Consider the following 54,817-nt stretch of genomic DNA (forward strand, 5'->3'; position numbering starts at 1 on the left):
TAAGGCTCGGCAGGTAGCGGCAGCAGGTTCGGGCGGTCCAGCGTGGCAAAGAGATCGGCGCGGCTGGCCCCGTAATCGCGCATGATCCGCGTGTTCAGATCGTCGAGCAAGGGCCGGATCGCCGCGTTCAGCTCGGCCAGCGAGAAGAACCGCCGGTTCCGCAGCCGCGCGAGGATCCAGCGCTGCGCCACCTGCACTGCGACCTCCACCTTCGCCTTATCGCGCGGCTTGCGCACGCGCGCCGGAAGGATCGCTGTGCCATAGTGCTCGGCCAGTTCGGCATAGGTCCGGTTCAGCCCGGGATCGTAGCGGTCTGGCTTGATCACTGCCGACTTCAGGTTGTCCGGGACCACCGCCTTGGGCACGCCGCCGAGATAGCCGAACATGCGCGTGTGCGCGCCGATCCAGTCTTCCAGCCCTTCCGAGGCGACGGCTTCGGCATAGGTGTAGCTCGACGCGCCCATCGCGGCGACAAACAGCTTCGCGGCATGCACCTCACCGGTATCGGGATCGACGACGTCGATCGTGTCACCGGCAAAATCCACGAAGACTTTCTCGCCGCCGACATGCGTCTGCCGCATGCTTGGCCGCACGCGTCCCTTCCAGGCGTCGAAGTGATCGCAAAACCAGGAGTAGCCGAACCCACGCGGATGCTGTGCCCGATACTCCTGCCACAGAAGCGCCCGCGTCACGTTCCGCTTGCGCATCTCCCGATCAACAAACGACCAGTCCGGAACGGGCCGTTCGGGCGTCGGCAGCGACGTCAAGTCCGGGAAAAGCAGCAGCTCAAGGCTGTCGTCATCAAGACCCTCCGGTAAGGGCCATTCCAACCCGGCCCGTCGCGCCCGGGTCACGTAATTGTTCACGCTGCCCTTCGACAGGCCCAGCGACGCGGCAATCGCGCGGTCGCTCATTCCTTGGGTCAGCTTCAGCCTCAAGACATCTCGTATACGGCGCATCAGCAATCGCTTCGTTGGCATTCGGGTCCTCTCCATTTCTGGAAAGAACTCCTAAGGTCAGACTGCCGGTCTGACCCGCCCACGATCGTCTGGAATCCGTGCCCAAGATCACGTGGAATGCGTGCCCATCATCCCGTGGAAAACACGCCCAACATCGTCTGGAATACGCAACCTTGCTTGGATGGAAGCGCAAGGTCTAATCCGCGAGGTGACCGAACAGGTGCGTTTCCGCATGTGGCGGGCGATGCCATGAAACACCTCTAAAAAAGCACTCGTTTTGGTGCGTAACATCTGTTGATAGTTCAACGGAGGCCCAGAATCGTGACAGACCAAAAATATGAGACAGTCAATTTCGACGTGCGGCTCAGCAATAGTAGTCAGATGGATTTGCAGTGTTTTCTCCTATCTGTGGGATCCTCTAGTCGCTCTAGCCTCAAACTCTTTATTTCGAAATCACGAAAGAATAAGTCTCTTGGGCGCACAAACTGGGGCACGAAAATTGCGATCTCCCCGTGGACAGACGGGGTCAGTTTATAGAGCTGGGCGACCGCACCATGAGTCCTAGACAGCCAACCACCGGCTCAGATCTTGATCAGTGCCGCCGTCGCGTACATGAAGGCGATGCCGCCCAGAAACCCGGCCAGAACAGAGGGTGATATCAGCGCCGTTTGCCGGTCGGGGTTTTGACGGACAAGGTAGGCGCTGACCTCGACCATGACCTGCAGAATGGCACCCGCCCCGACGGCCAAAGCCAATGCCGACCATTGCGGCGCGTAGGCAAGGCTGCCTGCCCACATTCCAAGGACGGCCGGGCCACCGGCGAGCAGCGTCAGGGCGGCGAAAATCCAGAGCGTGGGCCGGGCCCGAAGCATCGGGGCGGCGATGCCGATACCCTCGGTGACATTGTGCAAGGCAAAGCCCAAGACGAGGAAAGTGCCAAGCCCGGCCGATCCTGCGGCGAATGCGCCGCCAATCGCCAACCCTTCGCCGAAGTTGTGCAGCCCTATCCCGAGGGCAATGTAGAACGCCAGCGCAATGCCTTCTGGGTTGCCGCGCCAGCGCCCGATCGCCATCAGCAGCAGAAAGCTTGCCAGCGCCGCCAGCCAGACCATGGCGGAGCCTTGGAATATCGCCGCCGCATCGCCGGACAACTCCAGCGCTTCCGCAGTCATGTCGATCAGCAGGAAGGCCAGCAACCCAACCGTCAGTGCGAGCAGAAAGTTCATCCCGCTTCGCCCGACGCCCTTCATGGCCGGATAGAACATCAGGCCAAGCGCCACCGGCAACAGGCCGACGATCGCCCCGATCACTGCCTGCAGCCGGAGTTGACCCCAGGTGGGACTTGGCGTCGAGACGGCGACCCCGATCTCATGCCCGAAGGTCGCGCCCGTGTTGGTCAGCAGGTTGACGTGATGGGCCTCGCCGAGAACCCACGGATAGGGAATTCGCAACCAGACCGCTTCGCCGCGGGCAATCGGCCCGGCCGGTTCCTGCGTGAAGGTCCAGTAAGCATCGTCCACTGCGACCTGCGCGACCACCATTGCTTCCGATCCGCCGGCGCGCACACTGAGCGAAATCCCCGACCCATCGAGGATCGTCCGTTCGACGGTCAACGCCTCGACCGGGGGCGCGCCATTGTTGAAGCCGCGCAGCGGATCGAGCGAGGCAATCCACACGAAAGCCCCCAGCATGACGGCCAGCGGCACGAGAACGAGAAGCAGGCGGGTCATCGGCGGGCGGCTGTGTTGGGTCTGATCGGTCATGCTCCGGCCTCCCGCACGTCGAAAAAGCCCATCCAGCCTAGTTCGGTGAACTCGGCCTGATGGGCATGGAACATGTACAACCCATCCTCGTGGTCAGCGAAACTGAACTCGAGGATGCCGCGCTGCGCCTGACACTGCATGATCACATCGACCGTGCGCAGGGTCGGCGTGAGTTGCGAACCGGTGTCGTAGTAGTCGAAGAAATTGCCGTGCAGATGGAACGAGTTGATCGGGTCGAACTCGGTCGCATTCATGAGGTAAATACGGACCGGGCGCGACTTGTCGATCCGGATAGGCGCGTTCATGTAAGCTTGGCCGACCGTGTTGACGGCATAGACCTCGTTTTCGCCGTCGAAATTGGTGTCAAAGCCGTTCATCACCATCGCCAGTTCCTGCCATTCGGCGTTTTCCGGGCTGCCCAGCACGCGCGACGCGGCAACGGCCGCAAATTCGGGGTGGCGCGCCGGATCAGGGTCGACCACGAAAAGTCCGTACATGCCCTTATGCATGTGCCGTTTCAGCGGCAGCGCGTGGCAGTGATAGAGATGACAGCCGAAGGGCCTGGCATCGAACTCATAGACGAACTCCTCGCCCGGATCGATCAGCCCGGCGCCTTGAACGCCGTCCATTCGCGCAGAGTGAATGCCGTGAAAATGCATGGAATGCGGGTGTGAACCGAGGTTGCGAAAGATGATCCGTAGCCGTTCGCCTTCCTTGGCGCGCAGAGCGGGGCCGGGAACGCGTCCGTTGAACGTCCAGGCGGGAAAGAAAACGCCGGGAGCGATCTCGATCTCCATGTCGATGGCGTCCACCTCGAACGTTCGTAACGTGCGCCCATCCGGCAGAACTTCGGTGCGACCGGTCTCCCAGTCGGTCAGCATGGCCGTCGGGTCGAACCCGTTCCGGGCGTGGTCGACCTGGCCGACCATCGTCATGTTGCCATGCGCCACGCCACTGTCATGGGCCGAATACGGATCGACCGCCCCGCCGGGCATCGCATGCCCCGCCATCGGGTCAGGCGTTGCCTGGGATTGCGCGCGGCTCGCGGCCACGGCCGCTCCGCCGGCAGCCACCAGACCGCCGACCAACAGCGCACGTCGCGACGCCGAAACTGGCTCCGTGACCAGGGCAGGTGGCGCTGTGGGCAGCGACGTCTCCACGGCGGACGACACATCGCGCCCTCGCTTGCTGGTATCGACAGGCATGGACGTTGTCCCCTCAGATGACACGCAGGCCAAAGTCCCGGCGCAAAAAGTTAGCTTCGGCTAATAATCATCGCTTAGGCTTTACGAGTCAATCCCGATCGTGCGAGGGTGACGGCATGACGGATGATGAGAACCTTGATTCAACCGAGGCAGAGGCACGTGCGGTCGAATCCCGCGCCGAGGCCTTCATCGGTGTGCGCGAAGCGCGGCGCAGCGAAGTGGCGGAAGATTATGTCGAACTGATCGCCGAACTCATCCACGAGAACGGCGAGGCCCGGCCGGTCGATATCGCGACACGGATGGGCGTGACTGCGCCGACGGTCGCAAAAACACTTGGCCGTCTGGCGCGGGACGGATTGATCACCCGTGCGAAGTATCGCTCGGTATTTCTGACCGAGGAAGGCCGGGCGCTCGCCAAGGAATGCAGGCACCGCCACGAGATCGTCTTGCGGTTTCTCCTGAGCCTCGGGCTCGACCCCGAGACGGCTGAACGCGATGCCGAAGGGATCGAGCACCATGTCAGCGAACGGACGCTTGCCCTGTTCGCGGCGTTTTCCCAGCGGTCATAGGCGGGTGGTTGCCGTTGAAGTAAGCGGGTTGACCTTAGACTTTAACTTACCAATCGAGGGGTCCTCGAGGAAATGTTCTACAAATAGGCTGATAGGCGGTGTTCGCCATTCTCCGGACGGACTTATTCCAAAGCTTCTGTGACTGGGATGCCAAGGGCGGTGTAGCTGTTGACGACTGCTATGCGGAAATGAAGCTTCGCACCCTGGCGGCCAAAGTCCGACGCGATGAGCGGCTGGCCAAGCAGTTTCACACATTGCATCTTCGTCTCCGCGCGGCTTCGGCGGGGATATCCGCTCCATTGTCGCCAGAGCGCGCAGCCCAGATACTGCGATGCCCGTATGGCCTAATTACGAGCCGCCGCTACAGCTATGATCTCCATCCAAGCTTTGCGTTCTTACGGGGCGAAATAACGGAATGAGAGCCGGAGCCAGAGATGGCATCGTAGCATTTGCGAGTGGCGTAAGTTCCGTGTGCCGTGACGCTCCCGATCTCATGGTCGCGATATCGAAGCCGCTGTGCTTAAATTTCCAGACAATCTGCGATTTCACGAAGTGTCGCTGCGCAACTTCGGACCAGGTATCGTGCGAGCAATTTTCTCCTCCCAAGCAAACTGGAAACTGCCAGGATCGCATGTTTGCTCACGAAAATTTGCCCTTGAACCTCTAGCCACTAGAAGTCCTATCTATTCAAGGAGAACACATACCGTTCTTGCCATCAATCGCCGGCGGGAACCGAAAGGGTACGAAATGCTGACAAGACGACACTTCATTCAGACAACAACGGCGCTATTTTCGGTGACCGGTCCCGGCATGGCTTTTGCCGACAGTTGGCCCACCGAGGCTCAGAAGGCTGAATGGGACGCACAGGTGACGCCTCAGGATTATGTTGCCGAGACTTCCAACCCATGGGGATTGCACCCGCGGTTCCTACCGCAACGTGTAGACGCGAAGGCCGGGCTCGTGCCGGGAGATATTCATGTCGATGCGGTCGCGCGATATCTCTACCACATTGAAGAGGGTGGAACCGCGATGCGCTACGGCGTGGCGATCGCGCGGGGCAACCTCTACGAGCCGGGTGTCTATACCATCGAGCGCAAGGTCAGGTGGCCGCACTGGCAACCGACACAGAGCATGATCAATCGCGACCCCGAACTTTATGCTGACATTGCCGATGGCATGGAACCGGGACCGGAAAACGCGCTTGGATCAAGGGCGCTGTATCTCTACGTCGGGGAACGCGATACCCTTCTGCGCATCCATGGCACTCCGAGCCCACGAAGTATCGGTGGCCGCGCAAGTTCGGGCTGCGTACGGATGGTTATGGCTCATATCAATGACCTTTACCCGAACGTCGAAACCGGCTCTACGGCATATCTTTACTCGGCGGAGGACAGCGTGACTGCCCGCAGCTAAGCCCAGCAGCGGTCGGCAAACGTAATTAAGTTTCGCGAGAGGTGCAGATACGATTGCCGTTCGCCGTGCGCAGCGGCAGCAAGGTCGTTTCAACGGGGCCGCTGTGTTCGTACCAGTAGCACCCGTCTTCCGGCACCAAGCGCGCAGTTGCAACATCCTGATCCGGGGCAGCCATTGCAATCACGGCTTCGGGAACGTTGCCCCCCTGTTTTGCCGCGTCGCCCGGTCCAGTCGGCTGGACTGCGCACCCGGCCGTGAGCGACAGCGCCACTGCGACCATCATTTTTTGCTTCAGCATCAAAACCCGCATCAAGCTTCCTTTCGTGACTGTTTTTCTTTGCAGCGGCTGTTCATGCCTCAAGGCGTGATAGAGCCAGTCACCGCATCCTCTAGCAATAAAACAAACTGAAATACCACCGTATTTTGCTCTTGAAGCTCTAGCCACTGTAGGGGCTATGTCATGATAAAGCACCCGAATCCAGAGGTTCGTTCATGCCGTCCCACTCCCACCGTCACGATCACGATCACGATGATGCCCAAGTTGCCAGGGCAAGCGGCGGCAGTTGCTGCGGGAGGGCCGAAACCTGCGGCGACATCGCGCCGACGACGCCCGCGCCGTATGCCGGGCGCAGCTTTCAGGTTTCAGGCCTCGATTGCGCCGAGGAGGTCGCGATCCTGAACAAGGTGGTCGGCCCGAAGATCGGCGGGGCGGAGCATCTCGCTTTCGACGTGATCAATGGACGGATGACCATCCTCGACAGCGCAAGGAAGGTATCGGACGGCGAAGTTGCAGAACTGGTCGCAAGCACCGGCATGACCGCCAAGCCCTGGGATGCCGAAAACGCGTCGGTCGACCAGGCGGCCCATCTTGCACGACAGCGGCTGTTTACGGCGCTCAGTGGCGGCTTCTGGGCCGCGGGATTTCTGTGGCACATCATCGAGACCGGCATGGGGGGGGCACTGGGCCTCTTCGCAGGGCACGGCGAAGCGCCGATGCCACTGGTCGAGGCCGGGTTCTTCGCGGTGGCGATCCTGTTCGGTGTCTGGCTCGTGGCACCCAAGGCATGGTCGTCCGCACGGCGGCTGTCGCCCGACATGAACCTGCTGATGGTCGTCGCAGTCGCGGGTGCAATTGGCCTCGGCGAATTTTTCGAGGCGGCAACGGTCGCGTTCTTCTTCTCGCTCTCGCTTTTTCTCGAAAGCTGGAGCGTCGGGCGTGCTAGGAATGCGGTTTCCGCTCTGCTCGACTTGGCGCCGCCGACGGCGAGAGTTCTTTATGATGACGGCTCGGAAGCGGACGTTCCGGCTTCTGCGGTTGCTATCGACGCACGTTTCGTCGTGCGCGGCGGAGACCGCATCCCATTGGATGGTGAGGTTGTCGATGGGGCAGGGGCCGTCGATCAAGCACCGATCACCGGAGAGAGTGCGCTGGTCCCAAAGGAACGGGGCGACGAAGTCTATGCCGGTACGATCAACGGCGAAGGCACACTGACGGTGCGCGCCACGAAGGCCGCCTCGGACACCGTCTTGGCCAAGATCATCCGCATGGTCGGCGACGCCCATGCCCGCCGCGCGCCGGTGGAACAGTGGGTGGCGAAATTCGCCCGCATCTATACGCCTATCGTCATGGCTCTCGCCATCGCAATTGCCCTGCTGCCGCCGCTCTTATTCGGTGGGGCCTGGGATTATTGGTTCTACAATGCACTCGTGCTGCTGGTGATCGCCTGCCCGTGTGCTCTCGTCATCTCTACACCGGTCTCCATCGTCGCTGCACTCACCGCCTCTGCGCGGGCTGGGGTGCTGATCAAGGGCGGTGCATATGTTGAGGCACCGGGCAAGACCACTGCACTGGCCATGGACAAGACCGGCACGATCACCATGGGCGAGCCCGAGGTGGCGGCGGTGCATCCGCTGAGCAAAGCATCGGCGCAGGATCTGATGACCCTCGCCGCTGGGCTCGAGGTACGTTCCTCGCATCCCTTGGCGCGCGCCATTCTCGCGCGGGCCGAAGCCGACGGCATCAAGGTGTCCGCCGCGGAAGATACCCGAACTGTTCCCGGTAGGGGACTTGAAGGACGCACAGACGGCCGGTCGATCTGGCTAGGGTCGGACCGGTTTGCCGAGGAGAAGGGTTTCGGCGACGCCATTCCGAAGGATTTGCGCGACCGCATCGAAGGGGCTGGCAGCACCCTTGTTGCCGTGGGCGACGACACCGGCGTCACCGGCATTTTGGAATTGCGAGACCGTATCCGCCCCGACGCCAAAGGCATCGTGGCACAGCTCCACGCGCAGGGCGTGAAGACTATCGTGATGCTGACGGGCGACAACGAGCGGACAGCGCGCGCCGTTGCCGCCGAGGTCGGCATCGACGTGGTCCGTGCCGAGCTTTTGCCCGAAGACAAGGTGACAGCCATCGAAGAACTGGTCGAAACGCATGACATGGTGGCCATGATCGGCGACGGGGTGAACGACGCCCCCGCCATGGCGCGCGCGCATTACGCCATCGCGATGGGTGCTGTTGGTTCGGACGCGGCCATCGAGACAGCAGACATCGCGCTGATGACCGACGATATTGGCAAGGTGCCGTGGCTCATTGGCCATTCGCGCCGAGCCATGACGATCATCCATCAGAACATCGGCATCTCGCTGGCGACGAAAGCGGTGTTCGTCGGATTGACCGCCTTCGGCATGGCTTCGATGTGGGGGGCAATCGCCGCGGATGTGGGCGTGTCCTTGCTGGTGGTTACCAATGCGCTTCGGCTCCTGAACGGACACTGGGTCGAGGCGGGGCCTTCGGGCGGTGAACCGGTTGGCGAGCAGATGGCGAAGGGTGCGCTGGCGCATGGTCATTAGGCAGCCTCCGGAGAGGGGCAGGGAGGGGACAAATTGCGCATACTTGATTTTCTGGAAACGGTCATCCGTTCCGTAGGTGTGGGCACCGCGTGGCTAACCGTGGTTCCAATCGCTTTTTTTACCGGCCTGCAAATGCTCGATCGCAAGCTTCAGCTTGGGGTGTCGGCCATCCTTCCCGATCTTTCCACCTCGCTACTCTTTATCCTCATTTTCATGTCGTTCGGATTTACATACCTGCGCGACGGGCATGTCCGCGTGGACGTCTTTCGACGAAACTGGCCGCCCCGCCGTCTCGCCTGGATCGAACTTGCTGGCTGTCTCTTCGTACTGCTGCCTCTGGCGATCATCCTGACCAATTATGGTTGGGATGGGCTGATGCGGACAACCAAGTACGCTGAGACCGACATCTGGGCACGGCGCATTGCCGCCGTGATCGGACCTGTCCTGCTGGGGTTTGCGGGCCTTGTCGTCGTGGCGCGCAACATCGCCTTCCTGCGCGGACAACACGACAGCATCGCGCCAAGCTCTCAGGAAGACATGCCACATGGAGACTGAAATCCTGACCATCGCAATGCTGGGGCTGTTGGGCATCGGTGTGTTCAGCGGTTTTCCTGTGGCATTGGTCCTGACCGCTACCGGTTTTCTGGCATTTGTCGCTGCGGTTGTGATCGGCGTTACAGATTTTGGCCATCTCGGCCTCATTTACCTTCGGGTGCGTGGCATGCTGACCAACGAAGGTGTGCAGTTCACCAGTGTCCCGCTTCTTATCTTTCTCGGGCTGGTCCTGAATGCCAGCGGGGTTGCAGCAACGCTGTTTCAGACGTTGGGCCATGTCCTGAAATCCGTGCCGGGCCGATATGCGATTGCCACCCTGTTGATTGGCCTGATCCTCGCGCCGGCCGCGGGTGTCATTGGCGCCTCGGTTGTGACGGTCGCTCTGGTGGCCTATGGGCCGATGCTGCGCTCGGGATATGCGCCTTCGACGGCCGGGTCGGCGGTTGCGGCGTCCGGGGCGTTGGGGGTCGTCTTTCCACCGGCTGTCCTGCTGTTCTTTGTGGCCAACGTCTTTCAGCTTCGGATCGCGTTGATGTACACAGCGCTTGTCATCCCGGTCTTGCTGCTGGTTTTGTTCTTTTCTCTGTTTTACGCGGTAACGCTTCGTAATCGTGTCGACGTTGCCCTGTCGGATATGGAAAAGCCCACCATGCGGGACGTGTTGTCGGTGATCATTGCCATCGGAGTTATTGCGGCCATTCCTCTCAGTATTGTGGGTGGGATCGCGACCCTGTCCGAGGCGGCAGGTATCGGCGTCTTCGGGGGGCTGTTGGTCATGGCGTTTCGCGGACGCATGACATTTGCACGCCTCAACAAGACGATAGTTCAGACCGCATCCATGACTTCAATGGTGTTTTTTATAGTCGTCGGGGCATCCATTTTTTTGCTTGGTTTCAATCTGATTGAGGGGCGCGAAGTTCTGCTTGAATGGATCAACGGGTTCGATCTCGGGCGCTGGATGACGCTTGCCTTGCTGCTTGGCATCATCCTCGTCCTCGGGTTCGTGTTCGACTGGATCGAGATCCTGCTCGTCTTTCTCCCGATCTTGCTGCCGGCGTTCGGGCAGCTGGATTTTTCAGATCATGTTGGCTCGGACTATTTTTCAAAAATCTGGCTGGCCGGTTTGATCGCTTTGGCGCTTCAAACATCCTTTCTCACGCCCCCATTCGGATATGCTCTCTTCTTCGCCAAGATGGCCGCTCCTCCAGGTGTCAATCTGGCTGACATCTATCGTGGCGCCGGGCCGCTCGTGATCATTGAAATCCTGCTCATCGCAGTGCTGGCATTGTGGCCAGAATTGGTTACCTGGCTCCCGGAACTTGTTCTTTCCAAGTCAGACAGCCCTTTGTTGAATTGAAGGTTCATGATAAATCCTCGGCCAAAGAACAAAAAATCGAGCACCTTCAATGAAACGTCGTATTTTTCTCATGGGTATGATGTCCGCCTTTCTGTCCGGCTGTGCCAGCAAGTTCCGCAGCTATGGCGGACCCGAGGTGACCCGTGTTCGGCTTTACAAGGGGCAGCGCTTGCTTGTTCTCGACGGAGGCGATGGCGTATTGCAAACCTATCCGGTCGGGCTGGGTTTCGCGCCCGAGGGTCACAAGCAATTTGAGGGAGACGGTCGGACCCCGGAGGGCGCCTACTTAGTCGATAAGCGCAACCCTGAAAGCACCTATCATCTTTCAGTTGGCATCTCTTATCCGAATGAGGCCGACATTGCCTTTGCCGAAGCGCAGGGCCGATCCCCAGGGGGCGACATCTTCATCCATGGTGGTCCACGACCCGGCATCGAGCCGACGGACGTCCACGACTGGACAGCTGGCTGCATCGCAGTCACAGATCGGCAGATCGAGGACATCTATGCAATGGTGAAGGACGGAACACCTATCCACATCTTTGCATGACGGTCTTTCTCATGCGGCGGAAATGAGCCGTCGCATTGGCCGTCAGAGCCCAGCTCCACGAAGCCAAGATGAGCGCCAACAGCATCCAGTCCCCGAAGCTCGCGTAGAGTGTCGGCGGCCGCGCGGAGGGCAGACTAGCGTCGATGATGCCCGTTTCGCCGGTATCGAGCCGCGGAACGATCTCTCCGTTCGCGTCGATGACCGCAGAGATGCCCGTATTCGCGGCTCGAATGACAGGAAGGCCTTCCTCTATGGCGCGCATACGTGCGGAAGCCAGATGCTGCTCAGGTCCGATGCTGGTTCCAAACCAGGCATCGTTGGTGGCGTTGAAGATCCAGTCGGGCCTGAACAGGTCGTCGACCACATGCCCTGGGAAGATGATCTCATAGCAGATCGCCACGGCGACCAGCGGCACACCCGGAAGCGCAAGCGTTCTCGGGCCCGGTCCGGGCGTAAAATCGCCCAGACCCGCCGTGAGCCGCTCGATGGGCAACCAGCCGCGGAATGGCACATATTCGCCGAAGGGTACGAGATGGTGTTTCGCGTATCCGGTCAGGATTTTGCCGGTATCGCCAAAAGCCTGGACCGTGTTGAAATATCGGGTGCCATCCTCGCTGGGTACACGGTCCGGCACACCGGTGAGCAGCACCCTGCCGTCTGGTAGCGCAGCGGCAATGCGATCCCGTGCCTCTGTATCCTCATCAAGGAAACCCGGAAAGGCGGTTTCCGGCCAGAGAAGAACGTCGAAATCGCCGGGCCGGGAAGAAAGTTCGAGATAGCGCGCGAAGGTCGCCTCGCGGTTCTCGGGCGCCCATTTCTCCTCTTGGGGAACGTTGCCCTGGACGATGCGCAGGTCGACACCGGGTGGCTGTTGTGCATCCGACTGGAGGCGAAGCGTGCCGACGGCCCACATCGTCGCTATGCCGGCCAGCGCCATGAGCGAGATGGTCAATCGTTGCCGCCCGGACGCCATGACAGCCGCGCCGGGAAGTGCCGCGACGAACACGGTGAGAAAGCTTAGCCCATAGCTTCCGACCCAGGCGGCGGGCTGGCGCAAAGCGGCGTAATCGACCAGAGCGTAGCTGGCGAGGATCCACGGAAAACCTGTCAGAACGTGACCACGCAACCACTCGGCCACGGTCCAGAAGGTCGCGAACAGGAGGCAGGCCAGGAGACTGCCCAGGGCTCCGCGCCGCGCGATTTCGGCGAAGAGCGCTGCGGCAATGGCTGGGAAAATCGCGAGACCTGCCGACAATCCCGCGACGGCCGGGATCGCCAGTGACCCGAAACGCTCGGCCTTGACGTAGAAACTCTCTGCGATCCACGAAATCCCGAATCCGAACTGGCAGAGACCAAACGCCCAGCCGACAAGGAAAGCGCGCCCGAAGGAGAGATCGCGAAGACCGACAAACAACGCGGAATAGGCAATGGGAACAAGTAGGAGAAGCGAGAAAGGCGGGAAAGTCAGAATGGTCAGCGCCCCGGCGGCGAAACCAAGCGTCATCCGCGAAAGCAAACGGTGGCGCAGAGCGATGCGGTTCAGAATTTCCGGCTTCACGACTTGATCGAACGCCGCGCGCTGATCCATGGCCCAGCGAGCAAGAGCCCCACGCCACTGACGACAAATACATCGGCCATGTTGAAGGCAGGCCAATGTGTTGTGCCAATGTAGAAATCCAAGAAGTCTGTTACAGCCCGATACCGCACACGATCGATGACATTGCCCAGGGCTCCGCCAATGATCGCGCCATAGGCAAGTGTTTCGACCGCATTTTCGGCGCGAAACAGCATAACCCCCAGCCAAACACAGATGGCAAGAGCAAGTGCGATGAGGCTCCACCACGGCGCGCCGCCCAGCATCCCGAAAGTCACGCCGTCATTGCGATAGAAGACAAGGTTGAAACCTGGAAAAACGGCGATCCCGGAGCCTAGAGAGGCCGCATTCGCCACGACAATGGCTTTGGAGATCTGATCGATCACGAACGCTGCAAGCGTCGCGAAGACGCCGATCATCGGAGATACCTTGTTTAGTGACATTGTCTCACCCCAACCAGACATCGAGAAACAGCATCAGAACGAGCCCGATTGCGAGACCTTGCGTTGCCCTGTTCTGATGGCCGCTGCGATGGGTTTCGGGGATGATTTCGTGGCTGATGACGTAGAGCATTGCGCCCGCGGCAAAGGCCAGTCCCCATGGCAGCAGCGGTTCCGACAGTGTGATGATCCCGGCCCCAAGCAGGCCGCCAATCGGCTCGACCATGCCCGTCAGCGCCGCGATGCCCCAGGCGCGCAGCTTCGGATATCCCTCGCCCAACAGGGACACCGCGACGGCCAATCCTTCGGGCGCATTCTGAAGCCCGATGCCGATGGCGAGCGGCAGACCGCCCTGCATACCTCCGGATCCGAAGCCGACCCCGACCGCGAGGCCTTCGGGGAAGTTGTGGATCGTGATCGCGATGATGAACAGCCAGACCCGCCGCAAAGACGCCGCTTCGGGCCCTTCGCGTCCCGTCTTGAAATGCTCGTGCGGCAGCTTTTCGTTCATCAGCGCGACAGCCCCCATGCCCAGAATGATCGAGACGCATACGATGGCCGCAGGCATCGCGCCGTTCTCGAACATTGGCTCTGCCGCATCCAATGCCGGGATGATCAGCGAAAAGAACGAGGCTGACAGCATGACACCGGCAGCGAAGCCGAGCGACAGATCGCGCGTGGCCCGAGACGGAATGCGCCCGAACAGCACTGGAACTGCTCCGACTGCCGTAAGCGATCCGGCAGCGAGGCTTCCGAGAAAGCCGAGCATTATCGGAGACAGATTTTCCATGGGCCGGCCAGATTATCCTTCGGCGTAGCTTGAAAAGACTTCTGTCGACCCGTCCTTGCGGATGAGGAAGACATCATAGGCTTCACGGTTTTCTTCCGGCCCCATGCCGGGCGAGCCATAGGGCATCGCCGGAACGGCGAGGCCGACGGCGTCCGGGCGCTCTTCGAGAAGCCGGCGAATATCAGCAGCCGGGACATGGCCTTCGATCACGTAGCCATCAATGAGCGCGGTGTGGCAGGAGACCATGCGCTGCGGCACGCCGTTGTCGAGCTTGAAACGTACGAGTAGCCCGCCGTTCATGTCCTGGCCGGTCGGCTTGAACCCGTTTTCTTCGAGATGGTTCATCCACGAGAGGCAGCAGCCGCAACCGTTCGTCTTGCGGACGTCGATCGCCGTTGCCTCTGCGAGGACCTGGGCCGCTGGTAACAGGGCGAGGGTGATTGCCAGAGCTTGGGTCATGCGTTTCATGGGTCAGAGCCTTTCGGTTGCCGTTTCGGCAATCTCGCTGCCGAGGTTTTCTTTCAGAAGCGCGCGCGCCTCGGCCAGACTCGATAGCGCGGCGGTGTCATCCGCTTCGCTCTCGACTGCTTCGGCGAGCCGGTCGTCAGAGAGGGGGGCAGTCGGGCGCCCATCCACGAGGACTTCGTAGTGCAGGTTCGGGCCTGTCGCCGTGCCGGTCGCGCCGACGCTGCCGATCACATCTCCCGCCGCCACGCGTTGGCCTTGTGCCAGGTCTTCCGGCACGGCGCTCAGATTCGCGTAGCGCGTCATGGTGTCGGAGCCGTGCGAGATTTCAACCACGCGACCATAGCCGCCGCGCCAGCCGATGAAACTGACCCGCCCCGGTGCCGTCGCTTGAACCGGTGTCCCACGTGCCGCTGCGAAATCGACGCCTGTGTGCATCCGGACGTTGCCAAAGACCGGATGCGTGCGGCGTCCGAACACCGAGCTGAGGCGCGCGCCCTCGACCGGCTGTGCAAAGACGCGCAGCACGTCACCATCGACGTAGATCGTCGCCTGACCGCTGCCGTCGTCCGGCCATACGATCTCGTAAAGCGAACCGCCGATCTCCATTGCGGCGAAGGCGAGCTCGGGCTGTCCGATCCTTTCCCCGCCGACACGTGCCTCGCGCCAGAGAAGCCTTAGTGTCTCGCCACCGGCCAACTCGCGGCGGAAATCCACGGTCCCACCCAGCATCTGCGCAAGGTCCACAGAAAAACGGGCGGGTATGCCGGCTTCGCCGAGTGCCGCGAAGATCGAGCTGTCGATCACGGCTTCGCCGGCAAGGGTTGCGATCTCCGGATCCGGAGCCACGACCTGCGTGGACAACTGCTCGCCGAAAACCAACTCGATCCGCTCCCCGTCCTCGACGGCGAGTGAGATGGTGCGGGGGCTGCCGTCCACGGTCGAAGCAACAGTGACCGAATGCCCCGGCCGCAGCCGTCGCAGATCGTATTCCGCGCCAAGCGCGAGGGCAACTTCAGCTCTGTGAGATGCCGCAAGACCAGCTTCGGACAGCAAGAAATCGAGCGTCTCGCCACGTGCAATGTCGGGCGACCACGCCGACAGGGGTGGCTCGATCGCCTGCACCGGCCTGTCGGCAAACGCGACCTGCAGACGGGGCAGGGGGCCGAGGTCGGGTGCCTCTTCTACCCATGCCGTCGCGGGCAGCGTCACGGCGATGTCACGGTTCTGGGGGCTTCAGGACCTTGGGCCATCCAGCTACCTGCCTGGGCAAGTTCCGGCGTCACGGGTTCTTTCGACAAAAGTTCGGAGATGGCGATAGCTGCCCCGGAAACCGTCCCCGCAATTGCGACACAAGCCGCCAAAGTTCTGAGCCTCATGTCGCCCCCTCCATTTCTTCTTCCAGCGCGCGGCGAATTTTCGGCACCGCGAACTCTCTGGCTTCGTGATAGTCGATCATGGTGACGAACCGCCCCGAGGCTGCGAACAGAAAGACACTCGCGGTGTGATTCATCGTGTAATCGCCGCTCTCCGTCGGCACCCGCTCGTAGGTGGCGCTGAAGCCGTCCGTGACGCGCGCGATCTGCTCTTCCGGTCCCGTCCAGCCACGTATCCCAGGATGGAAGTAGCCGACATATTCGGCCATCGTTTCGACAGTGTCGCGCTCGGGATCGACCGTGATGAAAGCCACATTCATTTCTTCGGCCTCGTCTCCCAGATCGTCGAGCCATCCCGAAATGTCAGAGAGCGTGGTCGGGCAGACATCGGGACAGTAGGTGAAGCCGAAGAACGCCATCGTCGGGCGACCGATCAGGGTTTCCGGCCCGACCGCGTTGCCCTCATGATCCGTCAGACGGAAATCCATCTCGGTCAGGGCCACAGGCCGCTGCCCGGTAGGTGCGGGTGCACCGGGTCCGTCAACCCGCCACCAACCGACGAAGAGCATCAGGGCGACCGCCCCGACACCAGCCGCGCCGTACCCCAGCATTGTCCGTCGCCGCATCAGTCCTCCGGCCCCCGCGCGGCGATTCCGAGGATCGGCACCTCGACCGTCACTTCGCCTCCGTCGTCGAAAAGCAGGGTCAGCGTAAAGGTGTCCCCTTCCGTCATCAGTTCTTGCAGCCGCATCAGCATTGCGTGCAGGCCCCCCGGTTCGAGCGCGACGCTCTCGCCCGGGGCGATCGCGATCTCCCCCGCCGGGCTCATGGAACTCACACCTTTGGCATTTGTCGTCGTCTCGTGAATTTCGGGCATCATCGCGAGCGGTGTTGTAAGGCCGATCAGCGTCACTGGCTCGTCGCCAGTGTTGCGGATCGTCATGTAAGCGGCCCCGGGACGGTTCACCCCGATGGAAGCGCGGGACCACGCGTTCTCGACAACAACATCCCCGGGTCCGGCCAGCGCGGGCACTGAGAGCGCTCCAAAGGTCAAAAGCGCGGCCAGTTTGCCGGTGAAAGTATGCGTTTTCATCGTTCTGATCCTGCCCTTTTCATTCAGCCTTGCGCGGCAGCGACTTCGGCTGCCACCAATCGCCGCAGTTCTGCCTCCCCGAACGGATCGAGCGGCTTGCCGTTCACGAAGAATGTGGGCGTCTGGCGAACTCCCACGGTCTCTACGTCGGCACGATCCTGATTCAGGATTCCCACGACATCGGGTGCCAGCATTTGCGTGCGCGCGGCTTCGGCATCGAGCCCGGCCGTGGCGGCGATCTGAAGGATCAGGCCGGGCTCCGGGGCACCGTGCGACGCCCATCTCGGCTGTTCCCGCAAAACGGCCTCGAGCACCGGCACGTAAATGTCCTGCATGCGCGCCGCCTCGAGCACGCGGATGGCTTCCTCGGATGCCGCGCCGTGGAAGGGCGTGTAGCGGATCACGACGCGGACAGTATCCCCATGCTCGGCCATGATGTCCTTCACGATGGGATGAAAGGCGCGACAGGCCTCGCAGGCCGGATCGAAGAATTCGACGATCGTGACGGGCGCTTCCGCAGGCCCGAGGATGGGCGAGTAGGGGCGGATCATCGCGTCCGCGAGTTCCGGCGCAACAGGCTCCGCTTCGGCCACCGGGCCGGGGCGGGTTGCAAACCAGGTGGCTCCGCCGAAACCGGCGACGCCGAGAGCGAGAACGGACAGGATCAGGCCGCGTCGGTTCATGTTCGTGTGTCCTTCAATGAAAGGGCCGACAGCGCCCCGATCAGCGCGAAGGCGGCGAGCGCCATCAGCGGGATCGGGATGCCGAAGACCAGTTGGTTGTCATCGGTGCAAGAGGGGCCGGTGGCCGTGCAGGGCTGGATGCGTTCGGGAACAAGACCGACGTACAGCCCCATGTGCCAGAGGGCGATTGCGCCGCCGCCAAGCGCCAATGCGATGCCGTAGCGCCCCACGCGGCCGTCCCGCCACCAAAGGCCGAGCCCGAAGACAATGGCCAAGGGGAACATGAAGGCGCGCTGGAACCAGCACAGCACACAGGGCGTCTGCCCCAGCACCTCGCCGATGAAAAGCACGGCAAGTGAGGCGACGAGCGCGATGATCCACGCCAGCCCGAGGGCCGTTTCTCCGGATATGCGGTTCATTTCGGTCAGATCCTCTCTTCCAGATCGGCGAGGATCTCCTCGGCGGGGGTGCCATAGGGCCAGGAGTCGGCAAAGCCTGCCTCGGGGTCGAAGAGGAACAGATGCGACGAGTGGCCCATGGTGTACCCATCCGGTGCTGCGGCCTCTTCAATGCGCTCAAAGAAGATTGGGAATGTTTCAGACGTGGCGGCGATCTGTTCCGGCGTGCCAGTCATCCCGATGATGCCCGCATCGAACAGAGTGACGTATTCTGCGAGCACCATTGGCGTGTCCCGTTCGCGGTCGATAGTTATGAAAATCGGCTGGACCTTGGCGGCATCGTCGCCCAGACCCTCCATCACCGCCGCGACCTCAGATAGGGTCGTCGGGCAAACGTCGGGGCAGTTGGTAAAGCCGAAAAACACCAGCATCCAACGCCCCGCAAAGTCCTCCTCGGTTTGAACCATACCCCGGTGGTCTGTCAGTTCGAATTCAGCGAAAAAAGGCGGTTCGGCGTCGGTTCGGGCGCGGTCGGCACGATAGTCGGACCAGAGCAAAAGCCATACGAAGGCAAGCGCTGCCACGCCTGCCAAAACCCAAAGAAACTTCTGTGCCGATGTAAGGGACAATCCTGTTCGCCTGTTTTTGATTCTTATTGCATGTGCGGATACATCCTCTAGCCGCTAGAGGTTCAAGCACGAAATCATGGTATAGCTTGAACTCACGCGTCTGTGAATCCGACACTTGTTTATTCCGACGGCAAAACCTACACAAACTGTATCTTTTTCATGGAGGCGAAAATGCTCACGATCGGCACTCTGTCAAAGAAGACTGGCACAAAAGTGCAGACCATCCGGTACTACGAACAGATCGGACTCATGCCCGAACCTGGCAGGACCGAAGGCGGACAGAGGCGCTACGACAATGCACAGCTCGATCGACTGTCCTTCATCCGCCACTCGCGACAACTCGGTTTCTCGCTCGATGCGATCCGCGAGCTGCTCGACCTCAGCGACCATCCCAACCGGCCCTGCCACGAGGCCGATGCCATCGCGCGTCGCCAGCTCAAACAGGTGGAGCAGCGCATGGCGCGCCTGAAGGCGCTGCGCACCGAACTGAAACGCATGGTTCACGAATGCAGCGGCGGGCGGACGGGAGACTGCAAGGTGCTTGAGGTGTTGCGGGACCATTCGGAATGCCTGACCGAGCACGAGGAAATCGGGGCCTGAAGGAATTCAGCCAACATTCCGGCTGGAACGCAAATCAGCCGCGGAAGTTATTGTATCGTACAATACAAGCTGGAACCACAAAATGGCCGCTAGACAAGATTCAATGGAGAGACGGACGCTTTGGATCGTTCTGGCGCTCAATATCGGTTTGGCCGTGGCCTTTTTCGCAACAGGCGCCTTCGGCGACTCAAGTGCCCTGATCGCCAACGGGCTCGATAACCTCTCCGACAGCTTCGTCTACGCGATCAGCCTTTTCGCTTTATCCCGATCCGACAAATGGAAACGCGGGGCGGCGAACATCGCCGGTGGGCTGCTGATCCTGTTCGCTGCAGGCATCCTCTAAGATGCATGGCGCCGCTACATCGGCGGGTCAGATCCGCTCGGGACGATCATGATCGCCATGGCCCTGATCGCCGCGGCCATCAACGCAGTCTGCGTCTGGCTGCTCGCTAAGCTCAAAGATCCGGACGTCAACATCCGCGCGGCCAACACCTTCAGTTACAACGATTTCGCCGCGAACCTCGGAATAGTCGTGGCTGGCGGCCTCGTCGCCTGGCTAGGAACCAACTGGCCGGACCTCGTTCTCGGCGTGATTGTCGCCGGGATCGCGGCCTGGGGCGGTATCGACATCCTGCGCGACGCACACGGCGAACACCACAAAGCGGTTCACACGGACAAATAGTTGCGGGAGATTCTTTCTCAAAGAAAGGGTTGAAGCTATAGTGACTATAGCAATTAGATTTGTTCCAAGACGATTCGAGGAGCGACTCCGTTGCAGATGACCGACCCCCTACTTGCACCCACCAAACTACTGGATTTTGAGGCCGCGCCTCTTGCGCATCTAATTGAGGCCCGCGGCTGGCGCGGCTTATCCGAATACGATCGGATCGGAGCAGTTTATGATTTCGTTCGGAATGAAATCGCGTTCGGATACAATCGAGCCGACGACATCCCCGCCTCGGATGTGCTTTCCGACGGCTATGGGCAGTGCAATACCAAAGGGACGCTCTTGATGGCGCTGCTGCGTGGTGTTGGCATTCGTTGCCGGTTGCATGGGTTTACGATCCACAAAGGCTTGCAGCGCGGTGTTGTACCTGAGCTGGTGTATCCGCTTGCTCCGCAAGAAATTCTCCACTCATGGGTGGAGATCGAATATCAAGGTGCCTGGATCAACCTTGAAGGCTTCATCCTGGATGACGCTTTCCTGACAGTCCTGCAAAAGTCTTTCTCGGACACGGACAGTCTCTGCGGTTATGGCGCGGGCACGGATTGCCTTGGCGCGCCTCCCGTCGCCTGGAACGGAGAAGATACCTACATTCAGAAAACCGGCATCGTGCAGGATTTCGGCGTGTTTGATACGCCGGACGCCTTCTATTTGTCCCATGAGCAATCCTTTGGATGGCTGCGTGGTGCCCTTTACCGTCATATCATACGCCACTGGATGAATGCGCGCGTTCGTGGTTTCCGCAGCGACCGCCTGAAGACTGACCGACGCGCGCCACACGCGCATGAGGAGCCTGCCAATGCCACATGACCACGGGCACGCGCATATCGATCCGAATTCTGGGGACCGGCGGGTTGCCATCGCCATCTGGGCAAACGGGCTACTTACCGTTGCGCAAGTCGTCGGGGGCATATTCTCGGGCAGTCTGGCACTGATCGCCGATGCGCTGCACAACTTTTCCGATATGGCCTCGCTTGTCATTGCCTTCGCCGCACGCAAGATCGCGCGCCGCCCGGCCGATGAGCGCATGACCTTCGGCTATGGCCGGGTCGAAATCGTCGCGGCCCTGATCAACTACACCACCCTGATCGTGATCGGCTTCTATCTGATCTACGAGGGTAGCATGCGCATGATCGATCCGCCCGAAGTCATGGGTTGGACCGTTGTCATTCTTGGTGGAATTGCGCTTGTGGTCGACACGCTGACCGCAATACTGACCTATTCGATGCAGAAGGGCAGCGTGAACATTCGGGCGCTATTCCTTCACAACTTGTCGGACGCACTCGCCTCCCTAGCTGTCATCATCGGTGGGTCTCTGATCATCCTTTACGACATGCGTTGGGTTGATCCGGCCATCACAATCGGCATCGCGCTCTACATCCTGTATCTGTCTTTCACTGAAATAGGCGGCCCAATCCGAACCCTGATGCTCGGGAGCCCGCCGGATGTGGATGGAAACGACGTGGTCAGAGCGATCCAAGGCGTCGAAGGCGTGGTCGACGTACATCATGTCCACCTTTGGCAAATGCAGGAGCACGCTGCGGCATTGGACTGCCATATTGTCGTCGAACGCGAACGGATGGGTGAGACCGACAAGATTAAAGAAAACGTCAAATCGGTGCTGCATGAACGTTTCTCAATCGAGCATTCCACGCTTGAATTCGAAGCGAGCGACAATGCGCATCAGGAGGCGCAGGTGTTCGGACACCGCTCATGACGATTGCCCAAGGCATACTAGTGGTCGTTGGCCTGCTGTCCGGTCTGGTTTTGATTGGTGCGCTCCTTTGGTCAATCCTCCAACCGTCCAGGCGCATCTGGCCTCCGAACCGAGAAAAATCAGTCATACCAAACATTGCATGGGGACTCACTTTGGCCGTGTTTGGGGCGGTGATCGGTTTGGGCATCTTGGATTGGAAATCTGCTTCTATGACCAACGCGCTCCGTTGGGCGGTCGGGCCGTTCTTGATCGCAACCGGAAATCTGATTGTTTGGTGGGGGGCATTCAGCATTGGACTGAAAGCCACCAGCGGTGCAAAAGGCGCGCTGATCACTTCGGGTCTCTACCGTTTCTCTCGGCATCCGCAGTACCTTGCCGACATGGCCATTCTGATAGGCTTTGGTCTTCTCTTCGCCTCATCTTGGGTTTGGCCTATCGTCATCGTTGGAGTTGCCGCGCTGGCCCTTGCCCCGCTCGCGGAAGAGCCATGGCTGCATGAACAATACGGCTCCAAGTATCGCGATTATTGCGCTGAAACACGTCGATACCTGTAAACTCGCGGCCTCACGAGAACGTCATCGTTTTTCAGTTGAACCTCCAGCTACTAGAGGTCGCATCCGTTCGCCAGCAGAAGGGCGAGGTAAGGCACATGACTGACAAAAAAGAAAACGCGGCGCCATTTTGTCTCAACAGTCGTTGGGCTTCTGGCAGCTCCTTCGCTGCTTCGCGCTCAAGATCAAGAGTAAGCGATGAGGTGGACGCCCCCCGGCGGCATCGAATGTGCCAAGGTAGCGGTGACTTAAAAGCTTAAAAAGCTCGATGTTCCAAGCACGCTACCGCGCAATCTCTCCTGCCAACACCGCCCGCCCGTGAACCGCCAACGTCGCTGAAAACCTCTGACATCCAAACTTGCGGATTACGTCGAGTACCCGCGCTTCGTAGGCCGCCGCTCCGATCCTGCGCTGCAGGTCGGCGGCATGAAACTGACGGTTCGCAACCGGCGCAGAGCGCGTCAGACGTACCAGCTCGGTTTCGGCACTGCCTGTATCCGATCTGGGGCAACTGACGGATCTCGGCGCTGCCGGCGGTCGCCCAACCGATGTCTGCCAACGCCGCATGAAGCCCAGGAGGAAACCCGCCGGGACGCAGGTGTTTCCGCGAGCTTCGTTGAAGGCCATGAAGCGATCCCAGATCGCCTGGGTATCGACATTCCAGCAGGGCAGGGCGGCCTTGGCCGCCTTGATCAGCGCCGCCCAGGTGGTGCGATGAACGTTCGACCCGGGGGTGATCTCGATCTTCCCGGAGAAGATAGTTTTGTTATTAGATTCTCTAGATAGTGATGTGTCGCCCCCAGTTGACGCCAGATGCTGCGGCACCTCGTCGGAAACGCAGCCAAAGCGGAAGAGCCACGGCGCGAACTTTCCGTTCGGCTTCCAGCGTTCGATGCGAAGCTCCGATGCCGCGAGTTCCGCTAGCAGGGTCGTGAGATGCTGGCGGGTCACACCCATGATCTCGGCAAGCGTGGAAAGCGTGAACGCCGCGGTACCGCGATCGAGACCGTTGTAGCCGTCCTTCCAGGCGATGCCGTCGAGGATGATCGTCGCGAGCTTGTGCGCGGAAACGGACAGATCGCATCGGAGGATCTGCCGCAGGATTGAGCCGGTCGTAAGGTCCATGAAAGTCGTCTCTTTCGAGGGACGACGTCAGATCGTGAGGCAACAACATTCCTGCCAGCAAAACAACTTTGCTGGTTGCAGGTCTCCGGGCGATCGGCTAGAAAACTCGGGCACAGTGAGTAATCGGGCACGGCGTCGGACTATCGGTCTGGCGTCGTTCTCTTTTCTGGGTCTGGGATGCACAGCCTCCGGTGCAAATGGATGAGCAGGCCCGAGGTGACCCGGGCTGGCAAATGGTCAGTAGCGGACTTCTTCGGAGCCGTAGTTTCCGGCGTGGTCACGCCAGTCGACGAAGACCGAGCGGTAGAAGTAGCTGCCGCAGCTGTTCGGGATCCGCAGCTGCGAGGCAGGCGGGACCTGGGCCGTGCTGGATGGCGTCCAGCGATAGTCGCCCTGCACGCCGTAGGATCCGAGCCGCGTCGAGTCGCTGCGATTGCAGTCGCCGTCGCGGTTTTCGTGCTGGCGGTACTGGATGTGATAGACCCGGATGCTGCGCACGGAATCGAAGGCGCCGCCCGAGATGTCGATGTCGGCCCCGTCCGTGGCCTGGACCTCGACGACGGGCGCATCCTCCGGGAAGGACTGCCGGGGCAGGGTGGCCTGAAATGCTGCGTCGAACAGGCGCTCAGCTGGACCAGGCGCTTCGGTCGGCGAGAACGACGCCCCCATGGGACAGCGCCAGATCTGGAGCGGCGGTTCGATGGGCCAGGGGGTGATCCGGCGGATGAATACCGCGCGGGCATGGGCACATGGCGCCGAGGCCGGCCAGCCGCCCGCGAGGCAGAGCAGGATGGCGCAGTCCACCTGGTATGCGCGCGCCGGGGCCGCCAGCGGGATCTGTCCCGGAAGCGTCAATGTCGCGGCCATCGCCAGCCGCAGGATCTTGCGTCGCATGTATCGACTCTCCACAAAACTATGCGGGCGAATACAATACAACATTTATGAAGGCAATTCGATTTCTTCGCAGTCTTCCCGGAGCTGAAGCGGAGACCGGCAGAATCGCCGGCAAACCTCGTGAACTCTCGTCAATTCCTGATAGGATCGCGCAATGAGGAGGGCGCGATGCCGAAGTTCCACCTGACCGAACAGATGCAGAAAGATGTGCAGGTGCGGATCGAGGTCGGCGCGCGACAGTTCTCCGCGCTCAAGGCGGATCTACAGCGTGCGGCAGCGATGGCAGAGACGGGCGATTTTGCCGCGTTCGACGCGCACGCTTTCGAGCCAGAGGCATTCGACCGCCGAAAGGGATGACGACATGACCATCCGGCGCGGTCAGGCCGAACTCGGGGACTTTTCCCCACACCATCAAGACCGAAAGCCGGGACCGGAAGCTGGGGTATTGGTGACAGCTCCGACGTTACCACTGATAATCCCGGTTCCCGCGAAGGCGCGTCTACCCTGGGTCACAACCGATCCTTCAGCCACCGCACGAAATCCATGCGTTCATGCAGGACGGCGAGAACGATCGGGCGCGGCGCGAAAAGCCAGACGACATAGTGATGCTCACGGCGATGGATGCGGACATCTTCCGGCAGGAGATCGAGAGTTTTCGACCGCGCACGTCCCGCTCTGATCGCATCACAGCAGGCTGCTATCTGGTCGAGACACTTGTCGGCCTGATCGGCCCCCCAGGCCTCAAATGTGTAGGCCCAGATCGCGCGCAGGTCCTCCTCGGCGCCGAGCGTGAGATCGTAACCCGCCATCGTGGGACCTATCGTTCGGCTTGCTCACGCGCTTCGCCGCGGATGTCTCGGATCGATTTTTGGGAGAACTCGCCACGACGGGCCTGGTCAATGCGCGGCTTAAGGAACCCTGCAAGGGCCGCGAAGGCCTCGCCCTCGCTCATGCCATCGAGCGATGGCGCATCGCCGAGCGTCCGGTTCAGGACGTACTCCTTGATGCTTTGACCCTTCAGGGCCGCGATGGCCTTGAGCTTCTGGTGTTCTTCCGCGGTGATGTCGATCGAGAGTCTGGGCATGCTTTCAAGATAGCGACGCCCGACCCACAAAACAACATTTGTTCACTCCAGGATCTCGACCAGCCGTCCATAGTCGCGGCTGACCTCCTGCGCCTCGAGGAAGGCGCGCTGGCGCTCGGCATCGAGGCAGCGAAAGTACTCCTGGATGTCGGCGATGTATGCCTCGAAGTCGGCCCGCAGTAGATCGGCATAGGCGCGCACGTCTTCAGCGCTTTCGGGCAGGAAGGGCCGTTCCGGCGCGACACAGGCGCTTGCCATCTGACCGCTCAGCACGAAGATTGCCACCAAACCGGGCAGGTTGGTTCGTCCGACACAAAACATGCGCAGGGCAAAACTCCTTTGCCGGTGTGAATCGGTGGATTTGTGTGATAGCGGGCCTAAGTGCGCGAAAGCATCCGGTCAAGATGAAGAAATCGTCTTGCAGTCATTTATGTTGTATTGTATCACCCGTGCGGAAATGTCCCGCGGGCCGATACTCATGATGAGGAGGGCCCAGGGGAGGTCATGATAGAAGAAGCACCGAATGTGGTCACCGAAGACGGGTTGCGCGGATTGCTCGGCCAGGGATACAGGGCCGAGGTTGTCTGCAAGGAAGGCGCCGAGAAACGCCACAACAGCTGGTACGGCACCTGGACCGTGCGAGCCGTCTCGGCCGATGGACGGGACGAGAAACTGCTCGTCACCTCGCGCAGCTTCCTCAAGATCCGAGAATTCAAAACGATCGTCGGCCTCGTCAGTTTCCTGGCCGACATGGGCGCAACCGTCGTCTCCATCCCGCTCGAAGAGGGTGGGCGGGTTCCGCACGAAGCCCCGGGCAAACCTCTGGCCGCCAAGGCCTGACGAATTTGCCGCCTGCCGCGTTCTCGCGGTCCTTGTCCTGCTTGGTACAGGTGTTTGTTCCGCACCCTCGGCCTTGCTGGCACAGTCGAACACAGGCGGGTTCATCTTTTCCGTCGGCCAGGACGGTCGGCTGATCGACGTCTCCGCCGCGCAGGGTGATCCGGACGCGTCGACCGACCTGAAGACAGGCGATGCAACGCGTCCCGGCGACCGGCTCTTTCTCTTCTCTAATCGATCTCAAGATAAAGCGGATGCAGAGAGCGCCACGCGCACGCCCGTTCCGGCTCCTCCCGAGATTCTCGCGGCCATCGAGGCGACCGCCTTCCGCTATGCCGGTCACCCCGGGTTGCGCCGCGCCGGTCTCTCGGTCACCGACTGGGTCGCGCTCTACCGGGCCAATATCGAGATCGAGAGCGCCTACAATCCACGTGCGCTGAGCGATGCCGGGGCGATCGGGCTCGGCCAGCTGATGCCGGACACGGCGCAGGCCTTGGGCGTCGATCCGCATGACCCGCGCCAGAACCTCGACGCATCGGCGCGGTATCTCCTGATGATGCTTGACCGTTTCGGCGACAGCCGCCTGGCGCTCGCCGCCTACAATGCCGGACCCGAGGCGGTCGACCGATATGGTGGCATTCCCCCTTACCGAGAAACCATGGCCCATGTGGCGAAAGTGACCGCCGCGATGTTGCGCCTGAGAGGAGAGATTTCGTGAAGAGACCTGTAAATGTGACCGCCGTCGCGGCGGCCCTGCTGATCGTTGCTGCCGGACCGGCGCTCGCCCAGAGCATCGACCTCTCGCCGGTGCAGACCTTGTTGCAGGGCATCGTCGATGCGATCACCGGCCCCTTGGGTATCGTGATCGGCACGCTGGCGCTGATCGGCGTGTTCCTGTCCTGGCTCTTCGGCATCCTCGATTTCCGGCAGGCGCTCTGGGTCGTCGTGGCGATTGCGGGCATCGCTGCAGCGCCGACCATTGTTGCCGCCATCTGGACGACCCCCTGAGGCACGGCCATGACAGACCAGTCGCGCGTCTTCATCGGCCTCCTGAGGCCGCCCAAGCTCATGGGCTTGCCGATCATGTATGCCATGGTCTGGCTCTTCGGCTCCACGCTGCTGTTCCTCTGGGTGCAGAGCTGGGTCGTGGTGCTGATCGCCGGCATCGCCTGGCCCCTGCTCTGGAAGGCCGCCGACTGGGATCCGAACTTCCTCGACGTGCTGGTGATCACGCTCCAGGAGACGCCGCCGACCCGGAACCGCAAAATTCACGGAGGCGACAGCTATGCCCCGTGATGCTGGATATGCTGAAGACCTCGATCTCGGGACGGCGCTGCCCTCCTGGGTGGCAGGCGAGAAGCGTCTCTCGCAGATGCTGCCCTATGTGAGCCTCGTCAGCGACACCACGATCCGCCTGCGCGGCAATGAGCTGATGCAATGCATCCGGCTCGAGGGGGTGAACAGCACCACAAGCGAGGACGGGCATCTTGACCGCATCGGCGCGCTGATGGCCGGGATCGTGGCCCAAGCCGGGACAGGATTCTCCTTCTACCTGCACAAGGTCTCGAAGGCGGTCGAGGTGGACCTGCCGCCGGTCGAGGACGCGGGCTTCGCGGGCGAGATCGACCGGCGCTGGCGCGCGAATTTGCGCGCCTCGGGTCTGCGTGACAAGACGCTGACCCTCACAGTCCTGAAACGCCCCGAGGCGGGCCGAGGCCTGCCGTTCCTGGCCGCCGCCTCTCGGGCGCGGCTCGCGCAGGACACGGTTCGGAGGCTGCGCAAGCTCGACGAGGTGGTGGGGTTCATCCTCTCCACCTTCGACGAGATGAAACCCCGCCTTCTCTCGGCCCGGTCCGGAGCACTGCTCGGCTTCCTCGGCAGTCTCAATACGGGGTGCGAGCATCCGCTCTTCCCGCGCTCGCGCTTCGGCATCCTCGCCGAGGACGTGGCCAACACGCGGGTGACCTTCGTCGGTCCGACCATCCGCCTCTCCGATGGGGCGGTGGGCGAGAAATTCGGCGCGATCTTCGCTGTGAAGAACTATCCGGCCAAGACCGACGCGCTGATGCTCGACGAGTTGAACCTGCCGGTCGACATGGTCGTCACGCATTCCTTCGTGCCCATCAACTCGAACATCATGGCCGGTCGGATCAAGCGGCAGCTCAGGCTCATGCAGGCCGCCAATGACGGCGCGGTCAGCCTCGCCGAAGAGCTGGAGCTCGCGCAGGACGACCTGGAATCCAAACGCCTGATCTTCGGCGAACATCACATGACCGTGGCGGTCTATGCCACGACCCGCGCCGCGCTCGACGATATCTGCGCCGAGGTGCGCAACATCGCCGCCAGCACCGGCATCAACCTGATCTCCGAAGGCTTCGGCGCGCGGGCGCATTACATGGCGCAGCATCCCGGCAATACCGGGGCGCGGAGCCGCAAGGCGGCGATCACCAATCACAATTTCGCGGACCTGGCGACATTGCATCGCACGCCCTTGGGCAAGCCCGGAAGCGACGTGCCCTGGGGCCTGCCGATCACGCTCTTCCCGACACCCGAGCGCGGCGGGTTCCGCTTCAACTTCCACGAACAGGGCGCGCCGGACCGCGAACCGACCGGCGGCCACACGTTGATCCTCGGCCGCCCCGGCTCCGGCAAGTCGGTGCTCGCGGCCTTCCTCATGGCCATGGCGCGGCGCGCGAATGCCCGGCTCTTCGTCTTCGACTACCGCGCCGGCATGGAGATTGCGGTGCGGGCGCTCGGCGGCAGCTATTCGACCGTGCGGGCCGGGCGGCCCACGGGTCTCAATCCGCTCCAGACCGAGACCGATGCGCGCGGCCAGGCCTGGCTCGCCGATTGGCTGGCGACGCTGCTCGAACGCCGCGATCGCCCGCTCACCCCGGTGCAGACCAACCGGCTGCAGGAGGTCGTACGCCAGAACGCCTCGGCCAGTCACAAAGGTCTCCGGAACTGGTCGGATTTTGCCTCGCTGCTGGTCTCGACCGATGACGAGGGCGATCTCTTCGAGCGCATGCAGGAATGGACCGCCGAGGGCCGCTACGGCTGGATATTCGGCGCAAACCCGCAAGATACGTTCAGCCTCGCTGGCGACATCTCCGGCTTCGATCTGACCGGTATCCTAGATTCCGAGTGCGAACGGGAACGAATGGCGGTGCTCTCCTATCTCTTCCGGCGGGTCGAGCGCGTGATCGAGGACCGCAAGCCGACCGTCATCCTGATCGACGAGGCCTGGAAGGCACTCGACAACGCCTACTTCGCCGAACGGCTGTCGAACTGGCTCGTCACCGCCCGGAAACAGAACGCGGTCGTCGTGATGATGACGCAATACGCGAGCCAGCTCGAGCGCACCCGCACCGGCAAGACCATCGTTGAAGCGGTGCCGACGCAGATCCTCCTGCCGAACATCCGCGCCAGCGAGGCCGATTACGCCATGCTGGGGCTGTCGGAGAAGGAGCTCGATATCCTCCTCGGCGTCGGCTCGTCCTCGCGCCTGGCGCTCGTCCGCGACGACCGCGGCGCTGTGGTGATCGATGCAGACCTCTCGAGCCTCGGACCGCTCGTGACCATCCTCGGCGGCATGGAGAAGGGCGAGGAGCTGGTGGGCAGCGACTACCGCGACCGCCCGGACTTCTGGAGAACATGATGAACAAGACGATGACCCTGCGCCTGGGGCTTCTCGTCCTCGGGCTCACCCTGTCGGCCTGCGCCGAGTACAAGTCCGCGACAGCGAACTGCTTCAACTTCCGGGCCGAGACCGCGAACGCACCGCGTGTCTCGACCAAGGGCGCCGTCGTCACCCGCGACGACACCGCCTGCAGCTTCACTGCCCTCGGCGCCGTGAACTGACCCATGATGCGCCGTTTCCCAACCATCCTGGTATGCGCCGTGCTTGCCTGTCCCGCGTCGGGGCAGGGTGTGCCGACCTTCGACGCGCAGGGCTTCGCGCGCACGGCGGCGCTGATCGCGCAGCGCGACAAGGACTTGGCGCTGCAGCGTGACACGCTGACCCGCAAAGGGGAGCTCGCCGAAATCGAACGCCAGCAGCTCGCGGCGCTGAACGATCTGGTCGAAGCGACCAGCTTGGGCGGAACGGATGTCTCGGATACCATCGACGGGCTGGAAGCGGGCAGGGGGCCCGAGACCGCCGCCGCGGTGCTCTTTGAGCCCGAAGATGGCAATCCGGCCGCGACACGCATGTTCGGCGACGCGCGGGAAGGGATCGAGGAGTTGATCATACGCGCGGCGCGTGACACCCACTTCCTCCCCGGGGTGTCGCGCGCCGGATTGTCCCTCGTGCAATGGCGCTGCCTCCTGCAGGCGCTGATCTGGCAGGAGAGCCGGTTCCAGATCGGCGCGCGTTCGCATGTCGGCGCCTATGGCCTCACCCAGATCATGCCGGACACCGCGAAGGATCTGGGTGTCTACCCCGGCTATTACGACGATCCTTACCTGCAGGTGGCCGGCGGCGCGCGTTACCTCGCGCAGATGCTGAACATGTTCGACGGCGACATCATCATCGGGCTGGCGGCCTATAACGCCGGTCCGGGCAACGTGCAGAACTACGGCGGCGTACCGCCGTTCTCAGAAACCCAGCACTACGTCGTGGTCATCCCCGAGCAGTACAACCGCTATCTTTCTGCTGTCGGCGGGATCGACGCGCTCGGCACCATCGATCCGGTCCTGCTCGCCAACGCAAGCTTCAGCCTCTCGGCACATGGCTCCGGAGTCTATGGCGACTATTCGCTGGTCTCGGTCCGGGCCGCCGCGCTCCGGGTGCAGGACATCATCGAACGGATCGGCGAGACAGAAGATCTGCACGAGGCGCTGGCGCTCAACACCTATGCCCGCGCGGAACTGGCGCGCCTGGTCGCCATCCGCACCCGCCTCAAAGCCGCACGAACCGAGCCGATGAGCGCCGAGCAGATCGCGCTCGCGGCGGCGCAGGCCGCCGAGCGGCAATACATGGATTTCAGCTTGGAGACATTGCGATGAGGAAGACATTCCCGCACGCACGGAGAATTCTGTTCGGGACCGCAGCGACGGTGGCCCTGACGATGAGCATGGCGCCCGCGCCTGCCATCGCCCAGGGCGTGCCGACCGTCGATACCCAGAACATCGCCCAGGAAATCCGCCAGCTGCAGCAGATGCTGGAGGATTTCGGGATCCAGACCGATCAACTCGACACCCTTCTGGAACAACTCGACCTGGTGCAGCAGCAGCTCGACCAGCTGAACCAGATGTACGCCTCGCTCACGGGCGCCCGGGACAAGATCCTCGGGTTCGCCATGGGTGGCGATCTCGACGGGTTGCTCGAGGCGGATTTCTCCGACATCGGCGATCTGATCACCGGCATCCAGCAGGGCGACTGGAGCGCGCTCCTCGGCTCCTCCGCCGGGCCGCTGCGCACCCGGATGGAGGCCGCGCTGGCCGGCGCAGGGTTCGACGAGGACAGCCTTGCCGAAATCGCCCGCAGCGGCAGCCCGGGCGCGCAAGGCGTGGCCACCCGCGCCACCTCCGGGGCCGTGCTCTCGGCTGCGGCGCAGAACAGCCATGCCGAGGCGGCGCAATCGTTGATGCGCGTCGAGCGCCTGGTCGAGATGATCCCTGACATGGAGGACCTGAAAGCGTCGATGGATCACAACACCCGCGTGACCGCCGAGCTGGCCATCGCACTGACACGTATGTGGGAGCTCGAGGCGATCCAGACCGTCGGCGCGGGCAATGCGGGCGTGGTTGATGCGGCCATCATCGCCGAGGAGCGCCGCTTCATGGACTTCACCTTGCCGGACCTCAAGAAATGACGATAGGGACAAGCATCGACGCGATCGTCGAGGAGGAACTGGTCTATGGCGCGCTGCGGCGCGAGGAAACCTGGCGCAAGATCGGTATCGGTGGCGTGGTCTTCGGCGTGATGGGCTGCCTCTCGGCCGCCGCGGTCGCCCTCCTGATCGAGACGCCGCCGCCGGTTGTGGTTCCCTTCGATCCCGCGACCGGTCTCGCCCTGCCGAATGCCGCCGTGAAGACGGTGACGCTCGCCGAGCGCCCAGCGGTGATCGAGGCGCAGATCTACCGCTATATCACCGACCGCGAGACCTACAACCAGCTCGACAACGACCTGCGCGTGCGCCGGGTTTTGGCGCAGTCGAAGGGCGCGGCCGAGGCCAGCATGCGTGCGACCTGGACCAGCGGGCAGGACAATTACCCGCCGACGCGCTATGGGGCCGGGGCCGAGATGGCGGTCGAGATCGCCAGCATCACGCTCATCGGCGAGGACCGCGCGCAGGTCCGCCTGCGCAAACGCCTGACCGGGCCACAAGGCACGCAAGACGGTGCCTTCACCGCGACACTGATGTTCGCGTTCCGCCCCGAGACCCCGCGCGTCCTCGACGAGGTCTGGCAGAACCCGTTCGGCTTTACCGTCACGCAATATGCCATCAGATCGGACCGCGCCGAATGACGACCCGCCTGACCCTTTCCGGCCTCCTCGTCGCCGCCACGATGTCCGCGGGCCTCCCCACCTGGGCCGAGACCACGCCCGGGCGCGGCGCCCACGACAGCCGTGTCCGGATCGCGACCTGGGTCGGCGGCCAGGTATTCCGCGTGGTGACCAGTCTCACCCGCGTCACCACGGTCGAGTTCGGCGAGGGCGAGACCATCCGCTCGATCATCGCCGGCGACACGGTCGGCTTCCAGTTCGACGCGGTCCCGGGCGGACGCGCCTTCGCGATCAAGCCCGTGGCATCGGGCGTCGCCACCAACATCACCGTCTACACCAACCGGCACTCCTACTACTTCCACGTCGTCGAGGCGCGGGAGACCCCGCATTACGTCGTACAGTTCCGCTACCCCGAGAGCCGAAGCGCGTCCCGGCAGGCGGTGGCCGCCGCCGCCCCCAATGCCAATTACGGTGTCAGCAAAAAGCTCGAGTTCACACCACTCTCGGTCTGGGACGACGGCACTTTCACCTATTTCCGCTTTGCACGGAACGCGCCGATCCCGGCGATCTTCCGCCACACGCGCGGCGCAGAGCGCTCGGTCAACAGCCAGGTGCAAGAGGATGGCGTGATCCGCGTCTCCGGTGTGAACCCCGAATGGGTGCTGCGCCTCGGCGACGAAATTGTCTGCATCCAGGACCTCGGGCATCCGGGAGAGGGCGCATGACCGAAAACACCGACGATCTCGCAACCCGCCTCGCCGCGCTCGAAGGCACAACCGGTAAGAAGCCGGGGGGCAAGCGCCCGCCTGCGACTGCGGTCCTTCTGGGTATCCTTGGGATCGCCGGGCTGGGCGGTCTTGCCTATGCTGCGCTTTTGCCTGAGGCATCGGCGCCGATGCCGACCGCTGCACCAGCCGAGTTCCAGGACAAGGGGTCGGGCTTCGGCGACCTGGTGTCCGTCGTCCTGCCGGTCAAACCATTGGACCCTGCGCCAAACATTGTCGGACCAAGCGAGACCGAACGCGCGCTGATGCAATCGTTGGAGACTCTCCGTGCCGAACTGGAAGCCTTGCGCGCCGTACCCGTAAAACCCGATGAGGGCGCGGCCGATGCCGCCATCGCCGATCTGACCGCGCAGATCGCGGCGCTACAGGCGGCAGGGGAGGAGACGCGCCGCGCTTTCGAGCGGCAGTTGACCGAACGCGACCGCGCCCTGGAACGGATGCGTCTGGATCTGGAACTCGCGCAGCTGCAGCAGCCCGTGCCCGGGGCGCTCGGACCCACCGAAGAAGAGCTGCGCCTCGCCGAACTTGCACGCCGCCGTGCGGCCGAAGCCGAGGCCCGCGCCGAACGCATCGCCTCGCCGATGATCGCCTTCTCCGGCGCCGGGAGCGGGCCCAGGGACGGCGCCATCGAAGCCCGGCTGAACGCGGACGAGGCCTTCGTCCGGTCCGGTGCACAGGTCGCGGAAGTGACGCGCGCAGTTGTGATCGCCAACCCGTCCCACACCGTGCCGCAGGGCACGATGATCCAGGCGGTGACCGAGACCGCGCTCGACAGCAGCCTGCCCGGCGCGATCCGGGCCATCGTCTCCGAAGACGTGCATGCCTATGACGGCTCCCGCGTGTTGATCCCCCGCGGTTCGCGGCTGATCGGTCGCTATCGCTCCGACCTGGCGCTGGCGCAATCCCGGGTGATGGTGGCCTGGGACCGGATCATCCTGCCCGACAACCAATCTGTCCAGATCAGCGCCTATGGCGGGGACGCGTTGGGACGTTCCGGCACCACGGGCTTCGTCGATACCCGTTTCGCGGAACGCTTCGGCTCGGCCGCGCTGATCTCGCTGATCGGCGCGCTGCCCTCGGCCGCGGCGAGCCAAATCGAGGACGAAACCGCTGCAGATTTGGCGAGCGATGTCGGGTCCGACCTGCACGACAGCACGCAAAGCGTCCTGCAGGACTATCTCGCGATCAAGCCGGTCATCCATGTCGGCCAGGGCGCACGGATCACCGTCATGGTCGACCGCGACCTCGAGATCTTCTGAGATGGCGGCGAGTTACCTCGAAGCCTCGCTCGACGCGCTGGCACCCGCCATCGGGCGGCTCGACGTGATCGAAATCTGCATCAACCCCGATGGCAGCATCTGGGGCGAGTTCCATGGCGATCATTTCATGTCCGCGCTTGGCATGCCGCTGAGCCCGACCGCAATCAAGGATCTTGGCAACCAGATCGCCTCAGCCGCGGGCACGACGCTCAGCCAGAAGAAACCCATCGTCTCTGTCAGCATCCTCTACCGGGATCGCCCGATCCGCGCCCAGGTGATCCAGCCGCCCGCCGTCGAGGGCGGTTTTTCGATCTCGCTGCGGTTCTTCTCGAACCTGCCTCTGGAAGAGATCAAGCTCGCCTACCTTTTCGACCAGGAAACCAGCCTCGAGGCGCTGCGGCGCGAACGGAACCTCGCCCTGCGCGAAGTTGTGGCTTCGGGCGACATCGACGCTGCGCTCAAGTTCTGTGTTCAAAACAAGCTCAACATGATCGTCTCAGGCGGCACCTCCACCGGCAAGACCGTTGCGGCGCGCAAAATCCTTTCGCTCGTTCCGGACGTGGAGCGGATCGTGACCATTGAGGAAGCCGCGGAGCTGCGCCCCGGGCAACCGAACGCAGTGACGCTGATTTCGGACCGGGAAAGCGACACACGCGGTGCCGACCAACTCCTGACCTCGACCCTGCGGATGCGGCCGGACCGTATCGTGCTCGGCGAGGTTCGGGGCAAGGAGGCGATGACCTTCCTCGAGGCGATCAACACCGGCCATGGAGGCTCGCTGACGACGCTTCACGCGGAAACCCCCCAGCTCACCGTGAGACGGCTTGCCATCGCCGCGCTGAAGTCCGATCTGCCCCTGACCTACGCCGACATGATCCGCTACATCGAAGGCTCGATCGACGTCATCATCCAGGCCGGCCGCTTTGAGGGCGCGCGCGGCATCACCGAATTCTACCTGCCCGGTCAAACTGAAGACCCGGGCCTGTGACCGTCAAAGGATACGCCATGCGCCTTTCCAACATTGTCCTTCTTGTCGTTCTTGGCGCCGGTCCGGCGTTGGCCGAGGGCGCGCCCGACGTGTCGACCGACCTGACTGTCGACATGGCGCCGCAGCAGTTCCGCATCTGCAATGACCGTCCCGCGCGCCCCGTCTGGATGGATGAGTTGCATCCGCGTGAAGCCTACAAGGCGTTGACAATGATGGACCTCTACGAGTTGCGGGCTTGGGCGCGGATCGCAGAAACTGGAGACTGTTCCTGCGAGGTACGTTTCCCGGAATGGGATGGTGCTGACAAAGAGTACCAAGAACGGTTCGACGCACTGCCACAACCAGATCACACCGCACTACGGCTTGAGTGGGTCGAGACACGCAAGTCGCTGGAAGTCAGCGTACGACAGATCTGCCGAGAACAAGGCAACTGGTAATGGGAGTCGTCAGCTGGATGGTCGGAACGGCAGATGCCTTCCTCGCCGATGCCGCGGAGTCCCAGTTCGGGGCGGTCGCAGGCAATATCGGCACGATCGTCCTGCTGATGGTCACCCTTTCGGCCATCGGCCTATTCATAAACATGGCCTTCCAGTACCGCAGCATGGATGGCGCGAGCTTCTTCTGGTATCTCATGAAGTTGATGTTGGTCGGGCTTTTCGCCTTCAACTGGGTCCAGTTCAATGCGGTCGCCAATGCGGTGATTGGAGGCTTGGATTACGTCGCGGGCGCACTGATCTCGTCCGTTGGGGGCGGTGGGGCAGGGGCCACCTATTTTGCTTCTGAATTTGACTTCCTGATCGAGAAGTTCAGCCAATATCTGAACGCCATCGGCAGCAACCTGAACTGGATGACAGGGGCAATCCTCGGCGGCATCGGCCTCGTGCTGCTGAGCCTCCTCGGCTTCATGACCGGCATCGTCCTGATCTTCGCCAAGATGATGCTAACCCTGATGCTCGGCCTCGCCCCGGTCATGATCGCGCTCTCACTGTTCGAGGCGACGAAGGATTTCTTCCACCGCTGGGTCTCGACCACCGTCAGCTATGCCTTCTACCCCGTCGTCATCGCCGCGATGTTCTCGACCGTGGTCGGCATGGCCAACGCGCTCCTGGCGCAACTCGGCGATCCGGGCTCCGCGACCAATATTGGCTCGCTCGTCCCGTTTTTTGTGATGGTGTTCATGGCAAAGGGGTTCGTTGCGGCGACGCCGCTGATCGTGCGCGGGCTGTCTGGGAATTTCACGCTGATGGCCGGGCCGAATGTGTTCGGCGGTGCGGCGGCGGTTGCCAGGGGGATGGCGAACACGGCAGGGGTCAAAGGACGTGCACGGATCGGCGCGTTGACGACAGGAGAGGCAATTGGGCGAGGGATCTTGCAAGCGCCTGCAGAAACAGTCGCAACCGTCCGAACAAGTGGGGCGATGATCTCGCGGGTTGCTGACAGGGCGCGCAGGTTGAGCAAGACATGACCGTGGTGGAAGAACACCGCGGCGTCGGCTACGAACTTCGCTCCTTGACGCGCCCTGGCGTATAAAACGACACTATACGGCAAAGCGTGTAAATTCGATTGATACGCTAAAGCGCATATTGAACTTTTATACGCCTTGGCGTATTCTTGTGGAATGAGCGATCTGGCACGGACACCAAGACAAATCGGCACCCTCATCCAACGCATCCGCAAGAGGCGCAACTGGACACAGAAGCAACTCGCCGAACGAGCGGGCCTGCGGCAGGCGACGATCTCCACCATAGAGCGCGGAGAAAAACCCGCAAAGCTAGACTCCATCCTCGCCGTCCTGTCCGCCCTCGATCTGGAGTTTCGGATCGGCGAGCGCTCCAAAGGCGATGCCGGCGACATCGAAGAGATATTCTGATGGGGCGGCGTCCGGCCTATGCGCCATTGCGCGTCTATATGAACAACCGCCGCGTCGGCACCTTGAGCCGCGAGGCAAGCGGCGCCATCGGTTTTTCATACGAAGAGGACTGGCTGGGTTGGCAGCACGCCATGCCGGTCTCCCTGTCGTTGCCCCTGCGCGAGACGCCCTATCGCGGCGAGCCGGTCATGGCTGTTTTCGAGAACCTGCTGCCCGACTCGGACCAACTCCGACGCCTTGTTGCCGAGAAGGTCGGTGCACGTGGGATCGATGCCTATAGCCTGCTGACCAAGATCGGTCACGACTGCGTTGGGGCGCTCCAGTTCATCCAAGGGGATGAGGATGTCCCTGCCGCGACCGGCAAGATCGTGGGTGAACCTGTCGATGCGGCCGCCATTGAAAAGCTTCTGAACGGATTGAGCCAGGCTCCACTTGGCCTGTCCACTGACGATTCTTTCCGGATTTCCATCGCAGGCGCGCAGGAAAAGACAGCGTTGCTGTGGCATGAAGGTCGATGGATCAAGCCGCATGGCACGACGCCGACAACGCATCTGATCAAGACTGCGTGTTCCACAGGATGACGGGCGCGCGTTCCAGCTGATCGTGGGCAGCGATTCCACGGGATGATGGGCAGCCGTTCCACGCGATTGTGGGCGGCTTTGGCCGACAGTCTGAAGCTACGGTGACCTTCGTTTTTGAACGAGGGGGCCGAGATGCCAACGGGACGACTGTCGATGCGCCGGATACGCGATGTGCTACGGTTGAAGTATGCTCAGGGGATGAGCGAGAGGGCGATCGCCGCCTCGCTTGGTCTGGGGAAGGGAACGGTCGGGGCCTATCTCGGCCGCGCGCGCGCGGCTGGGTTGAGCTGGCCACTTCCCGGCGTGCTGTCGGACGACGACCTCGAGTTGCTGTTGTTTCCGGCAGCACCCTCAGTGGCGGACGGGGAGCGTCCCGTGCCGGACTGGTCCCTCGTGGACCGGGAACTGCGGCGGCCCGGCGTCACGCGCGCCCTTCTCTGGGAAGAGTATCGCGCCTCTCATCCCCTCGGCTTCGGTTACGCTTGGTTCTGTGAGCATTACGAGGCCTGGAAGGGCCGGGTGCGACCGACGATGCGCCAAACGCATGTCGGCGGTGAAAAGGTCTTCGTCGACTTTGCGGGTGACACGATTGACGTGATCGACCCTTCAACCGGGGAAGTCCGGGCCATGAAGCTGTTCGTCGCGGCGATGGGGGCGTCGAACTACACCTACGCCGAGGCCGTGGGGTCCGAGAGCCTCGAGGATTGGATCTGCGCGCATGTCCGGATGTTCACGTTCCTCGGCGGCGTGCCGAAGGTCGTGGTGCCGGACAACCTGAAGTCAGCGGTGTTCAAGGCGGATCGGTTCGATCCTGGCCTGAACCGGACCTATGCCGAGATGGCCAGCCACTATGGCACGGCGATCCTGCCAGCGCGTCCCTACAAGCCCCGCGACAAGGCGAAGGTGGAAGTCGCCGTGCAGGTCGCGCAGCGCTGGATTCTGGCGCGGCTGCGCAACCTGCGCTTCTTCTCACTGGCCGATCTGAACGCCGCGATCCGGCGGTTGCTGGACGAATTGAACGTGCGCGTCATGCGCGGCTACGGCGCCAGCCGTGCCGACCTCTTCGCCACGATCGACCGGCCGAACCTTCAGCCGCTGCCGCGGGCGCCTTACGCGTTCGCCCGCTGCAAAACGCGCCCGCGTCGCGCCCGACTATCACGTCGAGGTCGACGGCTCCTGGTATTCCGTGCCGTTCGGGCTGATCCGGCAGGAGGTCGATGTCCGCATCTGCGGAGCGGTCGTCGAAATCCTCCATAAAGGGCAACGGGTTGCCAGTCACCCGCGCTGCCCCGGCCGACGCAGCCACGTTACGGTCCCGGAGCACATGCCCTCGTCCCACCGTCGCCACGCGGAATGGACGCCCGCCCGCGTATTGGTGCAGGCCGAAAAGCTTGGTCCGTCAGTGGCGGCATTTTGCGAGGCTGTGATGGCCGACCGGCCTCATCCCGAGCAGGGCTTTCGAAGTTGCCTTGGCATTCTTGCGCTGGCCAGGAGCTATGAGCCCACCCGCCTCGATGCCGCCTGCCGACGCGGACTATCCATTCGGGCCCGCTCCGTCGCTTCCATCAGATCGATCCTGAAGAACGGGCTCGACACTGCCTTCCTCGAAGAAGACCCCGAGCAACTTCCTCTCCAACATTCGAACATCCGCGGACAAGGCTATTACCATTGAAAGGAGATCCCATCTTGCTGATCCATCCCACTTCCGAGCGCCTGATCGCCCTCGGCTTCACCGGCATGGCCAATGCGCTGGACGAGCAGCGACACGCCCCGGCCACCTTCGACAGCCTTGGCTTCGAAGATCGGCTGGGCCTTTTGGTCGACCGGGAGGCAGCCGAACGAGACGCAAAGCGACTGACCGCCCGCCTCAAGTTCGCCGCCCTGCGCCAGGCCGCCTGTGTCGAGGATCTCGACCTGCGCACCCCGCGCGGCATCGACCGCGCCGTCATGGCTCACCTGATCGAGGGTGCGTGGATCGCGCGCCACGAGAACCTGCTCATCACTGGCCCGACCGGCCTCGGCAAGAGTTGGATCGCCTGCGCACTTGGTCATAAGGCCTGCCGCGACGGTCGAGCCGTCGTCTACCATCGGGTGGGGCGTCTCTTCGAGGCCCTCGCCATCGCACGAGGCGATGGCCGACACGCCCGGATGCTCAAGGCGCTCGCCAGAACCGACCTGCTCATTCTCGATGACTGGGGCCTTGCCATCCTGACATCGCCGGAGCGAAGGGACCTGCTGGAGATCCTGGAGGACCGGCACGGTCGTGGCTCCACGATCGTCACCAGTCAGCTCCCGGTCGAACACTGGCACGATGCCATCGGCGACCCGACTCTGGCCGACGCCATTCTGGACCGGCTCGTCCACAATGCCCACCGTCTGCCCCTCGCCGGAGAAAGCATGCGCAAGCGCGCCGCCGAAATGAAACCGCTTGACCCGACGGGTCGAGCCTGACTCCATGCACCAGTCGGCCAGACTGCCCGAGGCGTGGAATGGCTGCCCACGATGCCGTGGAACAGATGCCCATCTTCCGTGGAATGCGCAATCAAGACGCAGATTGGCAAACTGCCGGGCGGCATAGACCTGTCGGACAGTGTCGAGAACGAATTCTTTTGCCTGAAACTCACTGAAGCCTTCGGCCTGCCGGTGAACACCGCCCGGATCGAGATCTTCGGCAAAACAAAGGCCTTGGTCATCGAACGCTTTGACCGCCGCTGGACAAAGGATGGCCGCTTGCTGCGTCTGCCACAGGAAGATTGCTGTCAGGCGCTGTCCGTCCCGCCGACGCTGAAATACCAGAACGACGGCGGTCCGGGGATGGTCGATGTCCTGAACCTGCTCAAGGGTAGCGACACGGCAATCGACGATCAGGAAACCTTTCTCAAAGCCCAGCTTGTCTTCTGGCTGATGGGCGCGAAGGATGCCCATGCAAAGAATTTCAGCGTGTACCTCGGCCCCGGCGGCAGCTACCGCATGACCCCGCTTTACGACATAGTCACCGCGCAAGGGGCGCTCGATGCGCGCCAGATAGAACGCAAACAGATGAAGATGGCGATGTCGGTTGGAAACAGCCGACATTACCGATTTGACCAGATCCATGGCCGACATTTCGCACAAACCGCCATGCGCGCAGGCCTGTCTCAGAAGAGTGCGCTGGCCGTGATCAAAGAGGTCGCGGCACGCGCGCTTGAAGCCCTCGAGATCGCGGCGAAAGCCCTGCCAAACGGATTCCCGCCAGCAATTGTCGATAGTGTCAGCGGAGCTTTGAAAGGCCGGCTTGGCGGCCTCAGATTATCCGGCGCTGTGTGACGCGGAATGTCCAAATGCTTGGTCAACGGTTGTTGTTTTTCTTGAGCCGACTGCTCGCTGTGCCAGCACCTAGCCGTGCTCCGAAATGATTGCGCGCGTTGTCTGTACGGCTGAGGCCAATGCCGTCTGGTCTGCGGTCTTGATGCCCAGTCCTTTGACATCAAGAGCAAGCTTGCCCTGGCCCCCACGACCCGCAGCAGCCCGTGCCGAACGGCCGCGTGCCTTCGGAAGCGGGCCGGAACTTGGCTGAGAAACTCCGCTCGAAAGCTCCGGCGTGTTCGGGCCCTCGTCCCGCGTGGCACTTGCCGCCCTCACCTCCTGCAGTTCCAGCTTCAGCTTCTCCACCGTCTCGCGTGTCTCCGTCATCTGCCGATCCCGCCGCAGGCCGTCCTCGTCCGGATACGGGAAGCTTCCCGATTGACCCGCATGCAGCACCTTCAGCGCGGGGTCTTCGAAGTATTTGATCCGCCGAGCCCGGATCGGCATCTGCGCGTCGATCACAAGAATGACCTCGTCGAGGTCCATGCGTCGGGCCTCATCTTCGGTCAGGAGCGGGGTATCCTCGGTTCGCTCCGAGACGCTGCGTCCTTCGAACGGATTGCGTCCAACAGCGCGGGAGCGGGTCACCACGCGCTTGGTGGTCTTGCCGACAGCTTGGCTCAGCTCCTCGATGGTCTTCTGTTCGGACGGGGTCAGGTAGAGTTTCACGCCCGCGCCGCCTTGAAGCGACCTGCGGGTGTTCTCACCATAGATCTCGTCCAGCGCAGGGATCGTCTGGGTCACGATGGCGAGGTTGCCGCCGAAGGAGCGCAGCGTTTTTATGCTTTCGGCGACGATTGGCATTTTACCGAGCCGGTCAAACTCGTCGAGCATGATCATCACGGGCCAAGGCTCGTCATCGCCGGGTTCCTGTGCCTGCAGCGAGGCAATCAGGTCCGAGAAAAAGAGACGGATCAGCGGAGCCAGCGGGCGGATCATCTCGGATTCGACCACAAGATAGATCGCATGTGGGCGGCGGCGGATATCCCGGAATGAGAAGTCAGAGGTCGCGGTGGCCGCGTCAATCGCGCGGTTGTCCCAAGTGTCGAGACCCGATGTCATCAGGAGGGAGAGGTAGGAAGTGAGGGTGTCGTTGTTGGTCGATGCCATACGCTCGAAGATCAGCTTGGCCGAGGTGTTCTTCACCTCCTGCGAGCGCTTCAGATACTCCTTCTGCTTGTCGCCCCCCGAGGCTGTGATGCGATAGATCTCGCCGATGGTCGGCACGCCGCGCTCGAAGGCCAGAAGGCCGGCCGCCACGAAGAGGTCGATACCCCCGGCCAAAAGCCCGCTCAGCTTTTCATTGTCGGTCTGCAGGAAGAGCTTCGCGGTGAGTTTAAGCTCCATCTGCTGCCGGTCGGGGTTGGTCATGGCAGCAATGCGCGCCAGCGGATTATAGCGATGTGTCGGTCGGTCCCAGTCGGTCGGCGCGAAGCGGAAAACCTTGTCCCCCATGCTGGCGCGGAAGCGCGAGGTCTCGCGGAAGTTCTCGCCTTTCACGTCGAGCACCACGGCGGAGCCCTTATAGGTCAGCAGGTTCGGGATCACGAACCCCACGCCCTTGCCCCGGCCTGTAGGCGCCACGATCAGCGCGTGGGGGAAGGTTTTTGAGACTAGGAACGGGCGCTTGGACTTCGGGGAGCCGAGCTTGCCCAGAAGGAAGCCGCCGCCGGGCTTGGCAAAGAAACCGTTCCTCTTCATCTCGATGCGAGTCTGCCAATGCGTCGTCCCGAAGCGGGTCAATGCATCCCCCAGAAGCGTGACGCTCAGCATCAGCGATGCCAGGCCGAAGCCGCCAAGGATGAGGTTCATCCAGAGGAAGTCTTTCGGTGCAGACTGAGACAGACCCCGATATTCGCGGGCAAGCAGGGTGACGTCGAAACGCGTGGGGGAGAGCCCGTACCTGAACATGACAAACCCAGTCGCCACAACATAGCCCATGGCGAGGCCGACCAGCACGAGGCTCAACACACCGAGGGCAATCTTGCCTTTATCCATGGGTGATCCCCTTCTCGCCATGGGTCGCGGCGTGGCGCGCCCGCTGCGCCTCGATCTGCTCTTCGGCCAATGCATCGAGAACGCGCTCCATCGCCGGGCCATGCGCAGTGACCTCGCTGCTCTGGAGATAGGTCCTGGCGAGCTCCAGCTGCCGCAGCGAATCCTCAGTGAACTTGTCGAGGACTTCTGCGTTGCCGGCCCGCAGCGCGTCGATTGCGTCGGGGCTTAGTCGCTCGTCGACCTGCCGGACGATGTCCTGTTGCTCTGACTCGGAGAGCGGGCCCCCGACGTCGTTGTTCCGCACAAAGGCCATGACGGTTGGGGCGGTCTCTTCCAGATACCGGCGCTCTGCGTAGTCTTCTCGCGCTTTGTCCTCGATGATGAGGCTGCGCTCGCTGATATAGGCACGCGACGCGCCGAGCGAACGAAGGTGATTGATTTCGTCTTGGACGGCCTGCCCGAACTCGTCATCCGGCATCTCCGTGCGATAGCGGGCGAGGGTGCGGAGCTCTTCGGTGATTGGACCGAGATGATCCGAAGGATCCCGCAAGGCGAGGTCCATGTCGCCAGCATGAAGCGTGCGGTCCTGCTCCGATACCGCATATTGCGGCGGCATTCGACTGTCAGTCATCTGTTCCCAAGCCATCGAGGCCAATTCGGCATGTTGCGGAGATCTCTGCGCATAGGCGTCGAACGCGACGCGGGCCTCTTCAACCTCCACGGCGCCGGCCCGCCTTACAGACGGGTCGTCGGAGAACGGATGATCGAAATCCGTCCGGCGGAACTGCGCCACCAGCGCCCTGAACGCCTGCCGCTCCGATGGGGCAAAGATGTCGGACCCGTCTTGCGCGAGATCACCCCCTGGTGCCGCCAACCGCTCACCGAGCACTTCCTCAGCGTCATCCACCTCGTCGACCTCGGTAGGCGCGCGCAGGACGCGCACGTCAGTCAGAACATCGCCCAACCGAACATGCACGGCTTCCAGCCGGTCGAGCGCTTCTTCCCGGTCCGCAGATTTCTCCAGATCGAGGTCGCTTGCTTTGGCAATCCGCTGCAGATCCTGTGCCAGCCACTGGCGTTCCAGTGCGGCATTGCCTGCCCCTTCCCGCAGGCGCGCGGCCACAGCCTCGGCATCGATGCTCGTGCCTTGCAACGCCTCGGCCAGCTTTGATGCCACCTCTCCATCGTCAAGACGCGTGAGGTGATCTTCACTTAAGTTCGGCCTTGCATAGATGCCGTCCCGGGACGGGGCATCGATCAGGGCGGCGGAGCGATCCCCGAGCGGGTTCAAATGCGCGACCGAGGCCAGAACGTCGGTCAGCTTGCGCTCGATCACCGGCCTCTCGGCCGCCGGCGCCCTGTCGATCGCCGCCTCGATCTGGCGAATGTTCTGAGAAAACTCGGTGATCAGCGTGTCGAATGCTGGCTCAACTTGGGACATATAGATGGCTCCGTCAGATTGAATCTGACCGCCACTGGCAAGGATGGTGCTGGCCCTCTCGAGCGCCTCGGCCACGTCTTCAAAATTCGAGCGTGACGCCTCCGCCGCGAGCCCGCGGTAGATCAACGCGTTATGCCTGACGGTTTCCAGAGCGGCCGCCAGGTCAGCACCGGTTCTCTGGCGCTCGACTGGGGGACGACCTTCGTCGCGGGCCTTGTAGATTTCGGAGGTCTCGGCGGCGTAGGTCGTGACGCCGCGATCCAGACGACGCGTCGCCTCAAGCCGGATCCCATGAACCCGGGCCGCCTCGACCATCGCCTCGCGAAAGGCGTCGTAGTTGAAGTGATGATCCTTCCCGAGAAAGAACATTTCGCCATCCTTGCTGCGGCGGTTCAGAACGATATGCGCATGTGGATGCGCGCGATCTTGGTGTATTGCAGCAACATAGTCGAATTGCGACCCCTCACCTTGAAAGAACCTCTCGCAGACCGCCTGGGTGATATCGCGCACCTCCTCACCCCTGGTGCCAACCGGGAATGCCATCAGCAGATGCGACGTATGGCCAAGCTTGGGGCTGTAGCGCTCGCTCCACTGGTTCTCGAACCGCCGCGCCACTCGGTTGATCTCGGCTTCCGAGAGCTGCTTCTTCCCGTCATGGGTGCCGCGACTGTCGAGGATATGGGTCGACTTTGTCGTGAGATAGGTGAGCTGCGCCCGTAGCTGCGCCCCGGTGTGGCAGCCCCCTTTCGAGATAGCCTTGAAGATCGCTGGCGAATAGCCGCGCGCAGCCCGAACCATCTGCGCGCCCTTGGAATGCCCCTGCCAGGATCCCGAAACTCGGCTCCAGCCGCGGTCAAAGAGCGCCGGGTCGATGCCACGGACCCGGTCACTCCGCGCCATTCTCATCCCTCTCGGCGAGGCCCGCCAGGGCAGAGCTGATCTCAAGGTCCAGCACGCTGCGCCGCGCACGCGACATCTCCTGGACCTGGTCGGCCAGATCGAAGACCAGACCTGCAAGGGCGCGGACGTCACGGTGACTTGAGGCCGGGTAGGACAGTCTCTCGCCCCGCACCTTGGCCTCGTTCAGACGCCGCGCGATCTGGTTCACGTTGTTGCCGACCCGGTTGAGCGCGGCGCCGAGGCTGCGCAACTCGTCGCACATCTCGTCGTCGGGCACGAAGACACCTTCGGCCGCCAGCATCAGGCGGCGCATGGCATCCGAGCGGTGCGCGATCCCGCGCCGCAACAGCGCCGCGTCGAACCGGCGCAGGTCGGCCTCTGACACCCGCATCGTCAGAACGCGAGACCGGCTTCCGTTGGCCGACTTCACCGAACGGCCGTGGCTGAGGACGTTGTAAATCGTCTTCGGGCTCACCCCAAAGCGCACAGCGAGATCGCTCACAGGAACGCCCTTCGCCCGCTCTCGGACGATCTTCGAGCGCTCCTCGTCGGTCAGGCGTCGGGCTTTGGGCATATGAAGTATACGTTCCTATTTCTTGCCAACTTCGTACAAGCCCGCCGGCTCCCAACGCAAGTGGAGTCGGCCATAAGGGCTTGTACTCAATGTATAAAATCGCACTGCAAGGGCGATTTGACGTCTTCTGCGGAGTGCATCCCGCGTGCTGCCTTCTGCAGCCCGCGAGATGCGCTTCGCGCCACGTCTTCCGCGTTCCGCGGCCCGTTTCCCGTCTTCTGCGTGCCGTCTTCTGCGGGATGCGGTCCGGCGTCTGGCACCCGTCTCATGTCCAGTGCCCCGCATCACACGCCGAGCGCGCTACGCACCCTGCTGCACGGACCGCGTCCCGTGTCGGCTGCCGCGTGCGATCGGCGCCCCGGAGAGTGCGTCACGCCGACTGCCCTATGTCTCGCGCAGCCCGCGCAATGCTTGACGTCCTCAATTGATCGGGATACCGACGCGACAATCGTTTTGAGACGTTTCACTATTTTTGCTGGAGATGCCCAGATGCCCAACGGCAACCTCGTGGTGATCGCCGCGATGGCCCGGAAGGGGGGGAGTGGCAAGACCACGCTCTCCCGCGCCCTGATCAGCGCCGCCGTCGCAGCCGGGCGCCGGGTGATGCTCATCGATACCGACAGCACCGGTGTGCTGTCGTCCTGGCACGCGCGCGCCGAAGGGGCAGGGTACGGCTCCCCACAGCTGCGCTCATCGGTCGCCGGGAGCGTCGGCGACGTCGACCGGATGATCGAGCAGGTCTACCTGGACGGCTCGGCGGATTTCATCTTCATCGACACCGCCGGGGTAGGGGCCGAATGGTCCGACGAGATCGCGGTGCTCGCCGATCACATCGTCACCCCGGTCATGCTCTCGACCTCGGATTTCGACGTCGGCGGCCAGACAGTGGATTGGTTCCGGCAGCTCGCGGCGCGCGTCGACGACGCCTCCGCGCTACCTCGGCACCACGTCGTCCTGAACATGGTCGACCCGAAGACCACCAAGGCGGATGCCGCGCTGATCGAGAGTGCCATCGGGATGTTCCCGCTCATCGAGACCGTGATGCTGCGCCGGAACGCCTACAAGGAAATGGACGAGAAGGGGCTCTTGCATGCCATCGCGCTGCAGAAGCAGTCCGACCCGAACCCGCTGATGCGCCCCCATGTCCGCCATATGGTCGAGGCCCTGGAGGAAGCGACCGACATCCTCAACAATGTCCTGGCGGCCTGACGCGATGCGCAAGAAGATCCCCAAAATCACCCGCCCGGACTCCGGCTATGCCGCAGGTCTGAAGGTCTCAGCGCCTGTCGAACCGCAACGCCAGGAGGTCACGAGGCCCGATGCTGAAGGGGTTGGGACGACGCGGGCAGGCGAGGGGTCAGAGCTGATGACGCCCCAACGGAAACCGGCACGTCAGGCCGAGACGGTGCCATTGGTCGTTGACCCTTCGCCACGTGTTGCACATCCCCAATCCGCGCGGACCCGGAAGGTGGATGTGCGGGTGACAGCCCTGGAGCGCCACGCAGCCGACCTCGTCGCCTGTGGCATCAATCCGGCCCATGTCGTCCGTGCCGCGCTGAGACGCGCGACAAAGCACTGGCAAATGAAGCAGGAGTTTGTGCCGCCTGTGAAGGAACGGACTGCGAAACCGTCTTCGTGGCGGATGCGCACGACCGTAGCCGTGGATGCGGAGGCCTTGACCGCGATCATGGCCACCGAGGACCCGCTCGACGTCTGCAGCAAGTGGTCGCTGATCCGCGGCCAGCTGGAGCCGCTGGTCTGGCAGGAGATCGACAGGATTCTTTCGGAACTGGCTGACGCTGCGGCGCAGAGCGAAGGTTCGCCAATGGGGAACGCGGCAGTCGACACGAGCCCAGGTGGTTAATCATTGAATTCAAAAGATATTTTTCCGTTTTGCCGGAAAATTCCGCGCATTGCATCTATCAACCGCAAATTGCATGTTGCAGGTGCAGCATAACGCTCCTAAGACGCCGACAAGAATGTGACAGCGCTACAGATCAATCGCTTTGCATCACGAGTTCAGAGGAGAGTACAATGTCCCAAGCCCCGCGTTTGACCGGCACACCCACCATGCGGATCCTCTCCAAGACCTCGGGCGCGCTGGTCGGCTACCTCTACGAATGGGATAACGGCGACCTCCAGCCAGCTTGGTTCGACGGCGAGGTGCAGGGCGTGCTGTATGAGCCTATGAACTGACGCGGTGGATGCCCCCCAACCAGCGGCATCTCGTATGCAATGATGGCTCGATTGGGACCGAACAGAGGGCAATTCAATGACAACAACGATAGAAGACGAATGAATTCAAACTCTCGATCCGAAGCGAGGCAAGCGAGTGGCGATTGCAAAATGGCCGAATCTTTCGATGAGCACCATTTCCGGTATTCAAAGGCGACGAACGCAGACCTATTCTATCGGTATCTGGGCAGTATCTGCCTGGCCTCACAGGTCAACACGACGCAGCCTCAACGCATTGCCGATGACCGAAACGGAAGAAAGGCTCATCGCCGCAGCCGCGATCATCGGCGATAAAAGAAGCCCAAAGAACGGGTACAGTATGCCCGCCGCGATGGGCACGCCCGCCGCGTTGTAGGCAAAGGCGAAGAAGAGATTTTCCTTGATGTTGCGTAGCGTCGCAGTGGCAAGTTTGCGGGCGCGGACGATGCCGGTTAGATCGCCGCCCAAGAGCGTGATCCCGGCGCTTTCGACAGCCACGTCGGCGCCGGTGCCCATGGCAATCCCGACATCGGCGGCGGCAAGGGCAGGGGCGTCATTCACCCCGTCGCCCGCCATCGCGATATAGGCGCCTTGCGCGCGCAACTCCTCGACAAGGGCTTGCTTGTCCTCGGGCAATACGCCCGCGCGGACCTCGTCAATATCGAGCTGTCGCGCGACGGCTTCGGCGGTGCGCTGGTTGTCGCCCGTCGCCATGATGACCCGGAGGCCAAGCTCGTGCAGGTCGCGGATCGCGTCGGCGGTCGTCTCCTTGATCGGGTCGGCTACGGCAACCAGACCGGCCAGCGTTCCGTCAAGGGCGACATACATCGCCGTTTTGCCGTCCGCGCGCAGCGCATCGGCGGCCGCGTCCCCGGCAGAGGTGTCGATCCCCAGCGTCGCCATCAACGCTGGGTTGCCAAGCGCCACATCGCGGCCTTCGACCCGCCCGGTGACGCCCTTGCCCGTCACCGCATCGAACTGGGACGATGCGGGGCGCGGAGCGCCCCTGTCCTGCGCGCCCTTCAAGATCGCTTCGGCCAGAGGGTGTTCGGACCCGCGTTCCAGCGCGGCGGCATAGGCAAGCACGTCCGCCTCATTCGTGCCCGACAGGCCGACCACGTCGGTCAGGGTGGGCTTGCCCATGGTCAGCGTGCCGGTCTTGTCGACGATGACAGTATCGACGCGGGCCATGCGCTCCAGTGCCTCGGCGTCCTTGATCAGCACGCCCGCCTGCGCGCCACGCCCGGCGGCGGTGGTGATCGAGATCGGCGTAGCCAGCCCCAGCGCACAAGGGCAGGCGATGATCAGCACGGAAACGGCAGCTGTGATGGCAAAGGCCAGCGCCGGGTCAGGCCCGTTCAAAAGCCACGCAAAGAAGGCCAGCGTCGCGATACCGACCACAGTGGGCACGAAAACCGCCGAAACCCGGTCTGCCAGACCTTGGATCGGCGCGCGCGACCGGCGGGCGCTTGCGACCATGTCGACGATCTGGGAAAGCACGGTGTCGGCACCGACCTGCTTGGCGCGGATTGCCAGCGTGCCATTCTTGTTGATCGTGCCGCCGGTGACGCGGTCGCCTGCGGTCTTTTCGATGGGCACAGGTTCGCCGGTGATCATGCTTTCATCAACCGAGGACCGGCCCTCGACCACTTCGGCATCCACCGGAATGCTGTCGCCAGGACGGACGCGCAGCATGTCGCCCGCGACCACGTTTTCCAGCGGCGCATCGTATTCCTCGCCATCGGGCAGGATGCGGCGGGCGGTCTTTGGCGCAAGGTCCAGCAGAGCGCGGATCGCATCGCCTGTGCGCTCGCGGGCGCGCAATTCCAGCACCTGTCCGACAAAGATCAGCGCGACGATGACGACCGAGGCCTCGAAATAGGTGCCGACACCTTCGCCCATCCGGTAGTCATCGGGGAAGACGCCGGGCAGGAAGGTGGCAAAGATCGAATAGACATAGGCCGCCCCGACCCCAAGCGAGATCAACGTCCACATGTTGGGCGACAGGTTGCGAAACGAGTCCAGCCCGCGCTTGAAGAACGGTTGCGCAGCCCACAGGACGATGGGCGTGGCCAGCAAGAATTCGATGTAGGTCGCGACGCGGTGGCCGAGCCAGTCGCGGACGGGCAGGCCGACAAGTTCACCCATCGTCAGGATGACAAGGGGCGCCGCAGCAGCGGCGCTGATCCACATGCGGCGGGTGAAGTCGGTCAGTTCCTCGGAGGGTTCGTCGCCGGGTACCACCGGCTCCAGCGCCATTCCGCAGATTGGGCAAGCGCCCGGTTCGTCGCGGACGATCTCGGGGTGCATGGGGCAGGTCCATTGCGTGCCGGGTTGCGCCTGGTGCCCGGCCTTGTCGGCATTGCCGGAAGCGTAGTACCACGGGTCGGCCTTGAAACTGTCCTCGCACGACTCCGAGCAGAAGTGATACATCTCGTCGGCGAAGGTCTGCGTCCGGGTGTCGTCCTTGATCTCGACGGTCATGCCGCAGACCGGGTCCGTGGCCGTGCGGGCCTCGTCGGGGATCGGGGCGTGATGCGCATGGTGGTGGGCATGGTCGGACATATTCGGATTCCTTTCCCGGATCAGTCATGACTCCTCCAGCAACTGGAAGGTCAAGCGCTGTATTGGTGCTGCGCTTCAGGCGGGTGCCGTCGCAGAAAGACGTGCTCGAAGCCAAACACAACGGCCATTCCGACAAGCGCGATCAACACGATCCACGGGTCGGCCTGCCATTTCATCTCGGCAAAGGCGGCCAGGACAACGGCGTCCAGCCCGATGGCGGTCAGCAAGACCCAGCCTCGCGCGCCCACCTGCGTCCGCAGATTGCGGAACACCCCCCAGTGGATCAGCATGTCCATCACCAAATAAAAGAACGCCCCCAGCGACGCGATGCGCCCGAGGTCGAAGAAGATGGTCAGCAGCGCGGCAATCACAACCGTGTAGACCAGAGTGTGGTCGCGGATGACGCCGGGCATGCCGAAATGGCTGTGCGGGATCATCCGCATCTCGGTCAGCATGGCCAGCATGCGCGACACGGCAAAGACGCTGGCGATCAGGCCAGAGGCCGTCGCCACAAGCGCCAGACCAACGGTCAGGTAGAACCCCGTCTGCCCAAGGGCCGGTTCCGCCGCCTCGGCCAGCGCATAGTCCTGCGCAGCAACGATCCGGTCCAGCGGCAGACTGCTGCCAACGGCAAAAGCGACCAAAAGGTAGACCAGCGTGCAGACGGCGATGGAAACGATGATGGCACGGCCAACGTTGCGGTGCGGGTCTGTGATCTCGGCTCCGCTGTTGGTGATGGTCGTGAACCCCTTGAAGGCGAGGATCGCCAGCGCCATCGACGCGACAAAGCCGGTGATCCCGGTGTCTTGCTGTCCCCCGGTCGCCTCGAAGCTGACCCCGCCCGCCCAAAGCGCGGCAATTCCGAACACGGTGATGCCGCCGACCTTCAGCGCTGCCATCAGCACTGACAGCCAGCCGACGGACCGGTTGCCCGCGACATTGACCAGCCAGGCAAAGACGATCACTCCCACGCCAATGGCAGGCACCAGCCATGTGTCTCGCGGCATGTCGAGCCCGCGCAGCAGGTAGGTGGCAAAGGTCCGCGCTACGAGGCTTTCGTTGATGACCATCGACAGCGCCATCAGCAGGGCGGCCCCGGCGGCGACGGTCGTAGGACCATAGGCCTTTTGCAGGATCATCCCGATCCCTCCCGCAGAGGGGTAGGCGTTCGACATCTTGACATAGGTGTAGGCGCTGAAGGCGGTGACGACGGCCCCGGCGATGAAGGCAAAGGGAAAAAACGGCCCCGCCAAAGCTGCGATCTGACCGGTCAGCGCGAGGATCCCGGCGCCGATCATCACGCCGGTGCCCATGGCGATGGCATCTAGCAGGGTCAGGCTGTTCTTGCGAAAATCCGAACTCATTCCATGTTCCTCTTGTCGACGGGCCGAGCGCGTAAGGCCAGCACCATCAGCGGCACTGCCGTGACCAGCCCGAGGCCGAGGGCCAGCCATTCCGCCGACCCGAAATCGCCCTGCATGGCGATGCTGCCCACATGCGCCAGAACGAAGCTGGCAGGCAGGATGCCAGCCATCGTCGCCAGCGCAAAGCGCCAGGCGTGCAGGCGGCTCAGCCCGGCGGCATAGCTCATCGCGTCGAACGACACGAAAGGCAGGAGGCGGCTGACGAAAACCGTCAGCGTCAGCGCGTTCTGAGAGCCGAACAGCCCGCGATCTGCGTTGCGACCCAGTAGACGTTCGACCGTGCCACGCCCGAGGGTCCGAGCGAGGGCAAAGGCGATGACCGCTCCAATCTCGGACCCGATAGCGACATAGGCCGCCCCGGCATAGTGCCCATAAGCCGCGCCCGCAGCCAGCGCGATGGGGGCGCTGGGGATCGGGCTCGCGACAACGGCGGCGGTCATCAGCCCGACAACGGCAACAGGCCCCCACGGGCCAGCGGCATCGACCCAGGTTTCGATCTGCGCCCGCTCGATTGTCGGCATTTGGCCACCCAGAAGCCAGTACAGGGCCAGCGCGCCCAGCAGCGCCGCCGCGATCCACGCCCAGGGGCGGAGCGCCGCCTTGGGCTGATCCGCGCCCCGCACAGACATGTCAGACTAGCGCCTCTGGCAAGGATGCAAGCGCCGCGTCCAGCGGCACGACCGGCAACCCGGCAGCGATCCAGCCCGGCCCCACACCGGAGCCGAGCATCCCTTCGGAGATGTCGACATAGCCGGAGTAGCCCGCCCGCATCAACGCACCCAGCACCGACCGCGACCGCCCGCCGGTGGCGCAAATCAGCCCGACCGTGCGCTCTTCCGCCAAGGCGCGGGCTGCAAAGAGGCGGTCGGCAAAACGGGCTTCGTGCATGCTGATCGGCCAGACCCCGGCGCCGATCCCGGTTTCCTGCCATTCCTCGCGAGAGCGGATATCGATCACCCGCGAGGCATCATTCAGCAGCGCGTCATAGGCCTGATCGGCGGACCATACGCCCGTGCCCTGCGCGCGGGCGGGCAGTGTCAACAGCCCCCCGCCCAAGGCCGCCAGCCCGGTCAGCAAGAACCGTCGTGAGCAATCAGGCCGCATTGACGGCCCTCACCAGCATATCGCGCACCTGACCAGCGGTGGCGTGCAATTGGTCGTTGTCGATCGCCGCCATCGAAGCGACGGGATCAATGGCGCTGACCTCGGTGCCGCCCTCGACCTCGCGCAGGATGACGTTGCAGGGCAGCATCGCGCCGACGCGTGGTTCCAGCCCGAGGGCCTCATAGGCCATCTTGGGATTGCAGGCGCCAAGGATGCGGTAGCCGTCCATCTCGACGTCGATCTTCGTCTTCATCGTCGCTTTGACGTCGATTTCGGTCAGCACGCCGAACCCGGCCTCGGACAGGGCGGCGCGCACCCGCATGTCAGCGTCGTCGATCGACACTCCGCTCAGCAGGCGGTCATGGGTATAACTCATGGCAAGTCTCCTTTCAGTGCGGCATGGCCCGGTAGCGGGGGCCATGCCTGTGTAACTGGCTTATTCCTGCGTTGGATCCATCATGCCTGACTTGGGGCCAATCCGCCCAGCAATACCCTGCATTTCGGGGCCGGTGATCTTGCCGTCGCCGTCGGCATCAAGATGCTGGAACCGGTCAACCATCGTCTCGCGCATCATTTGTGCGTGCCAGTCAGCGAATTCCTCCAGGCTCAGGCTGCCATCCCCGTCGCCGTCATGGGACATCATGCTTTGCCGCATCATGTCCCCCATGCCGTCACCCGACGGGCCCATCATGGGACGCATCATCTGCATCATGTCGCGGTCCATCATGCCCATAGCGGAGGCCCCCATGCCCATCATCGGCAAATCGCCGCCCGCGTGCATCCGCATCATCATCTGCATCATGTTCTTGTGCATGTCCCCATTCATTTGGGGGCTGGCCATGTCTCTGCCCATCGGGCCGGCGCCGTTTCCGGTGTGGTGGTCTGCGTCCGCGAAGGCGGGCGCTGCGGTCAGTGCCAGAACGGCAAGAACAGAGGCGGCTTTTTTCAGTCGGGGCATCTTGTGCTCCTTTCAGTTGAGTATGGCGTTTCCGATCTTAGTCAAACGCCGTTTCGGGGCGACATGCAGCCCTGGTTTTGTAACGATCTGTCGCAAAGCCGGGGCGTGATACAAACCGCTACAAATCGACCGGTGAAGT

The 54,817-nt window shown here is 62.6% G+C and carries 59 protein-coding genes and 4 pseudogenes; 34 read left to right on the top strand and 29 right to left on the bottom strand.

Annotation, left to right across the window (positions count from 1 at the left end; genetic code table 11):
- From istA (RBB42_RS19580) to RBB42_RS19590, 3 genes are all read right to left on the bottom strand, one after another.
- Positions 1–980: IS21 family transposase (istA, locus tag RBB42_RS19580; RefSeq protein WP_306043754.1), on the bottom strand; the 980-nt coding region annotated here is incomplete at its 3' end.
- A 560-nt stretch (positions 981–1,540) separates the two neighbouring features.
- The gene (locus RBB42_RS19585) at positions 1,541–2,665 is read right to left on the bottom strand and encodes a ZIP family metal transporter (protein WP_306043756.1); all 1,125 of its coding nucleotides are present in this window, start codon (positions 2,663–2,665) and stop codon (positions 1,541–1,543) included.
- 53 nt (positions 2,666–2,718) lie between these two features.
- On the bottom strand, positions 2,719–3,927 hold the full coding sequence (locus RBB42_RS19590; protein ID WP_306043757.1) for a multicopper oxidase domain-containing protein: 1,209 nt from the start codon (positions 3,925–3,927) through the stop codon (positions 2,719–2,721).
- Positions 3,928–4,043: 116 nt separating this feature from the next.
- Here RBB42_RS19590 and mntR point away from each other — a divergent pair, with 116 nt between their 5' ends.
- Positions 4,044–4,496 (top strand): manganese-binding transcriptional regulator MntR, encoded by a 453-nt coding sequence (gene mntR / locus RBB42_RS19595; RefSeq protein WP_009815500.1) that lies wholly within the window; start codon positions 4,044–4,046, stop codon positions 4,494–4,496.
- Between the two features lie 122 nt (positions 4,497–4,618).
- On the opposite strand, the pseudogene RBB42_RS19600 reads toward mntR, so the two are convergent.
- A pseudogene (locus tag RBB42_RS19600) lies at positions 4,619–4,995 on the bottom strand (transposase); the annotation flags it as partial.
- Positions 4,996–5,243: 248 nt separating this feature from the next.
- On the opposite strand from RBB42_RS19600, the gene RBB42_RS19605 reads away from it, so the two are divergent.
- Positions 5,244–5,909: a L,D-transpeptidase gene (locus RBB42_RS19605; protein WP_306043759.1), complete on the top strand. Its 666-nt coding sequence runs from the start codon at positions 5,244–5,246 to the stop codon at positions 5,907–5,909.
- A gap of 25 nt (positions 5,910–5,934) precedes the next feature.
- Here RBB42_RS19605 and RBB42_RS19610 read toward each other — a convergent pair whose 3' ends face one another.
- Positions 5,935–6,219, bottom strand: a complete 285-nt coding sequence (locus RBB42_RS19610; RefSeq protein WP_094037480.1) for a hypothetical protein — start codon at positions 6,217–6,219, stop codon at positions 5,935–5,937.
- 182 nt (positions 6,220–6,401) lie between these two features.
- On the opposite strand from RBB42_RS19610, the gene RBB42_RS19615 reads away from it, so the two are divergent.
- The 4 genes from RBB42_RS19615 (at position 6,402) to RBB42_RS19630 (ending at position 11,221) form a co-directional block, all read left to right on the top strand.
- The gene (locus RBB42_RS19615) at positions 6,402–8,762 is read left to right on the top strand and encodes a heavy metal translocating P-type ATPase (protein ID WP_306043761.1); all 2,361 of its coding nucleotides are present in this window, start codon (positions 6,402–6,404) and stop codon (positions 8,760–8,762) included.
- A 33-nt stretch (positions 8,763–8,795) separates the two neighbouring features.
- Positions 8,796–9,317: a TRAP transporter small permease subunit gene (locus RBB42_RS19620; RefSeq protein ID WP_306043762.1), complete on the top strand. Its 522-nt coding sequence runs from the start codon at positions 8,796–8,798 to the stop codon at positions 9,315–9,317.
- On the top strand, positions 9,307–10,674 hold the full coding sequence (locus RBB42_RS19625; RefSeq protein WP_306043763.1) for a TRAP transporter large permease subunit: 1,368 nt from the start codon (positions 9,307–9,309) through the stop codon (positions 10,672–10,674). Before RBB42_RS19620 ends, RBB42_RS19625 begins: the two co-directional genes overlap by 11 nt.
- A gap of 70 nt (positions 10,675–10,744) precedes the next feature.
- Entirely contained in the window at positions 10,745–11,221 is a 477-nt protein-coding gene (locus RBB42_RS19630) for a L,D-transpeptidase family protein (RefSeq protein ID WP_306043812.1), read from the top strand.
- Here the strand turns inward: RBB42_RS19630 and lnt are convergent.
- The 10 genes and pseudogenes from lnt to RBB42_RS19680 form a co-directional block, all read right to left on the bottom strand.
- Complete coding sequence (gene lnt / locus RBB42_RS19635; protein WP_306043764.1) at positions 11,202–12,809, bottom strand: apolipoprotein N-acyltransferase; 1,608 nt, start codon at positions 12,807–12,809, stop codon at positions 11,202–11,204. The two genes, RBB42_RS19630 and lnt, sit on opposite strands and share 20 nt — an antisense overlap.
- Positions 12,776–13,234, bottom strand: coding sequence for a signal peptidase II (gene lspA, locus RBB42_RS19640; RefSeq protein ID WP_094037485.1), 459 nt, complete (start codon positions 13,232–13,234; stop codon positions 12,776–12,778). The genes lnt and lspA overlap by 34 nt, the downstream gene beginning before the upstream one ends.
- A 28-nt stretch (positions 13,235–13,262) precedes the next feature.
- Positions 13,263–14,045 carry a ZIP family metal transporter gene (locus RBB42_RS19645; RefSeq protein WP_306043765.1) on the bottom strand — a complete coding sequence of 261 codons (783 nt, stop codon included), beginning with the start codon at positions 14,043–14,045 and terminating at the stop codon, positions 13,263–13,265.
- A gap of 12 nt (positions 14,046–14,057) precedes the next feature.
- Positions 14,058–14,513 carry a DUF411 domain-containing protein gene (locus RBB42_RS19650; protein WP_094037486.1) on the bottom strand — a complete coding sequence of 152 codons (456 nt, stop codon included), beginning with the start codon at positions 14,511–14,513 and terminating at the stop codon, positions 14,058–14,060.
- A gap of 3 nt (positions 14,514–14,516) precedes the next feature.
- Positions 14,517–15,889, bottom strand: a pseudogene (locus tag RBB42_RS19655) (M23 family metallopeptidase).
- Entirely contained in the window at positions 15,886–16,512 is a 627-nt protein-coding gene (locus tag RBB42_RS19660) for an SCO family protein (RefSeq protein ID WP_094037488.1), read from the bottom strand. The pseudogene RBB42_RS19655 and the gene RBB42_RS19660 overlap by 4 nt, the downstream one beginning before the upstream one ends.
- Positions 16,512–16,979 carry a copper chaperone PCu(A)C gene (locus RBB42_RS19665; protein ID WP_094037489.1) on the bottom strand — a complete coding sequence of 156 codons (468 nt, stop codon included), beginning with the start codon at positions 16,977–16,979 and terminating at the stop codon, positions 16,512–16,514. The genes RBB42_RS19660 and RBB42_RS19665 overlap by 1 nt, the downstream gene beginning before the upstream one ends.
- A 23-nt stretch (positions 16,980–17,002) precedes the next feature.
- The gene (locus RBB42_RS19670) at positions 17,003–17,662 is read right to left on the bottom strand and encodes a DsbA family protein (protein WP_306043767.1); all 660 of its coding nucleotides are present in this window, start codon (positions 17,660–17,662) and stop codon (positions 17,003–17,005) included.
- Positions 17,659–18,081, bottom strand: coding sequence for a disulfide bond formation protein B (locus RBB42_RS19675; RefSeq protein ID WP_306043769.1), 423 nt, complete (start codon positions 18,079–18,081; stop codon positions 17,659–17,661). Before RBB42_RS19675 ends, RBB42_RS19670 begins: the two co-directional genes overlap by 4 nt.
- 5 nt (positions 18,082–18,086) lie before the next feature.
- Complete coding sequence (locus tag RBB42_RS19680; protein ID WP_306043813.1) at positions 18,087–18,653, bottom strand: SCO family protein; 567 nt, start codon at positions 18,651–18,653, stop codon at positions 18,087–18,089.
- Positions 18,654–18,860: 207 nt separating this feature from the next.
- Between RBB42_RS19680 and RBB42_RS19685 the strand changes: the two genes are divergently transcribed.
- The 5 genes and pseudogenes from RBB42_RS19685 (at position 18,861) to RBB42_RS19705 (ending at position 22,284) form a co-directional block, all read left to right on the top strand.
- Positions 18,861–19,289 carry a MerR family transcriptional regulator gene (locus RBB42_RS19685; protein ID WP_094037598.1) on the top strand — a complete coding sequence of 143 codons (429 nt, stop codon included), beginning with the start codon at positions 18,861–18,863 and terminating at the stop codon, positions 19,287–19,289.
- Positions 19,290–19,392: 103 nt separating this feature from the next.
- A pseudogene (locus tag RBB42_RS19690) lies at positions 19,393–19,971 on the top strand (cation efflux transmembrane domain-containing protein).
- 96 nt (positions 19,972–20,067) lie between these two features.
- Positions 20,068–20,823, top strand: a complete 756-nt coding sequence (locus tag RBB42_RS19695; RefSeq protein ID WP_094037493.1) for a transglutaminase-like domain-containing protein — start codon at positions 20,068–20,070, stop codon at positions 20,821–20,823.
- Positions 20,813–21,730 (top strand): cation diffusion facilitator family transporter, encoded by a 918-nt coding sequence (locus tag RBB42_RS19700; protein ID WP_094037494.1) that lies wholly within the window; start codon positions 20,813–20,815, stop codon positions 21,728–21,730. Before RBB42_RS19695 ends, RBB42_RS19700 begins: the two co-directional genes overlap by 11 nt.
- Positions 21,727–22,284: a methyltransferase family protein gene (locus RBB42_RS19705; protein WP_094037495.1), complete on the top strand. Its 558-nt coding sequence runs from the start codon at positions 21,727–21,729 to the stop codon at positions 22,282–22,284. The genes RBB42_RS19700 and RBB42_RS19705 overlap by 4 nt, the downstream gene beginning before the upstream one ends.
- A 279-nt stretch (positions 22,285–22,563) precedes the next feature.
- Here the strand turns inward: RBB42_RS19705 and RBB42_RS19710 are convergent, their stop codons facing one another.
- Positions 22,564–23,406, bottom strand: coding sequence for a hypothetical protein (locus RBB42_RS19710; protein ID WP_306043770.1), 843 nt, complete (start codon positions 23,404–23,406; stop codon positions 22,564–22,566).
- Between the two features lie 237 nt (positions 23,407–23,643).
- Positions 23,644–24,300 carry a hypothetical protein gene (locus RBB42_RS19715; RefSeq protein ID WP_306043771.1) on the bottom strand — a complete coding sequence of 219 codons (657 nt, stop codon included), beginning with the start codon at positions 24,298–24,300 and terminating at the stop codon, positions 23,644–23,646.
- A 168-nt stretch (positions 24,301–24,468) separates the two neighbouring features.
- Between RBB42_RS19715 and RBB42_RS19720 the strand changes: the two genes are divergently transcribed.
- Positions 24,469–24,657 (top strand): type II toxin-antitoxin system ParD family antitoxin, encoded by a 189-nt coding sequence (locus RBB42_RS19720; RefSeq protein ID WP_306043772.1) that lies wholly within the window; start codon positions 24,469–24,471, stop codon positions 24,655–24,657.
- A gap of 152 nt (positions 24,658–24,809) precedes the next feature.
- Here RBB42_RS19720 and RBB42_RS19725 read toward each other — a convergent pair whose 3' ends face one another.
- The 3 genes from RBB42_RS19725 to RBB42_RS19735 are packed head-to-tail and all read right to left on the bottom strand — an operon-like array spanning position 24,810 to position 25,705.
- Complete coding sequence (locus tag RBB42_RS19725; protein WP_306043773.1) at positions 24,810–25,109, bottom strand: type II toxin-antitoxin system RelE/ParE family toxin; 300 nt, start codon at positions 25,107–25,109, stop codon at positions 24,810–24,812.
- An 8-nt stretch (positions 25,110–25,117) separates the two neighbouring features.
- Positions 25,118–25,384: a type II TA system antitoxin, ParD family gene (locus tag RBB42_RS19730; RefSeq protein ID WP_306043774.1), complete on the bottom strand. Its 267-nt coding sequence runs from the start codon at positions 25,382–25,384 to the stop codon at positions 25,118–25,120.
- A gap of 42 nt (positions 25,385–25,426) precedes the next feature.
- Complete coding sequence (locus tag RBB42_RS19735; RefSeq protein WP_371932224.1) at positions 25,427–25,705, bottom strand: hypothetical protein; 279 nt, start codon at positions 25,703–25,705, stop codon at positions 25,427–25,429.
- A gap of 183 nt (positions 25,706–25,888) precedes the next feature.
- On the opposite strand from RBB42_RS19735, the gene RBB42_RS19740 reads away from it, so the two are divergent.
- The 19 genes and pseudogenes from RBB42_RS19740 to RBB42_RS19830 all read left to right on the top strand — a co-directional run bounded on the left by RBB42_RS19740 (position 25,889) and on the right by RBB42_RS19830 (position 41,461).
- A complete protein-coding gene (locus RBB42_RS19740; protein ID WP_306043775.1) occupies positions 25,889–26,224 on the top strand; it encodes a hypothetical protein in 336 nt (111 codons plus the stop codon).
- Positions 26,225–26,297: 73 nt separating this feature from the next.
- Complete coding sequence (locus RBB42_RS19745; protein ID WP_306043776.1) at positions 26,298–26,939, top strand: lytic transglycosylase domain-containing protein; 642 nt, start codon at positions 26,298–26,300, stop codon at positions 26,937–26,939.
- A complete protein-coding gene (locus tag RBB42_RS19750; protein WP_306043778.1) occupies positions 26,936–27,229 on the top strand; it encodes a TrbC/VirB2 family protein in 294 nt (97 codons plus the stop codon). The genes RBB42_RS19745 and RBB42_RS19750 overlap by 4 nt, the downstream gene beginning before the upstream one ends.
- A 9-nt stretch (positions 27,230–27,238) precedes the next feature.
- Positions 27,239–27,517 carry a VirB3 family type IV secretion system protein gene (locus RBB42_RS19755; protein ID WP_306043779.1) on the top strand — a complete coding sequence of 93 codons (279 nt, stop codon included), beginning with the start codon at positions 27,239–27,241 and terminating at the stop codon, positions 27,515–27,517.
- Positions 27,507–29,879: a VirB4 family type IV secretion/conjugal transfer ATPase gene (locus RBB42_RS19760; protein ID WP_306043780.1), complete on the top strand. Its 2,373-nt coding sequence runs from the start codon at positions 27,507–27,509 to the stop codon at positions 29,877–29,879. The genes RBB42_RS19755 and RBB42_RS19760 overlap by 11 nt, the downstream gene beginning before the upstream one ends.
- Entirely contained in the window at positions 29,879–30,082 is a 204-nt protein-coding gene (locus RBB42_RS19765) for a hypothetical protein (RefSeq protein WP_306043781.1), read from the top strand. The genes RBB42_RS19760 and RBB42_RS19765 overlap by 1 nt, the downstream gene beginning before the upstream one ends.
- Positions 30,083–30,085: 3 nt before the next feature.
- Positions 30,086–31,228 carry a lytic transglycosylase domain-containing protein gene (locus RBB42_RS19770; protein ID WP_306043782.1) on the top strand — a complete coding sequence of 381 codons (1,143 nt, stop codon included), beginning with the start codon at positions 30,086–30,088 and terminating at the stop codon, positions 31,226–31,228.
- A 62-nt stretch (positions 31,229–31,290) separates the two neighbouring features.
- On the top strand, positions 31,291–32,037 hold the full coding sequence (locus RBB42_RS19775; RefSeq protein WP_371932225.1) for a type IV secretion system protein: 747 nt from the start codon (positions 31,291–31,293) through the stop codon (positions 32,035–32,037).
- The gene (locus RBB42_RS19780; protein WP_306043784.1) at positions 32,034–32,693 is read left to right on the top strand and encodes a VirB8 family type IV secretion system protein; all 660 of its coding nucleotides are present in this window, start codon (positions 32,034–32,036) and stop codon (positions 32,691–32,693) included. The genes RBB42_RS19775 and RBB42_RS19780 overlap by 4 nt, the downstream gene beginning before the upstream one ends.
- Before the next feature lie 41 nt (positions 32,694–32,734).
- Positions 32,735–33,397 (top strand): TrbG/VirB9 family P-type conjugative transfer protein, encoded by a 663-nt coding sequence (locus RBB42_RS19785; RefSeq protein WP_306043785.1) that lies wholly within the window; start codon positions 32,735–32,737, stop codon positions 33,395–33,397.
- The gene (locus tag RBB42_RS19790; RefSeq protein WP_306043786.1) at positions 33,394–34,716 is read left to right on the top strand and encodes a TrbI/VirB10 family protein; all 1,323 of its coding nucleotides are present in this window, start codon (positions 33,394–33,396) and stop codon (positions 34,714–34,716) included. The genes RBB42_RS19785 and RBB42_RS19790 overlap by 4 nt, the downstream gene beginning before the upstream one ends.
- Position 34,717: 1 nt before the next feature.
- Positions 34,718–35,704 (top strand): ATPase, T2SS/T4P/T4SS family, encoded by a 987-nt coding sequence (locus RBB42_RS19795; RefSeq protein WP_306043787.1) that lies wholly within the window; start codon positions 34,718–34,720, stop codon positions 35,702–35,704.
- A 17-nt stretch (positions 35,705–35,721) separates the two neighbouring features.
- Complete coding sequence (locus RBB42_RS19800) at positions 35,722–36,141, top strand: hypothetical protein (RefSeq protein WP_306043788.1); 420 nt, start codon at positions 35,722–35,724, stop codon at positions 36,139–36,141.
- Positions 36,141–37,169, top strand: coding sequence for a TrbL/VirB6 family protein (locus tag RBB42_RS19805; protein ID WP_306043789.1), 1,029 nt, complete (start codon positions 36,141–36,143; stop codon positions 37,167–37,169). The genes RBB42_RS19800 and RBB42_RS19805 overlap by 1 nt, the downstream gene beginning before the upstream one ends.
- Before the next feature lie 153 nt (positions 37,170–37,322).
- Entirely contained in the window at positions 37,323–37,574 is a 252-nt protein-coding gene (locus RBB42_RS19810) for a helix-turn-helix domain-containing protein (protein WP_306043790.1), read from the top strand.
- Positions 37,574–38,155 carry a HipA N-terminal domain-containing protein gene (locus tag RBB42_RS19815; RefSeq protein WP_306043791.1) on the top strand — a complete coding sequence of 194 codons (582 nt, stop codon included), beginning with the start codon at positions 37,574–37,576 and terminating at the stop codon, positions 38,153–38,155. Before RBB42_RS19810 ends, RBB42_RS19815 begins: the two co-directional genes overlap by 1 nt.
- A gap of 132 nt (positions 38,156–38,287) precedes the next feature.
- Positions 38,288–39,827 (top strand): annotated as a pseudogene (istA, locus tag RBB42_RS19820) (IS21 family transposase).
- A 14-nt stretch (positions 39,828–39,841) separates the two neighbouring features.
- Positions 39,842–40,606: an IS21-like element helper ATPase IstB gene (gene istB, locus RBB42_RS19825; protein WP_306043792.1), complete on the top strand. Its 765-nt coding sequence runs from the start codon at positions 39,842–39,844 to the stop codon at positions 40,604–40,606.
- 78 nt (positions 40,607–40,684) lie between these two features.
- On the top strand, positions 40,685–41,461 hold the full coding sequence (locus RBB42_RS19830) for a HipA domain-containing protein (protein ID WP_306043793.1): 777 nt from the start codon (positions 40,685–40,687) through the stop codon (positions 41,459–41,461).
- A 69-nt stretch (positions 41,462–41,530) separates the two neighbouring features.
- Here RBB42_RS19830 and RBB42_RS19835 read toward each other — a convergent pair whose 3' ends face one another.
- From RBB42_RS19835 to RBB42_RS19845, 3 genes are read right to left on the bottom strand one after another with little or no spacing between them, the layout of a single operon-like run.
- Positions 41,531–43,498, bottom strand: coding sequence for a type IV secretory system conjugative DNA transfer family protein (locus RBB42_RS19835; RefSeq protein ID WP_306043794.1), 1,968 nt, complete (start codon positions 43,496–43,498; stop codon positions 41,531–41,533).
- On the bottom strand, positions 43,491–45,839 hold the full coding sequence (locus tag RBB42_RS19840) for a relaxase/mobilization nuclease domain-containing protein (RefSeq protein WP_306043795.1): 2,349 nt from the start codon (positions 45,837–45,839) through the stop codon (positions 43,491–43,493). The genes RBB42_RS19835 and RBB42_RS19840 overlap by 8 nt, the downstream gene beginning before the upstream one ends.
- Entirely contained in the window at positions 45,826–46,413 is a 588-nt protein-coding gene (locus RBB42_RS19845; protein WP_306043796.1) for a helix-turn-helix domain-containing protein, read from the bottom strand. Before RBB42_RS19845 ends, RBB42_RS19840 begins: the two co-directional genes overlap by 14 nt.
- Before the next feature lie 489 nt (positions 46,414–46,902).
- On the opposite strand from RBB42_RS19845, the gene RBB42_RS19850 reads away from it, so the two are divergent.
- The 3 genes from RBB42_RS19850 to RBB42_RS19860 all read left to right on the top strand — a co-directional run bounded on the left by RBB42_RS19850 (position 46,903) and on the right by RBB42_RS19860 (position 48,609).
- Complete coding sequence (locus tag RBB42_RS19850) at positions 46,903–47,622, top strand: ParA family protein (protein ID WP_306043797.1); 720 nt, start codon at positions 46,903–46,905, stop codon at positions 47,620–47,622.
- A gap of 4 nt (positions 47,623–47,626) precedes the next feature.
- The gene (locus tag RBB42_RS19855; RefSeq protein WP_306043798.1) at positions 47,627–48,277 is read left to right on the top strand and encodes a hypothetical protein; all 651 of its coding nucleotides are present in this window, start codon (positions 47,627–47,629) and stop codon (positions 48,275–48,277) included.
- A 170-nt stretch (positions 48,278–48,447) separates the two neighbouring features.
- Positions 48,448–48,609, top strand: a complete 162-nt coding sequence (locus RBB42_RS19860; protein ID WP_157733638.1) for a hypothetical protein — start codon at positions 48,448–48,450, stop codon at positions 48,607–48,609.
- A gap of 243 nt (positions 48,610–48,852) precedes the next feature.
- On the opposite strand, the gene RBB42_RS19865 is transcribed toward RBB42_RS19860, so the two are convergent.
- From RBB42_RS19865 to RBB42_RS19890, 6 genes are read right to left on the bottom strand one after another with little or no spacing between them, the layout of a single operon-like run.
- The gene (locus RBB42_RS19865; protein WP_306043799.1) at positions 48,853–51,192 is read right to left on the bottom strand and encodes a heavy metal translocating P-type ATPase; all 2,340 of its coding nucleotides are present in this window, start codon (positions 51,190–51,192) and stop codon (positions 48,853–48,855) included.
- 50 nt (positions 51,193–51,242) lie between these two features.
- Positions 51,243–52,556, bottom strand: a complete 1,314-nt coding sequence (locus RBB42_RS19870) for an APC family permease (RefSeq protein ID WP_306043800.1) — start codon at positions 52,554–52,556, stop codon at positions 51,243–51,245.
- Entirely contained in the window at positions 52,553–53,245 is a 693-nt protein-coding gene (locus RBB42_RS19875) for a TVP38/TMEM64 family protein (protein WP_306043801.1), read from the bottom strand. The genes RBB42_RS19870 and RBB42_RS19875 overlap by 4 nt, the downstream gene beginning before the upstream one ends.
- A gap of 1 nt (position 53,246) precedes the next feature.
- Positions 53,247–53,657: a rhodanese-like domain-containing protein gene (locus tag RBB42_RS19880; RefSeq protein WP_306043802.1), complete on the bottom strand. Its 411-nt coding sequence runs from the start codon at positions 53,655–53,657 to the stop codon at positions 53,247–53,249.
- Positions 53,658–53,709: 52 nt separating this feature from the next.
- Positions 53,710–54,096 carry a DUF302 domain-containing protein gene (locus RBB42_RS19885; protein ID WP_306043803.1) on the bottom strand — a complete coding sequence of 129 codons (387 nt, stop codon included), beginning with the start codon at positions 54,094–54,096 and terminating at the stop codon, positions 53,710–53,712.
- A gap of 60 nt (positions 54,097–54,156) precedes the next feature.
- Complete coding sequence (locus RBB42_RS19890) at positions 54,157–54,678, bottom strand: calcium-binding protein (RefSeq protein ID WP_306043804.1); 522 nt, start codon at positions 54,676–54,678, stop codon at positions 54,157–54,159.
- Positions 54,679–54,817: the final 139 nt, after the last annotated feature.

The sequence above is a fragment of the Mameliella sp. MMSF_3455 genome (assembly GCF_030733205.1).
In the GTDB taxonomy this organism is placed as follows: domain Bacteria; phylum Pseudomonadota; class Alphaproteobacteria; order Rhodobacterales; family Rhodobacteraceae; genus Antarctobacter.

Excerpts from the sequence above, each read along its gene's own strand:
- RBB42_RS19590 (WP_306043757.1), bottom strand. The coding sequence starts at position 3,927 with ATGCCTGTCGATACCAGCAAGCGAGGGCGCGATGTGTCGTCCGCCGTG.
- mntR (WP_009815500.1), top strand. The coding sequence starts at position 4,044 with ATGACGGATGATGAGAACCTTGATTCAACCGAGGCAGAGGCACGTGCG.
- RBB42_RS19605 (WP_306043759.1), top strand. The coding sequence starts at position 5,244 with ATGCTGACAAGACGACACTTCATTCAGACAACAACGGCGCTATTTTCG.
- RBB42_RS19610 (WP_094037480.1), bottom strand. The coding sequence starts at position 6,219 with ATGCGGGTTTTGATGCTGAAGCAAAAAATGATGGTCGCAGTGGCGCTG.
- RBB42_RS19615 (WP_306043761.1), top strand. The coding sequence starts at position 6,402 with ATGCCGTCCCACTCCCACCGTCACGATCACGATCACGATGATGCCCAA.
- RBB42_RS19625 (WP_306043763.1), top strand. The coding sequence starts at position 9,307 with ATGGAGACTGAAATCCTGACCATCGCAATGCTGGGGCTGTTGGGCATC.
- RBB42_RS19630 (WP_306043812.1), top strand. The coding sequence starts at position 10,745 with ATGGGTATGATGTCCGCCTTTCTGTCCGGCTGTGCCAGCAAGTTCCGC.
- lnt (WP_306043764.1), bottom strand. The coding sequence starts at position 12,809 with ATGGATCAGCGCGCGGCGTTCGATCAAGTCGTGAAGCCGGAAATTCTG.
- lspA (WP_094037485.1), bottom strand. The coding sequence starts at position 13,234 with ATGATCGGCGTCTTCGCGACGCTTGCAGCGTTCGTGATCGATCAGATC.
- RBB42_RS19645 (WP_306043765.1), bottom strand. The coding sequence starts at position 14,045 with ATGGAAAATCTGTCTCCGATAATGCTCGGCTTTCTCGGAAGCCTCGCT.
- RBB42_RS19650 (WP_094037486.1), bottom strand. The coding sequence starts at position 14,513 with ATGAAACGCATGACCCAAGCTCTGGCAATCACCCTCGCCCTGTTACCA.
- RBB42_RS19660 (WP_094037488.1), bottom strand. The coding sequence starts at position 16,512 with ATGCGGCGACGGACAATGCTGGGGTACGGCGCGGCTGGTGTCGGGGCG.
- RBB42_RS19665 (WP_094037489.1), bottom strand. The coding sequence starts at position 16,979 with ATGAAAACGCATACTTTCACCGGCAAACTGGCCGCGCTTTTGACCTTT.
- RBB42_RS19670 (WP_306043767.1), bottom strand. The coding sequence starts at position 17,662 with ATGAACCGACGCGGCCTGATCCTGTCCGTTCTCGCTCTCGGCGTCGCC.
- RBB42_RS19675 (WP_306043769.1), bottom strand. The coding sequence starts at position 18,081 with ATGAACCGCATATCCGGAGAAACGGCCCTCGGGCTGGCGTGGATCATC.
- RBB42_RS19685 (WP_094037598.1), top strand. The coding sequence starts at position 18,861 with ATGCTCACGATCGGCACTCTGTCAAAGAAGACTGGCACAAAAGTGCAG.
- RBB42_RS19695 (WP_094037493.1), top strand. The coding sequence starts at position 20,068 with ATGACCGACCCCCTACTTGCACCCACCAAACTACTGGATTTTGAGGCC.
- RBB42_RS19700 (WP_094037494.1), top strand. The coding sequence starts at position 20,813 with ATGCCACATGACCACGGGCACGCGCATATCGATCCGAATTCTGGGGAC.
- RBB42_RS19705 (WP_094037495.1), top strand. The coding sequence starts at position 21,727 with ATGACGATTGCCCAAGGCATACTAGTGGTCGTTGGCCTGCTGTCCGGT.
- RBB42_RS19710 (WP_306043770.1), bottom strand. The coding sequence starts at position 23,406 with ATGGACCTTACGACCGGCTCAATCCTGCGGCAGATCCTCCGATGCGAT.
- RBB42_RS19715 (WP_306043771.1), bottom strand. The coding sequence starts at position 24,300 with ATGCGACGCAAGATCCTGCGGCTGGCGATGGCCGCGACATTGACGCTT.
- RBB42_RS19720 (WP_306043772.1), top strand. The coding sequence starts at position 24,469 with ATGCCGAAGTTCCACCTGACCGAACAGATGCAGAAAGATGTGCAGGTG.
- RBB42_RS19725 (WP_306043773.1), bottom strand. The coding sequence starts at position 25,109 with ATGGCGGGTTACGATCTCACGCTCGGCGCCGAGGAGGACCTGCGCGCG.
- RBB42_RS19730 (WP_306043774.1), bottom strand. The coding sequence starts at position 25,384 with ATGCCCAGACTCTCGATCGACATCACCGCGGAAGAACACCAGAAGCTC.
- RBB42_RS19735 (WP_371932224.1), bottom strand. The coding sequence starts at position 25,705 with ATGTTTTGTGTCGGACGAACCAACCTGCCCGGTTTGGTGGCAATCTTC.
- RBB42_RS19740 (WP_306043775.1), top strand. The coding sequence starts at position 25,889 with ATGATAGAAGAAGCACCGAATGTGGTCACCGAAGACGGGTTGCGCGGA.
- RBB42_RS19755 (WP_306043779.1), top strand. The coding sequence starts at position 27,239 with ATGACAGACCAGTCGCGCGTCTTCATCGGCCTCCTGAGGCCGCCCAAG.
- RBB42_RS19760 (WP_306043780.1), top strand. The coding sequence starts at position 27,507 with ATGCCCCGTGATGCTGGATATGCTGAAGACCTCGATCTCGGGACGGCG.
- RBB42_RS19765 (WP_306043781.1), top strand. The coding sequence starts at position 29,879 with ATGAACAAGACGATGACCCTGCGCCTGGGGCTTCTCGTCCTCGGGCTC.
- RBB42_RS19770 (WP_306043782.1), top strand. The coding sequence starts at position 30,086 with ATGATGCGCCGTTTCCCAACCATCCTGGTATGCGCCGTGCTTGCCTGT.
- RBB42_RS19775 (WP_371932225.1), top strand. The coding sequence starts at position 31,291 with ATGAGCATGGCGCCCGCGCCTGCCATCGCCCAGGGCGTGCCGACCGTC.
- RBB42_RS19780 (WP_306043784.1), top strand. The coding sequence starts at position 32,034 with ATGACGATAGGGACAAGCATCGACGCGATCGTCGAGGAGGAACTGGTC.
- RBB42_RS19785 (WP_306043785.1), top strand. The coding sequence starts at position 32,735 with ATGTCCGCGGGCCTCCCCACCTGGGCCGAGACCACGCCCGGGCGCGGC.
- RBB42_RS19790 (WP_306043786.1), top strand. The coding sequence starts at position 33,394 with ATGACCGAAAACACCGACGATCTCGCAACCCGCCTCGCCGCGCTCGAA.
- RBB42_RS19795 (WP_306043787.1), top strand. The coding sequence starts at position 34,718 with ATGGCGGCGAGTTACCTCGAAGCCTCGCTCGACGCGCTGGCACCCGCC.
- RBB42_RS19800 (WP_306043788.1), top strand. The coding sequence starts at position 35,722 with ATGCGCCTTTCCAACATTGTCCTTCTTGTCGTTCTTGGCGCCGGTCCG.
- RBB42_RS19805 (WP_306043789.1), top strand. The coding sequence starts at position 36,141 with ATGGGAGTCGTCAGCTGGATGGTCGGAACGGCAGATGCCTTCCTCGCC.
- RBB42_RS19810 (WP_306043790.1), top strand. The coding sequence starts at position 37,323 with ATGAGCGATCTGGCACGGACACCAAGACAAATCGGCACCCTCATCCAA.
- RBB42_RS19815 (WP_306043791.1), top strand. The coding sequence starts at position 37,574 with ATGGGGCGGCGTCCGGCCTATGCGCCATTGCGCGTCTATATGAACAAC.
- RBB42_RS19835 (WP_306043794.1), bottom strand. The coding sequence starts at position 43,498 with ATGGATAAAGGCAAGATTGCCCTCGGTGTGTTGAGCCTCGTGCTGGTC.
- RBB42_RS19840 (WP_306043795.1), bottom strand. The coding sequence starts at position 45,839 with ATGGCGCGGAGTGACCGGGTCCGTGGCATCGACCCGGCGCTCTTTGAC.
- RBB42_RS19845 (WP_306043796.1), bottom strand. The coding sequence starts at position 46,413 with ATGCCCAAAGCCCGACGCCTGACCGACGAGGAGCGCTCGAAGATCGTC.
- RBB42_RS19850 (WP_306043797.1), top strand. The coding sequence starts at position 46,903 with ATGCCCAACGGCAACCTCGTGGTGATCGCCGCGATGGCCCGGAAGGGG.
- RBB42_RS19855 (WP_306043798.1), top strand. The coding sequence starts at position 47,627 with ATGCGCAAGAAGATCCCCAAAATCACCCGCCCGGACTCCGGCTATGCC.
- RBB42_RS19860 (WP_157733638.1), top strand. The coding sequence starts at position 48,448 with ATGTCCCAAGCCCCGCGTTTGACCGGCACACCCACCATGCGGATCCTC.
- RBB42_RS19865 (WP_306043799.1), bottom strand. The coding sequence starts at position 51,192 with ATGTCCGACCATGCCCACCACCATGCGCATCACGCCCCGATCCCCGAC.
- RBB42_RS19870 (WP_306043800.1), bottom strand. The coding sequence starts at position 52,556 with ATGAGTTCGGATTTTCGCAAGAACAGCCTGACCCTGCTAGATGCCATC.
- RBB42_RS19875 (WP_306043801.1), bottom strand. The coding sequence starts at position 53,245 with ATGTCTGTGCGGGGCGCGGATCAGCCCAAGGCGGCGCTCCGCCCCTGG.
- RBB42_RS19885 (WP_306043803.1), bottom strand. The coding sequence starts at position 54,096 with ATGAGTTATACCCATGACCGCCTGCTGAGCGGAGTGTCGATCGACGAC.
- RBB42_RS19890 (WP_306043804.1), bottom strand. The coding sequence starts at position 54,678 with ATGCCCCGACTGAAAAAAGCCGCCTCTGTTCTTGCCGTTCTGGCACTG.